47 protein-coding genes (1 of these 47 only partly in view) are annotated in these 57671 nt (G+C 45.6%); 39 read left to right on the top strand and 8 right to left on the bottom strand.

The window, feature by feature from the left end; genetic code table 11:
* Window position 1: 1 nt before the first annotated feature.
* The 31 genes from PEH01S_RS11010 to PEH01S_RS10860 all read left to right on the top strand — a co-directional run bounded on the left by PEH01S_RS11010 (window position 2) and on the right by PEH01S_RS10860 (window position 35815).
* Complete coding sequence (locus PEH01S_RS11010; RefSeq protein WP_025847708.1) at window positions 2-523, top strand: CDP-alcohol phosphatidyltransferase family protein; 522 nt, start codon at window positions 2-4, stop codon at window positions 521-523.
* A gap of 168 nt (window positions 524-691) precedes the next feature.
* Window positions 692-1114 carry a 3-hydroxyacyl-ACP dehydratase FabZ gene (gene fabZ, locus PEH01S_RS11005; RefSeq protein ID WP_025847710.1) on the top strand — a complete coding sequence of 141 codons (423 nt, stop codon included), beginning with the start codon at window positions 692-694 and terminating at the stop codon, window positions 1112-1114.
* Window positions 1115-1169: 55 nt separating this feature from the next.
* Entirely contained in the window at window positions 1170-2882 is a 1713-nt protein-coding gene (locus PEH01S_RS11000) for a phospho-sugar mutase (RefSeq protein ID WP_407669430.1), read from the top strand.
* A gap of 33 nt (window positions 2883-2915) precedes the next feature.
* Entirely contained in the window at window positions 2916-4961 is a 2046-nt protein-coding gene (locus PEH01S_RS10995) for a DUF5693 family protein (protein ID WP_246062881.1), read from the top strand.
* Window positions 4937-6046, top strand: coding sequence for a polysaccharide pyruvyl transferase CsaB (gene csaB, locus PEH01S_RS10990; RefSeq protein WP_127485400.1), 1110 nt, complete (start codon window positions 4937-4939; stop codon window positions 6044-6046). The genes PEH01S_RS10995 and csaB overlap by 25 nt, the downstream gene beginning before the upstream one ends.
* Before the next feature lie 236 nt (window positions 6047-6282).
* Complete coding sequence (locus tag PEH01S_RS10985) at window positions 6283-7401, top strand: glycosyltransferase family 4 protein (RefSeq protein WP_025847718.1); 1119 nt, start codon at window positions 6283-6285, stop codon at window positions 7399-7401.
* Window positions 7402-7665: 264 nt separating this feature from the next.
* Window positions 7666-11448 (top strand): S-layer homology domain-containing protein, encoded by a 3783-nt coding sequence (locus PEH01S_RS10980; RefSeq protein ID WP_127485398.1) that lies wholly within the window; start codon window positions 7666-7668, stop codon window positions 11446-11448.
* Between the two features lie 547 nt (window positions 11449-11995).
* Window positions 11996-15100, top strand: a complete 3105-nt coding sequence (locus PEH01S_RS10975) for an S-layer homology domain-containing protein (protein WP_164827784.1) — start codon at window positions 11996-11998, stop codon at window positions 15098-15100.
* Window positions 15101-15188: 88 nt separating this feature from the next.
* Window positions 15189-15794, top strand: coding sequence for a hypothetical protein (locus PEH01S_RS10970; RefSeq protein ID WP_127485394.1), 606 nt, complete (start codon window positions 15189-15191; stop codon window positions 15792-15794).
* An 88-nt stretch (window positions 15795-15882) separates the two neighbouring features.
* Window positions 15883-16155: an alpha/beta-type small acid-soluble spore protein gene (locus tag PEH01S_RS10965; protein WP_025847724.1), complete on the top strand. Its 273-nt coding sequence runs from the start codon at window positions 15883-15885 to the stop codon at window positions 16153-16155.
* 194 nt (window positions 16156-16349) lie between these two features.
* Window positions 16350-17555 (top strand): methionine adenosyltransferase, encoded by a 1206-nt coding sequence (gene metK / locus PEH01S_RS10960; protein WP_127485392.1) that lies wholly within the window; start codon window positions 16350-16352, stop codon window positions 17553-17555.
* Between the two features lie 175 nt (window positions 17556-17730).
* Entirely contained in the window at window positions 17731-20349 is a 2619-nt protein-coding gene (locus PEH01S_RS10955) for a stalk domain-containing protein (protein WP_025847726.1), read from the top strand.
* 88 nt (window positions 20350-20437) lie between these two features.
* Entirely contained in the window at window positions 20438-21592 is a 1155-nt protein-coding gene (locus PEH01S_RS10950; RefSeq protein WP_127485390.1) for a sensor histidine kinase, read from the top strand.
* 5 nt (window positions 21593-21597) lie between these two features.
* Entirely contained in the window at window positions 21598-22323 is a 726-nt protein-coding gene (locus tag PEH01S_RS10945; RefSeq protein WP_025847730.1) for a response regulator, read from the top strand.
* 87 nt (window positions 22324-22410) lie between these two features.
* The gene (locus PEH01S_RS10940) at window positions 22411-22809 is read left to right on the top strand and encodes a hypothetical protein (RefSeq protein ID WP_025847732.1); all 399 of its coding nucleotides are present in this window, start codon (window positions 22411-22413) and stop codon (window positions 22807-22809) included.
* Window positions 22810-22844: 35 nt separating this feature from the next.
* Entirely contained in the window at window positions 22845-24707 is a 1863-nt protein-coding gene (locus tag PEH01S_RS10935; RefSeq protein ID WP_127485388.1) for a DEAD/DEAH box helicase, read from the top strand.
* A 17-nt stretch (window positions 24708-24724) separates the two neighbouring features.
* Window positions 24725-25504, top strand: coding sequence for a ComF family protein (locus PEH01S_RS10930; protein WP_127485386.1), 780 nt, complete (start codon window positions 24725-24727; stop codon window positions 25502-25504).
* 109 nt (window positions 25505-25613) lie between these two features.
* Window positions 25614-26039 (top strand): flagellar protein, encoded by a 426-nt coding sequence (locus tag PEH01S_RS10925; protein WP_025847737.1) that lies wholly within the window; start codon window positions 25614-25616, stop codon window positions 26037-26039.
* Between the two features lie 92 nt (window positions 26040-26131).
* Complete coding sequence (flgM, locus tag PEH01S_RS10920) at window positions 26132-26395, top strand: flagellar biosynthesis anti-sigma factor FlgM (protein ID WP_127485422.1); 264 nt, start codon at window positions 26132-26134, stop codon at window positions 26393-26395.
* 19 nt (window positions 26396-26414) lie between these two features.
* On the top strand, window positions 26415-26918 hold the full coding sequence (locus PEH01S_RS10915) for a flagellar protein FlgN (protein WP_025847741.1): 504 nt from the start codon (window positions 26415-26417) through the stop codon (window positions 26916-26918).
* 18 nt (window positions 26919-26936) lie between these two features.
* Window positions 26937-28496 (top strand): flagellar hook-associated protein FlgK, encoded by a 1560-nt coding sequence (flgK, locus tag PEH01S_RS10910; protein ID WP_127485384.1) that lies wholly within the window; start codon window positions 26937-26939, stop codon window positions 28494-28496.
* 27 nt (window positions 28497-28523) lie between these two features.
* Window positions 28524-29411: a flagellar hook-associated protein FlgL gene (gene flgL / locus PEH01S_RS10905; RefSeq protein WP_025847744.1), complete on the top strand. Its 888-nt coding sequence runs from the start codon at window positions 28524-28526 to the stop codon at window positions 29409-29411.
* Window positions 29412-29435: 24 nt separating this feature from the next.
* Window positions 29436-30005 carry a DUF6470 family protein gene (locus PEH01S_RS10900; RefSeq protein ID WP_127485382.1) on the top strand — a complete coding sequence of 190 codons (570 nt, stop codon included), beginning with the start codon at window positions 29436-29438 and terminating at the stop codon, window positions 30003-30005.
* A gap of 58 nt (window positions 30006-30063) precedes the next feature.
* Entirely contained in the window at window positions 30064-30471 is a 408-nt protein-coding gene (fliW, locus tag PEH01S_RS10895; protein WP_127485380.1) for a flagellar assembly protein FliW, read from the top strand.
* A 17-nt stretch (window positions 30472-30488) separates the two neighbouring features.
* The gene (gene csrA, locus PEH01S_RS10890) at window positions 30489-30725 is read left to right on the top strand and encodes a carbon storage regulator CsrA (RefSeq protein WP_025847747.1); all 237 of its coding nucleotides are present in this window, start codon (window positions 30489-30491) and stop codon (window positions 30723-30725) included.
* Window positions 30726-30835: 110 nt separating this feature from the next.
* Window positions 30836-31648 carry a flagellin N-terminal helical domain-containing protein gene (locus tag PEH01S_RS10885; RefSeq protein WP_127485378.1) on the top strand — a complete coding sequence of 271 codons (813 nt, stop codon included), beginning with the start codon at window positions 30836-30838 and terminating at the stop codon, window positions 31646-31648.
* A 76-nt stretch (window positions 31649-31724) separates the two neighbouring features.
* Entirely contained in the window at window positions 31725-32774 is a 1050-nt protein-coding gene (locus tag PEH01S_RS10880) for a glycosyltransferase (RefSeq protein WP_127485376.1), read from the top strand.
* Window positions 32775-32844: 70 nt separating this feature from the next.
* Window positions 32845-34626 (top strand): flagellar filament capping protein FliD, encoded by a 1782-nt coding sequence (gene fliD / locus PEH01S_RS10875; protein WP_127485374.1) that lies wholly within the window; start codon window positions 32845-32847, stop codon window positions 34624-34626.
* Window positions 34627-34656: 30 nt separating this feature from the next.
* Complete coding sequence (locus PEH01S_RS10870) at window positions 34657-35055, top strand: flagellar protein FlaG (RefSeq protein ID WP_246062880.1); 399 nt, start codon at window positions 34657-34659, stop codon at window positions 35053-35055.
* A gap of 5 nt (window positions 35056-35060) precedes the next feature.
* Window positions 35061-35453, top strand: a complete 393-nt coding sequence (gene fliS, locus PEH01S_RS10865) for a flagellar export chaperone FliS (RefSeq protein WP_025847754.1) — start codon at window positions 35061-35063, stop codon at window positions 35451-35453.
* Window positions 35453-35815, top strand: coding sequence for a hypothetical protein (locus PEH01S_RS10860; RefSeq protein ID WP_025847756.1), 363 nt, complete (start codon window positions 35453-35455; stop codon window positions 35813-35815). The genes fliS and PEH01S_RS10860 overlap by 1 nt, the downstream gene beginning before the upstream one ends.
* A gap of 32 nt (window positions 35816-35847) precedes the next feature.
* Here PEH01S_RS10860 and PEH01S_RS10855 read toward each other — a convergent pair whose 3' ends face one another.
* On the bottom strand, window positions 35848-37779 hold the full coding sequence (locus PEH01S_RS10855) for a glycosyltransferase (protein ID WP_127485372.1): 1932 nt from the start codon (window positions 37777-37779) through the stop codon (window positions 35848-35850).
* A gap of 20 nt (window positions 37780-37799) precedes the next feature.
* Window positions 37800-39749: a glycosyltransferase gene (locus PEH01S_RS10850; protein WP_127485370.1), complete on the bottom strand. Its 1950-nt coding sequence runs from the start codon at window positions 39747-39749 to the stop codon at window positions 37800-37802.
* 157 nt (window positions 39750-39906) lie between these two features.
* Here PEH01S_RS10850 and PEH01S_RS10845 point away from each other — a divergent pair, with 157 nt between their 5' ends.
* The 3 genes from PEH01S_RS10845 (at window position 39907) to PEH01S_RS10835 (ending at window position 45843) form a co-directional block, all read left to right on the top strand.
* Window positions 39907-42072 carry a glycosyltransferase gene (locus PEH01S_RS10845; RefSeq protein WP_246062879.1) on the top strand — a complete coding sequence of 722 codons (2166 nt, stop codon included), beginning with the start codon at window positions 39907-39909 and terminating at the stop codon, window positions 42070-42072.
* A gap of 60 nt (window positions 42073-42132) precedes the next feature.
* Window positions 42133-44097 (top strand): carbamoyltransferase C-terminal domain-containing protein, encoded by a 1965-nt coding sequence (locus PEH01S_RS10840; protein WP_127485366.1) that lies wholly within the window; start codon window positions 42133-42135, stop codon window positions 44095-44097.
* Window positions 44098-44271: 174 nt separating this feature from the next.
* Window positions 44272-45843, top strand: a complete 1572-nt coding sequence (locus PEH01S_RS10835; protein WP_127485364.1) for a glycosyltransferase — start codon at window positions 44272-44274, stop codon at window positions 45841-45843.
* Window positions 45844-46000: 157 nt separating this feature from the next.
* Here the strand turns inward: PEH01S_RS10835 and PEH01S_RS10830 are convergent, their stop codons facing one another.
* From PEH01S_RS10830 to PEH01S_RS10810, 5 genes are all read right to left on the bottom strand, one after another.
* A complete protein-coding gene (locus tag PEH01S_RS10830; RefSeq protein ID WP_025847766.1) occupies window positions 46001-46993 on the bottom strand; it encodes a UDP-3-O-(3-hydroxymyristoyl)glucosamine N-acyltransferase in 993 nt (330 codons plus the stop codon).
* A gap of 51 nt (window positions 46994-47044) precedes the next feature.
* Window positions 47045-48142, bottom strand: coding sequence for a DegT/DnrJ/EryC1/StrS family aminotransferase (locus tag PEH01S_RS10825; RefSeq protein ID WP_025847767.1), 1098 nt, complete (start codon window positions 48140-48142; stop codon window positions 47045-47047).
* A 20-nt stretch (window positions 48143-48162) separates the two neighbouring features.
* Window positions 48163-49161 carry a Gfo/Idh/MocA family protein gene (locus PEH01S_RS10820; protein WP_164827782.1) on the bottom strand — a complete coding sequence of 333 codons (999 nt, stop codon included), beginning with the start codon at window positions 49159-49161 and terminating at the stop codon, window positions 48163-48165.
* 366 nt (window positions 49162-49527) lie between these two features.
* Window positions 49528-49761 (bottom strand): acyl carrier protein, encoded by a 234-nt coding sequence (locus PEH01S_RS10815; protein ID WP_025847769.1) that lies wholly within the window; start codon window positions 49759-49761, stop codon window positions 49528-49530.
* Between the two features lie 35 nt (window positions 49762-49796).
* Complete coding sequence (locus tag PEH01S_RS10810; RefSeq protein WP_025847771.1) at window positions 49797-50798, bottom strand: ketoacyl-ACP synthase III; 1002 nt, start codon at window positions 50796-50798, stop codon at window positions 49797-49799.
* Between the two features lie 443 nt (window positions 50799-51241).
* On the opposite strand from PEH01S_RS10810, the gene PEH01S_RS10805 reads away from it, so the two are divergent.
* The 5 genes from PEH01S_RS10805 (at window position 51242) to PEH01S_RS10785 (ending at window position 57259) form a co-directional block, all read left to right on the top strand.
* The gene (locus tag PEH01S_RS10805; RefSeq protein ID WP_025847772.1) at window positions 51242-51439 is read left to right on the top strand and encodes a cold shock domain-containing protein; all 198 of its coding nucleotides are present in this window, start codon (window positions 51242-51244) and stop codon (window positions 51437-51439) included.
* Between the two features lie 257 nt (window positions 51440-51696).
* On the top strand, window positions 51697-52248 hold the full coding sequence (gene hpf, locus PEH01S_RS10800) for a ribosome hibernation-promoting factor, HPF/YfiA family (RefSeq protein WP_127485360.1): 552 nt from the start codon (window positions 51697-51699) through the stop codon (window positions 52246-52248).
* 194 nt (window positions 52249-52442) lie between these two features.
* Window positions 52443-54944: a preprotein translocase subunit SecA gene (gene secA / locus PEH01S_RS10795; protein ID WP_025847776.1), complete on the top strand. Its 2502-nt coding sequence runs from the start codon at window positions 52443-52445 to the stop codon at window positions 54942-54944.
* A 120-nt stretch (window positions 54945-55064) separates the two neighbouring features.
* Window positions 55065-56193 (top strand): peptide chain release factor 2 gene (gene prfB / locus PEH01S_RS10790; RefSeq protein ID WP_127485358.1). Its coding sequence is split into 2 segments (ribosomal slippage): window positions 55065-55136 and window positions 55138-56193, totalling 1128 coding nucleotides; the frame shifts between segments, so codons are not numbered across the junction.
* Window positions 56194-56371: 178 nt separating this feature from the next.
* A complete protein-coding gene (locus PEH01S_RS10785; RefSeq protein ID WP_127485420.1) occupies window positions 56372-57259 on the top strand; it encodes a YitT family protein in 888 nt (295 codons plus the stop codon).
* 163 nt (window positions 57260-57422) lie between these two features.
* Here PEH01S_RS10785 and fdhD read toward each other — a convergent pair whose 3' ends face one another.
* A protein-coding gene (gene fdhD / locus PEH01S_RS10780; protein ID WP_127485418.1) for a formate dehydrogenase accessory sulfurtransferase FdhD crosses the window boundary here: on the bottom strand, window positions 57423-57671 show its final stretch. Its footprint extends 555 nt past the window's final position; 249 of the gene's 804 nt are visible here — the last part of the coding sequence; the start codon falls outside the window, past its right edge — the gene reads right to left on this strand; the stop codon is at window positions 57423-57425.

Below are 57671 nucleotides of genomic sequence, written 5' to 3'. Positions count from 1 at the left end.
CGTGTGGAACTTGCCCAATGTACTGACCGTATGCCGCTTTGTTCTGATTCCCGTCTACCTCGTGGTATTTGGAGCAGGATATATCAAAAGCGCCTTTTTCGTCCTGCTTATTGCAGGTCTTACCGACGTACTAGATGGCTACATCGCACGGAAACGAAATTTGGTCACCGAGCTTGGCAGCATGTTAGACCCGCTCGCGGACAAGCTGATGATGATCACCGTCATCTTGTCGCTGGTTTTCTCCCAGATGATTTCATGGCAGGCTGCAGGAGCCATGTTTTTGCGGGACGCGGGCATGATCGTAGGATCAGCGATTTTTCACTTTCGGGGCAAAAAGACCGTTCCGGCGAATGCGATGGGGAAATTGACGACCGTCTTGTATTATGTGGCCATTCTGCTGATCGTTTTCGAACTTCCATACGCTCATGCGTATTTATGGTTTGTCATCGCCGTATCGTTCGTCACCTCCATTATTTATATTCTTCAGTTCAAACTTCTGAACAAACGCGGCTTGCATTCCTAAGGGAACCCTTGTTGAAATAAAAAGAGCTCATGCCCGGATTCACCTTGCCGGCAAACCCGCACATAAGCTCCCTTATATCAACCTTCACTGCTGCAGCTCATGAAGGGACATTTGTTATTGTAAGTTGATCCAGGCGTTTTTATACTCACCAAGAAAGGAGCATCTGCTATGTTAGATGCCACGCAAATTCAAAAGATTATTCCACACCGTTACCCGTTTTTGTTGGTAGACCGTATATTGGAAACAGAGGTTGGTGTGAGAGCCGTCGGTATTAAAAACGTTACGATCAACGAATCTTTTTTCCAAGGGCACTTTCCGGACTATCCCGTTATGCCAGGGGTATTAATTATTGAAGCTCTTGCGCAGGTCGGCGGCGTAGCCTTATTGCAGGCGGAAGGCAACCAAGGGAAAATCGGAATGCTTACTGGGGTCGACAATTTCCGGTTCCGGGGCCAGGTCAAACCGGGAGATACTTTGACGCTGGAAGTCGTTATTACCCGGATGAAGGGCATTATCGGCAAAGGGCAAGCGACAGCTAAAGTCGAGGGTAAGGTTGTAGCCGAAGGCGAAATCATGTTTGCTCTTCAATAAAGATACAGCTCATGATTAACATACTATAAATAAAATTCTGGGTAGAGGAGATGGAATGATGAATACGGGGAAGCATGTGCAGGAGCAATACGAGCTTTGGTTGAACGATCCGGCGATTGATGAGGGCACCAAAGAAGAACTTCGCCAAATTGCAGGGGATCCCAAAGAAATCGAAGATCGGTTCTATCGCGATCTGGAATTCGGAACCGGGGGCCTGCGCGGCGTCATTGGAGCCGGTACGAACCGGATCAATGCGTATACGGTAGCCCGCGCCACCCAAGGGCTTGCGCAATTTATGCTTGCATCTGGCAAAGCATCGCTTTCGGCGGTGATTGCCTACGATTCCCGGAACCAGTCGCCTGAATTCGCGCTTGAAGCGGCCAAGGTGCTGGCAGGCAACGGAATCAAAGCGTATGTGTTCGAATCGCTTCGTCCGACGCCTGAGCTCTCGTTTGCCGTACGGTATTTGAAGGCCGACGCCGGCATCGTTATCACGGCAAGCCATAATCCACCAGAATATAATGGATACAAAGTATACGGAAACGACGGTGGACAGCTTGTTCCGGAGCAAGCCGAGCAAGTTATCGCAGAGATCCGCAAAGTACAGTCGTTTGCCGACGTAAAAAGAAAGTCGCGTGCGGAGGCCGAAAGCGCCGGCTTGCTGCAATGGATCGGCGAGGCGGTGGACGCCGAATATATTCGTGCAGTCACGGCAATCAGCCGCAACCCGGAGCTGGTCAAGCAGATGAGCGATAATTTCCGCATCGTATTCACACCGCTGCATGGGGCAGGAAATTTATCCGTGCGAGCGGCATTGGCTGGAATCGGTTTTGATCAGGTGCAGGTGGTTGCCGAGCAGGAACAGCCGGACGCCAACTTCTCTACAGTCAAGTCGCCGAATCCGGAGGAACGGGAAGCGTTCACTTTGGCAATGAACGAAGCCAAGAAAACGGACGCCGATATTATTATCGGCACGGACCCGGATTGCGACCGGATGGGCGCAGTCGTGAAGGATGCGAACGGGGAATATTTCGTGCTGACGGGCAATCAGTCCGGCGCGATTATGGTCGATTATCTGCTCAGCAGCCGCAAAGAGCGCGGCGAGCTTCCGGCTAACGGTGTCGTGATCAAAACGATCGTCACCAGCGAGATGGGAGCGGTCATTGCCGAGCATTATGGAGCTAAAGTTTTAAACACCCTGACAGGTTTTAAATATATCGGCGAAAAAATGACACAGTTCGAGCGGACCGGAGAGGCCGAGTTTTTGTTCGGCTACGAAGAAAGCTACGGTTATCTCGCCGGCAACTATGCGCGCGACAAGGATGCGGTTATCGCATCGATGCTGATCTGCGAAGCTGCAGCTTATTACAAAAGCCAAGGCAAAACCTTATACGATGTCCTGCAGGAACTGTATGCGCGTCACGGCTACTTCTTGGAAAAGCTCGAATCGCGCACACTTAAAGGCAAAGACGGCGTGGAGAAAATTCAAAGCATCATGAGCGATTGGCGCAGCGCTCCGCCGGAAGAGCTTAACGGATTACGGGTCGTTAAGGTTGAGGATTTCTCTCAGGGATTGTACGGACTTCCGTCGGAAAACGTCCTTAAATATACGCTTGAAGACGATTCTTGGTTCTGCCTCCGCCCGTCGGGCACGGAACCGAAGATTAAAGTATACTTTGCCGTTCGAGGCACCTCCGCGCAGGCCGCTTCCGAAGCGATCGAACAACTGGTGCAGACTGTTATGTCCCGCGTGGACAATCACAACTAACTTTGGGAGTGGGCAGTGTTGAAGGGAACGTACATGAAATGGAACCAACGCGCGCTTAAGTGGTTGTGGTGGCTGGTTATCCTCGGGATGCTGGCCTCCCTCCCCGTAGCGTTCGAGCGCAATGAGACGGAGCAGAAAACGGGACGAAAGGTAGAGTTCGTCTTCGACTACCGTAATTTGCTGGAAATATCCGATTTGCAAACGGACCCCCGCAAATTCGTATTGGAGCAGTTGGACGAGATGAAGCAGCATGGCATTCAGTCCATGGCTGTCTATGAAGCGACTCTCAACGAGCTGAAGCTGAGCCGTCGCATCGAGCTGTTTACATCGCATGAAGCGTCCGCTTTGACCCAGACGCCCATTTCGCCGAATGAAAACTATACGTATCTGTTGTTCGCGGAAAAAGAATCCGAGCAGCAGCTTCAGCCGATGATTCAAAAAGCGTTTGCCGAGTTGAATGTCAATACCAGAGCATGGAGCTACAAAAATCAGCCCGGCATGATCATCGAGATGGCGATGGAAGATGCGCTTTTGAAAACGATGGACCCGGATCCGATCACCATGCAGCTGCTTAAGGAAAAGGGGTACACGATTGTCATCCGGCTATCCAACCGAAGGGCTTTTGATGAGGCCCGCATGGACGAGCTGCTGGGAAGATTGAAGGCTCTCGGGGTAAAGCGAATGATTATCGACGGCGAAACCGTGCCCGGATTCATAAGTGATAAAGATTTGCATAATCTCGATCTGATGGCCGAGCTCATGAAAAAGCATCAGATCGGCCTGGCCTCGACAGAAGCCTTGTATCAAAAGACGCCGCCACGCGGCTTCAACAGTATTGCGAAGAAGATCGATTACAACGTGGTCCGTCTTCACCCGCTCACGGAATCCGACTCCCAGAAGTTGACGGAGAATATTACTCCGCAAGAGCTGAAGGGCCGTATTCAAGATTATGCGGACCGGTTTTTGCTGGCGGTGAAAGACCGCAACATCCGGATGATTTTCCTCCATGCCAAAGCGGTAAAGAGTATGGACAAAGGGAAAATCGTACATCCGCTTGATTCGATTTACTTGACCGTGAAGGGTCCGGACGGAGCCATTCCGCAGATTCAAAAGGTAGGCTATCAGACCGGGCCGGCAACGGCGTTTGTGCCGGTGCATTCCGGATGGCAGCCGATCGCCAAAGCGCTGCTGTCGCTTGGAGCCATCGCTTTAATTGCGCTGACGATCTCGTTTTTCGTCCCTGAGCTTGCTTTAGTTGTCTTTTTGCTTGGCGTGGTTGGTTCGGGAGGCATGTATGTCTGGAACAGCAGCTTATTTTCACAAGCGTTGGCGCTTGGGGCAGGAACCTGCGCGCCGACTCTGGCCATCATGGTTGCAATCCGAACGGCGCGGAATAAGCTAAACCGCAGGGATGGAAACAAATGGTTGTTTGCACTCGTTCTGCTTCTGCGGACAACCCTTCTTTCCCTCATCGGCGCTTTATTTATCGTCGGCTTGCTGAACCAAGTCACGTATTCTCTTGTATTGGAGCAATTCCGCGGCGTTGGCATCCTGCATGCGGCCCCAATCGCACTAACGGTGCTCTACTGGCTGTTGTTTAGCGACGATACTTCTTACCGCGACAAAGTGCGGCGAATTCAAGGCTTCCTTCACGCGAACATTCGTGTTTTATGGGTCATTGTCGCCGTAGTCGTTGCGGCCGCGGGTTATTATTACATTTCGCGTACCGGAAACGAGGGGCAGGCTTCGTCGTTCGAACGATATTTCCGATCCTTTTTGGAAAATACTCTCGGTGTACGGCCGCGGACGAAGGAGTTTTTGATCTCCCATCCTTTGTTCCTGCTCGGAGCTTACTTGTGCTATAAGTACCGCAGCGCGCTTCTGCTTGTTCTGATCGGTGTGATCGGTCAAGCTTCGGTCGTAGATACGTTCGCGCATCTGCACACACCGCTCGTCATCTCGTCGATTCGCGTCGTATACGGATTGGCTTTCGGCCTGTTGATCGGAACCGTTTTGATTGTGGTCTGGGAAATTATTGCAAGGAGTTGGCGGCGTTGGGTACCCCGGTTAAGCGAATAGTATTGTCCGGTTACTACGGATTTCATAACAGCGGCGACGAGGCCGTGCTGCAATCGATTCTGCTGGCTTTGAAGGAACAAGGAGAACGACAGGGCGTAACATTCGTCCCTGTCGTTCTGTCCATAAACCCGGAGGAAACGGCCCGAACTTACGGCGTAGAAGCCGCTCACCGGATGCGGCCCGCAGAGGTATGGCGAACGCTGCGCGGAGCCGACGGGCTGATAAGCGGAGGCGGCAGTCTGCTGCAGGATGAAACCGGAACGAAAACGATCCCTTACTATATTGCCATTATCCGGCTTGCTCAATGGCTTCGAAAGCCCGTATTTATTTATTCGCAAGGAATCGGTCCCGTACACCGGCCGTTTTTCTACGGTTGGATTCGTTCTGCCTTCAACCGCTGCGCGTTTATCTCTGTCAGAGATGACGAATCGAAAGCGCTGCTCGGGCGAATGGGCGTTCCAGCAGACCGGGTGGAAGTGGTGCCGGATCCGGTGATGGGTTTATCGCTACGCGAACAACGCTCGCCAGCAGGAGATACGATTGCGAAGCCTGTTATTGGGGTATCTGTTCGATTCTGGAACGAAGACCGCTCCGAGCTCCAGGCTGTTGCCGATGGGCTTAAGCTTGTGCTGGAACAATCGGACGCCCACATTCGTTTCCTGCCGTTTCATTTGCCATCGGACGAGCAAGCTTCATTGTATGTGATGGAACGCATGGGGGAACTCTACAAAGAGCGGATGAGCATAACCCCTCCGATTGATCATCCGCAGGATATGCTCGCGGAGGTTGCTTCCTGCCGGGTGTTGGTCGGAATGCGTCTTCATTCTTTGATTTATGCGGCGGGACAATTCGTTCCCATGGTCGGCCTGTCGTACGATCCGAAGATTGATCAATTTTTGAATCGTCTCGGGGTCAAAGCTGCTTGCAGCACCCAAAAGCCCGATGCGAACGCGCTGGCCGAAGAGACCTTGCGGCTGTGGAACGGCGTGGAAGCATGGAAGCACGAGAAACAGCCGGCCATTGAGCGGCTGAAAGTCGAAGCCGGGCGCCCCGCGGAACAAATTGCTTCTTATTTTCGCAATTAGCATAAAACGAATGAATAAGAATAGGCTATGCAATAAAAGTATGCTTGTTTTGCCGTAATTTGCAGTGAAAGTGAATCGTAGAGAGGAAAATGTGCGGAAACCTGATAATACCTATGAAAACAACCTGAAAAACCGCCCAAATTGCCTAAATTCATGATGGTATTTCGGAAGCCGTCAAGGTATAATTTGAAGTGTTTGGGGTTTTGTCATAGAAAAAAGGGGCTGTGAAAACACACATGAACTTGTTATACGGTATCGGCTTTGTTGCTGCATTACTGATCGCATTGCTGATGACACCGCTGGTAAAACGCTTTGCTTTTTGGGTTGGTGCCGTGGATGCGCCGAATCATCGCAAAGTACATAGCCGGATCATGCCGCGACTCGGCGGATTAGCTATTTTTATTGCATTCATCGCAGCTTATTTCGTTGTTTCTCCTGCTATAAATACATTAAAAACAGATGTTGTTTTCGGTCTTCTGGTGGGTGGGGCGATTGTCGTATTGATCGGCGCGCTGGACGATCGTTTTGACCTGTCGCCCAAAATCAAGTTACTCGGTCAAATTTTGGCGGCTAGTGTGGTGGTCTATTCCGGGGCTGTGATTGATCTGGTCAACCTGCCTTTTGGCGAAGGGGCCGTTTCTTTAACATGGCTTGCCGTTCCGCTGACGATCTTCTGGATCGTAGGAGTGACCAACGCCATTAACCTGATCGACGGCTTGGACGGTTTGTCCGCCGGAGTATCGGGGATTGCAACGACGACGATTCTGGTACTGGCGCTGATGATGGGGAACGTTACTGTCGCGTTGCTGTGCGTCGTACTGCTCGGCTCTATTGCCGGATTTTTGTTCTACAATTTTCACCCGGCCAAAATTTTTATGGGCGACTCGGGAGCCCTGTTCCTCGGGTTTTGTCTGGCTACGCTGTCTGTGCTCGGATTTAAGCAGGCGACTGTCGTGTCCTTGTTGGTACCGATCATGATCTTAGGGGTACCATTGTCCGATACGTTCTTTGCCATTATGCGCCGGTGGGTCAACAACTTGCCGATTTCGGCCGCAGACAAAAGCCACTTGCATCACTGCTTGCTCCAGCTAGGCTTCAGCCACCGGACAACGGTGCTCATTATATACGGGATCGCCGTATTTTTCGGCTCTTCCGCCGTGCTGCTTTCTTTCATGTCGGAGCAGGACGCCCTATGGGGTGCCGTAATTTTGATTGCGATTCTGCTCTTTGTGCTGGTGCTTGGCGCAGAAGCGATCGGCATTATCAGCAAAACCAAAAAACCGGTGCTTCATTTTCTAAATAAAATCCGTGTGAAAACGATGCAGCTTAGCACTCGTTCCCGGATGTCCAAATGACGACTTAGCATAAAATAGAACCTTTGTAGTATAAAAATAGACACGGATAATCCCAGACCTTGACCGGTTTGGGATTTTTTGTTGCGCTTCCTTGCAAATTTCCCTAAAAAAACGAGGACGTTTGGCCGATATGTAAAGTACAACTATTTTTTTGGCGAATGATGTCAAACTTTTGCCGGTTTCAGGCGGGGGAGGTTGTTTCTAACCGGATTGCTTTGAATCGTTAATTTGCCTACATTTTTAGTACATAAGGAGGTACTTCTTTTGAAACGACTTACCAATCGTGCCGTCAGCTTTGCGGTTATCGTTGCCCTGCTGGTGTCGATGATCGTACCGTTTTCCGCGATGGCCGCCGGCGGCTCGCTGATGAAAGTCAAAGGATACAGTACGACAGCGGCAAGCCCGACTCCGGTCACCAGCGAGACGGTCAACATTTCCATTGAAATCGATAATATCGACGATGCTCAGATCTCTTCTATTTATTATGAGATTGAGAACGTAACGACCAGCCCCGGAAACCCGGTAGAAAACAAGTCCAACAAGGGTATGAAGACGGGCCCTTATGAAGTGACCTTCAATAGCGTTAAGCTGTCCGAAGGGACGAACAAAATTACGTTTACGATGGGGGACGTCACGAAGATTTCTTCCCAACCGGCCTACCTGACCTTCACGCCGACAACGAACATTACGGACTTGAAATTTAACGACGTACCGATTGATGACGGCCAAATGTATCCGAAGGACCCGACGCAAACGGCGTATGTGATTACAGGTAAATCGCCAAATGCGACGACGGTTCAAGGCTACTTGCTTGGCCAAGCCAATCCGATCACCGCGTTCCGCAGCAACAATGGCGACTTTACGTTCATTCCGAACCGGAACACGGATTTCAACATGCAAGCCGGGGACAACATCTTTAAAATTGTCGCCAGCAACAACACGAATACGTACACGACGACCAGAAAGTTCATTTTCAACAATGGTAAACCTTTTTTGTTTGACGCCGCTTTAGACACTGGTTCTGGAAAACAGAAGCTGGTGAACGATCCGTTTCCGCAACTGAATCAAACGACGGCTAACCTGACGGGTAAAATGAAGGTCGATCTGGCCCCGGGTTCTCCAAACGTTACGCAATATGTGTATGCAGATATCACCGTAGTAGGCGGGAGCCCGGCAACCCAACGAGTATATTTCTCGGGTACGACTCCGAAGCCGCTGGATGAAATCTCAAAGGAGTCAACCTCGACCTATAAAGTATTTGATTTAGGTTCTATTCCGCTGACTCTTCCGACGAACCGGAATCAGACGCTTATCGTGACGTTCTATACAGGTAGCGGCTTGGTAGGACAAGCGCCGCAGCAGACGTTTACGTTCAATTATTTTGATCCGGCTGCACCTTATGTAACGAAAGTAACCAAGGATCTTGGCACAGACCCGGTAACGAATCAACCGGTTGAAGTGGCCCTTAACGAAAATGGCGATAATGAAATTAGTGAATTGCCATCTACGTTCTATATTTATACGACAGGTGTAGCTCCGGCGGGTAGCGTTAAGGCTCATATCGGTGGAGATGCTACTGGTATTGCTGCGACTTATGTTGGACCTGACGGTACGCAGCAAAAATGGAAGGTACAAGTGAATGGCATTCGTGATGGAAGAGCCATCATGTCTGTAGTACCAAACGGTGCAACAAACGGCAAGCTGGACTTCCCGCTGGTGATCACGAGTACGCCGTACATTATTCCGGTTAACTTCTATAACAATATGGTCATCAAAAACGCTGCATTGGAGACGCCTTATTGTACTCCAGGCACAGGCGGTACCCCTTGCTTGCAGGCGAAAATCATGAACTTGCCTGAAGCTGAGTATGCCAATGTCGAGGTGTCCGTTAACGGTTATACAACCAAGCTTGTTGCAGGAGATTTCCGCGATACCAATGCTAAATCGACTTTTATGCTGGATGTGAGCAAAGCCGACAGCCGTTGGCTGCCTAACGACAACAAAGATTTGCTCAACGAAGGACGTAACACGGTCAAAATTAACCTGCGCTTGAACGGTGCGGTTGTAACGACAGTACAGTATGAGATCTTTAAATTTACGCTGCCGACTCCCGCATTTGTAGGAGATATCTTGCCAAGCCCGCTGGAGAAATTCACCAAGGCGCAAACGCCGGATAAATATGCGACGAATGCAAACAACGTATCTTTTGTAGGCAACTTCGTGAACGCAGACAGCATCAAAATGACCGTCCGCAAAAAAGACGCTTTGGGCAACCCGGTAGTTACTTTCGATGCCCGGGACAGCGCAACTGGATGGAATTATCCTGCCTCCCCGGCCAACGGACAGCAAAACTATCTGAATAGCGTCGGGACAGGTGCCATCAACACGGCAAGCATTCCTCTTCCTTTTACAGGGGATGTCATCTTCGAATTTATGATTTCCAACAAAACGGGAATCACCGAAACACGGAGCATCACGATTTCCCGGGAACCGGTCCCTTACCGTGTTATCGAGCCGGTGCTTGTGAAGAGCGGCAAAGATGAAGTGGCTACGATCAACGGTAACTTCGTGGATATTAAGCTGGAAGCAGAGAACGCGGATAGTGTAAGCTTCGGCAAGGACGCCAATGTGCTCAGCAAAATCGACCCGTCCGACAACAAGCCTTACTTCTACTATCGGTATGAAAACTTGAAGGCGGGCCGCAACACGATTAGCTTCACCGTTAACCGCGGCAAAGAAAGCACCAAGGGCAGCTTTGTGGTCAATAACGTGAATACGGCGGTGGAAGGCGCACAAATGCTGATGCCGCTTCAAAACAAATACAAGCTGTTCGAGGGCGAGCTGGAACTCAGCTTCCCGGCTAACACGAAGCTGATGCGCAACGAACCGACAGCAACGAATCAGTACTTGACGTCGGACCGCAAGCTGTTGTTTGGCTTGGCCAATGTTAAGGATGGCCGCGTTAACAAAGCCTATAACACGGACTACAGCGCATCGTTCTTCCTGCAAGAGCCGACAGGCAAATTCCGCCCAGCCAGTAAGCTGTTCTGGATCAATGCCGGTTCTGTTGGCCAAGACGATTATTTAGACAAGGACAAGCTGAAAGAAGCTCTTACAGGTTCCGGACGCGATCCGTATAATATTGACGTAAATAATGCGAACGTAAGATTTTACCAAAAGAATAACGAGAATGACCTGAAAAATTCGTTCGTACCGACCAAGCGCGGCGAGCTGACGCTGAAGTATGACGATTCGATCAGACAGGACTCTTGGAAGTATGTCACCGTTTATCAAATGGATATTTATGAAGATTATCGGGGCATGACGACCTTGGCTTGGAAAAACATCGGCGGTGAAGTCGATCCGAAGAAAAACACGATCACTGTTCCAATTGATCATTTCGGTTATTTCCAAGTGATGTACATGTACGACAGCTTCAACGATATTACGAGCCACGAGTGGGGCCGTGATACGCTTGATACGCTTTATTCCAAAGGGTTTATGCTCAATAAACTGCAGTCGCTCTTTGTACCGAACGAATCGATTACGCGCGGGGAATTTGCAACGCTGCTTGTAAAAGCATTCGATCTTCCGCTCCAATACTCCGGCAACCTGACGTTCAGCGACGTGCAGAAGTTTGCAAGCACCAATCCGCTGTACGATTATAAGTACATTGAGACAGCGGCACGGGTTGGTATCGCACGCGGCAATGCCGGTGGCCGGTTCAAGCCGGACGAGGCCATTACGCGCCAGGATGCGGCCGTCATGATTGCGAGAGCGGCAGAGCTGAAAGTGAACTCCGACAGCAATAAGTCTCTGGCGACGCTGCAAAAGCAATTTACCGATGCGAAAGATATCGACATCTATGCCTTGCCAGCGGTTGAGGCCGTGTCCAAAGCCGGATTCATCGAGGGCATCGAGAACGTTCTTCTTTCCGGTCAGAAGAAGAAAACGTATCGTTTCGATCCGCTTCAAAACTTCACGCGTGTTCAAGCTGCTGCCGTCATGGAGCGCATCCTGAAGCAGCAAAAGAAATTCCCGAAATAAGATGACTCACAAACCGTCAACCATGGGTTGGCGGTTTGTCTCTAATTTTAGGTGGTTTCCGCTCAATATTGGAAAATTATTAATGATGACGTATGCGAATGGATCGGTGTATACTACCTTTTGTGGGCGATCAATACAATACATAATTGATAGACGCTCTTGATGTACTTTGTTCCAAAGTTGCCTCAAAAAAAACCAAAAAAAGTTTTTTTCAAAGAGCGCAACTTTTCGAAACAACGTGCGTTTAATACATTGAAACAAACAGAAAGCAAGAAAAAGAGCGGTGAACATGGATAATTTTCACAAAATATGCTCTTTACCTTGCTAGCATGTCAGTGTATAATGTTAGGTGGCATGCGATTCTATCCTTAATCTTCCTATGGTTTACTAGTTTCTGCAATTTACACATTGCAGACATCTTCAATAAAAACTCATTTCGCTCTACTCTGGGAAGGGGGTGAATCGGCTAATGAGGGAATCGAGCTATAATTTTTCTACACAGAACTCTCAACAACCGAAAGATATTCGAGGAGGAGAAAAAAAGGTTATGAAGAAAAGTTTATCTGCAATCCTGTCCCTGGCTATGGCATTCTCCATGTTTTCTTCCGTAGCACTGGGTGCAGACGCTAAGAAATCTTCTGCTGACTTCACGGATCTGAAAGATCTGGATGCAGCTACAAAAGCTAAGTTTGACGAAATGATCGGTGCTGGTATTTTCGACGGCGTTAAAGAAGGTACATTCGGTCTGAAAGACAAAATGAACCGTGCGCAATTCGCGAAAGTAGCAGCTTTGATCTTCAACCTGAAAGTTGACACTTCCCTGAAAACTTCCAGCTTCTCCGATGTTAAATCCGACGATCCGGCTAACGGATACGCTCTGCCTTACATCGAAGCTATCAAAGCAGCTGGTATCACAGACGGTTACGCTCCTGGTCAATTCAACCCAGCTGGCGAAGTAACGAAACAAGAGCTTGCTACTTTCTTGATCCGCGGCCTGGGCAAAGACTCCGAAGGTAAAAACAAAACCGGCGTAAGCGACAAAACGGTTTCCGACTGGGCAAAAGGCTATGTTGCTTTGGCGCTTGAACTGAAATTGATGAGCAACGGCGCTGACGGCACGTTCGGCGGTACTTCGGCAGCAACTCGCGACCTGCTGGTAACGAGCTCTTACGAAGCTAAGAAACAATACGTTGATAACAACAAGCCGGCTAAAGCTTCCATCAAAGAAGCTAAAGCAGTTGACTACAACAAAGTCCAAGTTACTTTGGACAGAGATGTAGACACAGCGAAAGCTACTGTATCCTTGAAAAAAGGTACAGCTGACGTTGCAACTGACCTCAAATGGTCCGAAGACAAAAAAGTTGCTACGCTGACGCTGAAAGACGGCGCTAAAATTTCGGAAGGCACATACAACGTAACGCTTGGCGGTTTGGATGCTGCTGATGTTGACAAGACTACAGCAGAATTCAAAGCTGAAAACGAAAGACTTGAAAAAATCGAGTTCGTAACAGCTAACGATACTGTTGCAAAATCGAAAAAAGTTCGCGTTCAGTTCAAACCAACCAACCAATACGGTCAAAACGTTTCGTTCCCTGCCGGTAACTTCACAGTTAATGCGACAGTACCGAACAACTCCGCATCTTTGACTAAAGATGTTGATACTGGCAAATTCTATGTTGTTATGAATACGGATGACAGCGGCTTGATCTCCAACAATAGCCAAATTTCCGTTAACATTTGGGACAATGACACCAAAAAGTCTGCTGTTAAAGTATTCAAAGTAGGCGATTTCCCTTACCTCGCTAAGGTAGAATTGGGTGACGTTAAATACCCGACCGGCAAAACTGCGCTTCAAAGCTCTGGTGACAAAGCTGTTGTTAAATTGACGCAATACGATCAATACGGCGGCGAAATCACCATTGATTCCGGTACAGCAAATAACAAAATTAACGATCCAAGTGCCTATATTACTCCAAAAGGCAGTGTTCCTTACGAGTCCAACTTGAAACATGAGTTCGTTGATGATAACGGCGACGGCGTAAAAGACCTCGTTGTTAAACTTGATGGCAAAGTAACGAGCACTGGAGTATTCACTGTATCCGTATTTGGCGGCGGTTCTACTGCAACAGCTGATATTAAACTCAGCGCAAGCAAAATTGCAGCAAAAGTAGAATTGGGTGAAATTAGTGGTTCTCTTGCAGTAGGCGACAAAGATAAGTACATCGACTTGATCGCTTACGATGCTGAAGGCAACAAATTGTCTACTGATGACCTCGTAGATAACGTGAAAGACAAACGCTTCAACATTTCTATCTCTGGACCGGTGAACTTTGGCAAAACTGACAATGTACCTGAGTCCATGCTTGATGAAAGCAAAAAAGTCGTTATTTCCGGCGACAAAAAAGGAAAAATTCACATTAGCGAAGTAACGGCAAAAGGCAGCGGCCAAATTTACGTGAACGTGTTTACAAACGGCGTAAACAGCCAAGCTAGCAAAAGCTTCAGCACAGTGGATGCCCGTTATCCGTCCACGATCAAAACGATCACAGACGCTACTACGAAGGCAGTTGCTGGCGGTGAAACGAAGCCTAAATTCCAACTCGTTGATAACTACAACGAAATTATCAAGGAGTTTGATAAACCTATCAACGAAAACAACAGCAATGGCACTGTAACATATGACGTATATGCTACAGTAGTTGCTGGTGACACTAACTTTAAAGTAAGCGTTGACGGCTACGGACAATTGCCTACTAATGGTGGTGCAAGTCTTACTGTTAAGCAATTCTCTGATAAAGAGATCAAAATTGAAACTGCAAATGTAGCAACAGGGAAAGAAGTCGAGGTTAAATTCGCTCTTCGTAAGAAGAAGACAGATGGAACTATCATCGATAGCAGCATAGCTTCTGTTACGAAGAAAGTTCAAGTTGTTGACGGTGTTAGCGAGAACCTGAGATACAACTTGAAAGATCTCGGCAGCATCTTCAACACGTTGGATGACGGTATGTACAAAGATGTTGTTGGAGTACAAAGCAATCCTGTGACAAGTAAGCTTGCGAAAGAACTTGTTGTTGAAGCTACAGACAGCGCTGGAAATAAAGTTGCATTCCCGAAACAAATTAAGGGTGTTACTTCCGAGGTTTATGAATACGTTCGCTACGGCGTAGAAGGCGGTAAAGCTTACGTTATCGGTAAGAAAACAGGTACTTCCAATGTAACTGTGCGCTTTAAAGATGCTAAAGGTAACGACAACACGGTTACAGGTCAAGTAACTGTTAAGAACGAGCCTAACAAAGTTGAGAGCATTGAAGCTGGAAAATCGAGCAAAACGTTCTCCAGATCTGGTGCAAATACAAGCGCTGATCCGCTCTCTAAGGCTCTGGTAAATGGCAACTATAAAGTTTACAAACTGATGGACGATCTCATTGTTAAGAACCAATATGGCAACGAGTTCAAAAACGAACACATTGCAGATTACAACGATAAATTGCTGCAACTGCAATACATCATCACTGATGTTGCCATGAACAATAATGGTACTGTGACCTTGGATGGTGAGAACGTAACGATCAACGGTACTGGTTCCTTCACGTTGACTGTTACTGCACCTAACGGCAAATCTGCAACAACTACAATTGTTATCACTGACTAATCCTAACGGATTAAAAAAAGAAGACCCATAGGGTCTTCTTTTTTTATCAAGACCCAACCACTTACATATATCCAAAGCAGGTGAACTCATGAAATCGAAAATTACTCTCGTCACTGTGATTTTTATCCTTCTTTTCACAACCATCGTCTACGCAGATTCCAACAATACATCTACTCAACCAGGTTCTGTAGACGATCCCATTATCACCAAAAGCTACTTCGAACAAAACATTGCCAAGCAAGTGGCCGAAGAATTCGCTAAACAAAGCGTCAACGAAGAAAAAATCAGGCAAATCATTGCGGCTGAGCTGGCCAAGCAAGGTGTTGGAAGTGGTACTTCTCCTTCCACAGGCTCCGGCACTAACAGTAATACACAGCAACCAGCTGTTCCAGATTCCGGACTGACCGTCGTTAAGCTCCAACAAGGACAAACGCTTTACGGCGGGGCAGGCACCGAATTTATTGTCCGAACCGGCAAAGTTGTAGCGGTGAGCTCTGACGATAACGGAATTCCAGATGTTACTTCCGGCAAAGATATTGCTGCTGGGGCAGCGGTCGAGCTTAACCACCTGCTTATCGTTCCTCGGGAGGGCCGGGGCGTTAAGCCTGACGCTAAGAACAAGCAGGAAATTTACATTATGGTACGCGGCAGCTACTTGATTATGAATGCTGATGGAACGAAAGCTGCATCATAATTTTACCCGTTTGACCAATGATTCATACGTTTGTTGGTTCCTCTCGGTGGGATAATAGCAGTACATCCTACTTGAGGAGGTATCCTTTATGGCAAGAAACAACAATAAGAAAGTGGTACCGGAAAGCGAAAAAGCACTGGATGTTTTAAAATATGAGATTGCCGCCGAGCTGGGGCTTCCGGTTGGCAAGCAGCTAGCGAACGCGAATGTTGAATTTGCGACTGAGCTTGGTTCGATCCCGTCTGCTTCTGTTAAGGAAGATTATTGGGGACACATTGCTTCCCGGGATGCCGGCGCGGTAGGCGGAACGATTACGGCAAGATTAATCAAGAAAGCTGAAGAAATGATGCTGAGTTTATAAACAAAGAAACAATTATCAACAGGAATGTTAATTTTACGCGATCTCATCATATTTTATTGACAGCCTTCTACAAATCCAGTAACATACAATAAGAAGGTAGCAGCTAAAGAAACCTTTTCCACCCGGAAAAGGTTGATTTTTTGTATGTGGACTTAAGCCTTTATCCATAATAAAAGCAGTAGGAGGTTGTTTTCATGTCCAATTCTGTGGGCCGCCGTTTGTTTACCTCGGAGTCTGTAACTGAGGGACATCCGGATAAAATTTGTGACCAAATTTCCGACTCCGTCCTTGACGCATTTTTGACGAATGACCCGAATGCACGCGTAGCTTGCGAAGTTTCCGTAGCTACCGGTCTGGTTCTTGTCATCGGTGAAATTACAAGTCAATCCGAATATGTCGACATTCAATCGATTGCTCGTCAAACCATTAAAGATATCGGTTATACTCGTGCGAAATACGGTTTTGATTCCCAAACTTGCGCCGTGCTTGTTTCCTTGAACGAGCAGTCGCCTGATATCGCCCAAGGCGTTAACAAAGCGCTTGAAGCCCGTGAAGGTCAAATGACGGACGATGAAATCGAAGCGATCGGTGCCGGGGACCAAGGCATGATGTTCGGTTTTGCGGTTAATGAGACGCCTGAACTGATGCCGCTGCCGATTTCGCTGTCCCACCAACTGGCGCGCCGTTTGTCGGAAGTTCGTAAGAACGGTACGCTTGACTACCTCCGTCCGGACGGCAAAACGCAAGTAACTGTAGAGTACGAAGGATCCAAACCGGTTCGCGTCGATACGATCGTTGTCTCTACGCAGCATGCCGAAGAAGTATCGTTGGAGCAGATCCAAGCCGACATTAAAGAACACGTTATCAAGCCGATCGTTCCGGCAGCTTTGATCGACGACAATACCAAATACTTTATCAATCCGACGGGACGTTTCGTTATCGGCGGACCGCAAGGTGACGCAGGATTGACCGGCCGTAAAATCATCGTCGATACGTACGGCGGATATGCTCGCCATGGCGGCGGCGCGTTCTCCGGTAAGGACCCGACGAAAGTCGACCGTTCCGGCGCTTATGCTGCGCGTTACGTTGCCAAAAACATCGTAGCTGCAGGTCTCGCCGACAAATGCGAAGTTCAACTCGCTTATGCGATCGGCGTAGCTAAGCCGGTTTCGATTTCTGTCGATACGTTTGGTACAGGCAAAGTAAGCGAAGAGAAGCTGGTCGAAATCGTTCGTAAAAACTTCGACCTGCGTCCAGCTGGCATTATTAAGATGCTCGATCTGCGACGTCCGATTTACAAGCAAACGGCTGCATACGGTCATTTTGGCCGTACCGACATCGATTTGCCTTGGGAGCGTACGGATAAAGCAGATCGGTTGAAGGCTGAAGCCCAAGCTTAAAGATTCTCTCAGCAACCATATAGATCCAGATCTGTCTAAGCAAGACGGTCCGTTCTTTTCGCGGATCGTCTTTTTGCATATTTGTCGATTTTTATAACCCGCGAATATCGTAACTTTTTGGATAGTCATTGAGTCTATATAAAAGGAGAGTGGAAAACGAGAGGAGAACAGAAACGTGATTGTGCAGAAGAAATGGCGGAAGTTGTCAGGTGCCGTTTTGGCCGTGTCGTTGCTGCTGTCCACATGGTCGGTACCGTATAGAGCAGAAGCGGCGGATTCGGCTCCGACAGTGGTAAGCCAAGAAATTTTGACGACCGGTGCGGTGTTGAAAAAATATGTATGGCAGTTTACGAGAAGCAAAAAAGACGTCAAAGTCAATGCCAATGTAATTGAAGTCGATTTGACGAACCCCTATGTCAAGCTGGATGTCATGACAGGGACTGAGAATCAGTTTACACGCAAGCAAAGCGTATTAGCCATGGCCAAGGAAACGAAAGCTGTCGCAGGGGTGAACGGCGACTTTTATAATACCCAGGCGGAAGGTGTCCCGATGGGCCCGGAGATTGCCAATGGACAGTTAATGGCAACGCCGCCGTATTTGCCTGGTTTTTATTCGTTTGCGCTGGACAAGGACAACAAGCCTATTGTGGACCTATTCACGTTTAAAGGCTCTATTATTGCGAAGGACGGGCAAAGCTACGCGCTTGGCGGGATTAACAAGACATACTACTGGTTCGAGCCCGGCGGCGAGCACAGCCATATCGACGGTTTGTTCATGTATACGAACGCTTGGGGACAAGTGGACCGTTCCAATGACGGTGTGACGGTTCCTACGGAAGTCTTGGTTCAGAACGGTATTGTGAAAGAAATTGCAGACAACGGCATTATTAATATGATTGCGCCGAAAGACGGATATATTTTGCGTGCTTCGGGAAAGGCAGCCGATTTTGTCCGTGCCCATGTAAAAGTAGGCGATCCGCTGAAGGCAGATTATCAAATCCTGCCGCAGGACCCGAATAAAAACTATGATGCGAGTACCTTCAAAATGATGATCGGCGGTCATACGATTCTAGTGGATGAAGGCAAGCCATCGGAATTTTCGCGGCCGGTCGACGATCTTTGCTGCACGCGTTCGCGGACGGCGCTTGGCTATTCGAAGGACCAAAAAACGGCTTATATCATTACCGCTGACTACAGCGGCGAAAGCAAAGGCTTATCGATGAAAGAGCTGCAGCAGTTCATGATTCAAGTTGGCGTATGGAAAGGGCTTAACCTTGACGGAGGCGGCTCCACACAGATGGTGGCCCGGCCGCTTGGCGAAATGACGCCGGTGCTTGTGAATAAGACTGAAACCGGAATTCAGCGGAAAGTTGTAAATGGGGTGGGAGTATTCTCAACTGCGCCGCAGGGCGAAGTGAAGGAACTGTTTATTCAGGCGCCAAGCGTGCTGTTTGTTGGCGAGCAGGCTCCGCTTCGTTTTAAAGCCTACGACGTTTTCTATAACCCGGTGGTCGATACCGATAAAATTACGGCACAGTGGAGTGTAGCGGGCAATAAGGGTACGTTTAAGGATAATGTATTTACACCAAACCAACCGGGCATAAGCAAAGTAACAGCGGTATCGGGACAGGGCACCTCGACGGCGGATGTCGAAGTCGTGGGACGGAACCAGCTGACCAGCATGAAAATTACGGCTGACAACCTCGCACTCTCGGAAGGCGAAACGTACAAGCTGCCGGTCGTTGCGACAACGTCGTCTGGCAAGACGAGAGAAATTCCGCCGGAGCTCATTCAATGGGAAGTGCTTGGCATTCAAGGTGAAGTAACAAATGGCATGCTGAAGGTAACAAGCTTAGCGGGAAGCACGGGTGCGCAGCTCATCGCCCGATACGACGGCTTCAGTACGACGACGACCATTCCTGTCGGGATTGACAAGGTATGGTATGATTTGGATAAAGAGTCCGTGATGACGCTGCCGGAGGCGAAGCCGCAAGAAGTGGCCTCTTCCGTCTACACCGTTCCTGACGCGAACGGCAACAAATATTTGGAGTTGGTCTACGACTTCACGCAAGGAAAAGGCACCAAATGGGCTTATGCCACGATGGATACCCGTATTCTCATTGAGGGCGAGCCGCAATATATGAAGATGAGGGTCAACGGTGACGAGAGCTTGAACTGGCTGCGTGCGGAGCTGCTTGATAATGCGGGCAAAATTCATTATGTCGATTTCGCGCGAAATATTAACTGGAAGGGCTGGAAACAGCTTACTGCCGATCTGACGGATTTGAAGATGAGCTATCCGATTCGCGTCAAGAGCGTTTATGTTGTGAATGAGGAAATCGGCCAGGATGAGCGGGCGGCCAAAGGGAAAATCGGCATCGATGACATTACCTTTACGTACCGTGGCGCAGTGCAGCAGCCATCGAATAATTCCGTTCAGCTCACAGTCAACAAAAAGGCCGTGAAGGTTAATGGCAAAGAGATGACACTGGAACAAGCTCCGATCATTACAGAGGGGAATACACTCATTCCGATCCGTTTTGTGACCGATGCGTTAGGCGGAAAGGTGAGCTGGGATGAGAAGGAACGTAAGGTAACGATCCTTCGCGGCGGTAAAATGATCGATCTTTGGATCGATAACAAAGACCTGATTGTGAACGGGCAGCGGATTACGGCTGAAGTACCGCCGGTCATTATGAAAGATTTGACGATGGTGCCTCTGCGTATTTTGTCCGAGAACCTGGGGTGGAAAGTGACCTGGGATGGAAAAACCCAGCAAATCACCCTGCAATAATTAGTACTATAAGCTCTCACAATCTTCCGAAAATATGGTACTATATTGCTAGTACGTCCGAGAAAAATGGCGAAGGAGCTTTGTCCGGATGCAAGTCGACGTTTTTGACCGCGTCATCAGAAATGCCATTGATGTCATGGAAAACAGCAAGTACCAAATTTTTGAGATCTGTGAGAGCGTCCGGGCTGAACGTGAAGCGCTGAACAAGGAATTGCAGTCGGTGATTGAGGAAACGACCCGAACGATCGATACGGTGGATCGATTTGAGGTGGAGTACCGACGCTCCCGTGTTCGTTTGACCGAAGTGAGCCGCGATTTCAAGCGCTTCAATGAGGAAGATATTCGGGCGGCATATGAGGCGGCAACCCAACTGCAAGCCCAGCTGGCCATTCACCGGGAAAAAGAGCTGCACTTGAAAGCACGACGGGACGACCTGCAGAAGCGGTTGAAAAATGTCGACAAACAGCTGGAACGGGCAGAGTCTTTAGTCTCTCAATTCAATGTAGTGCTCGAGTACTTATCCGGCGATCTCAATCAAGTGACACGTCTTCTGGAATCGGCCAAAAACCGGCAGCTGCTGGGTCTTAAAATCATTTTGGCACAGGAAGAGGAACGAAAGAGAATTGCCCGGGAAATTCACGACGGCCTTGCGCAAAATATGGCAAACATGGTCCTTCGCACTGAAATTACCGAGCGCATGTTGGCCAAGCAGGCCTATAATGCCGTAAAAGATGAACTGAATGATTTGAAAACGGGTGTCCGGGGCGGGATTGAAGAGGTTCGCAAAATCATTTTCAATCTTCGTCCCATGGCGCTTGACGACCTCGGATTAGTCCCCACCTTGCGTAAGTTTGTGCAGGATTACGAGGAGAGAACGAAAATTCGCACCAGAATCGAGCTGGTCGGAAAAGAAGTCCGCCTGCCTTCCGGTATGGAGGTAGCGGTATACCGCTTGGTACAGGAAGCGTTCTCTAACGTCCTCAAGCACGCGGAAGCCTCCCATGTCTCACTGGAGCTTACGTTCCAGCAGCAGATGATTAAAATAACCGTATCCGATAATGGCGTTGGTTTCATCACCGACAATATCGACAAGAAGATTGCACGCGGCAGTCATTACGGCTTAATGGGCATGCGTGAGCGCGTAGAGCTGCTCGAGGGGCGAATGGACATCGAATCGGCGCCAGGGGCGGGAACTAAACTATCCATGGTCATCCCGATCAAGTCAGAATCCAAGGAGGAGTAATCAATATGGACATTATGGGCAGCGCCAAACGCCCGATTAAGCTGGTTTTAGCAGATGATCACCAGCTGTTTCGCGAGGGGGTCAAACGAATTCTGAACATGGAGAGCGATCTGGAAGTCGTCGGCGAATGCGGCGACGGCATTCAGGTACTGGAGCTCTGCAATACCCTTAACCCGGATATCGTTTTGATGGACATTAACATGCCCGTGGAGAACGGTGTCGTAGCGACGGAGAAATTAAAGGATATTTTTCCAGACATTAAAGTGATTATTCTATCGATTCATGATGATGAGAGCTACGTCTTTGAGACGCTCCGTAAAGGGGCTTCCGGTTACCTGTTGAAAGACATGGAAGCGGAATCTTTAATCAATGCGATTCGTTCCGTGGTGGCCGGACATGCCTACATTCATCCGAAAGTAACCGGGAAGCTGATCAATCAGCTTCGGCGCATGACGTATTTGGATGAGCAGGGCGTTGCCGGCTCGGGCACGACGTCGAAAGAAGCAGGCGTGAAGTACGTGCATATGGACAATAGCCCGCTGACGCGCCGGGAAGCGGAAGTGCTTCGCTTAATGGCCGAAGGCAAAAGCAACAAAATGATCGGCGAGTTTCTGTATATTAGTGAAAAAACGGTTAAAAATCATGTCAGCAGCATCTTGCAGAAGATGGAAGTTGACGACCGAACGCAGGCGGTTATTATCGCGATTAAAAATGGCTGGGTAACGCTGTAAGGGTTCGTAATCGCGTCCTTCCTTCAGGCTTGGCAGGAACCATCTCCCTTCAATCGGCATATACTGCTGTTAAGGGAGGGAGCCGCTATGATGTTAGGCTTGGCTTGGATTATCGGTTGCTACGCCGCAGGGGTCGCTATCATCCATTGGCTCCATTGGCAGTGGAGGCGATACGGAAAGCCCCGAACGACGCATTACGTGCTGCAAACCTACAATAACCAGCTGCAGGTGGAGTGGTATCTTCGCTCGCTGTACTTTTTTTCATGGATGAAGGGCAAGTCGATATCGGTGACGCTGGCGGACGAAGGTTCGACAGACGATACGCTTGAGATTGCCCGAAGGTTAAGTCTGGAGCATCAGTTGAGCATCTGTACGATTGCGGAACGGGACTTGGAGGAATGGGTCCTCAAGCATGCAGATGAACAGGTGGTTGTGGTCCGGCTTAACCAAAACGAAGGTTTAGAAACCGCTTTCAAATACATGTAATCATATCATAAAAAATAATTCAAACCAGGTGATTCATGAAAGCTTTCGTATATGCCGCAATGACGGCAGACGGTTGTTCCTGGCACGTTTCCTTGGATTTGCGGGCCGACCGCGATTATTGGACGGATCAAGCCGGCGGCCGCTTCAAGCTGCGTGTGCTGGAACCCGCCTTATCGTTCGGACAAGCCTGCGAAATCAAGCGCAAGATGGAAGGCGCTCCTTCTTCGCCAGAACTGCTGCAAAGCTTGCGAACGGTTGCCCGTGAGATTGGCCTTCATCCGGAGTCCGTAGCAGCGTGGAAGCTCTGGGAGTGGCCCGGAACGGCGGAGGGGCTCTCGAATGCAGCGAGACACTTCGCGAATATGACGGTGAATGCCATGTGCCTATCCTTGAAAGGCCGCTACCTGCTTATGGAAGAGTTTATGGGCTTGATGCAGCATGAAGGGAGTCAAGCTGTTGCCGAATCGCCGGCATACTTTTTACAGCTCGCTTGGATTCAGGGCAGGATTGAGTTGGAAGCCGGGGTAGAGTTAGATCGAAGCGAAGGCCGCCGGTGGTCCTTGCTGCCCCAAGCATTGAAAGGGAAGTGCAAGCGCTGCGGAAGCCAAGGAATGTTCGGAGGACGGACGGGCGTCGAGGCATCGCCGGTTCGCTGGACGCATTGTGCGGATTGCGGCGGACCGTGCGCGTACTGCGAAGCTTGTTTGACTATGGGAAGATCGCGGTACTGTACCCCGATCATTCGGGTGAACAGCAATCCGAATACGAACAATGTCCCTTTGGCGGATGAAGATATGGAAGTTTACTTGCAAGCGTGGGGGCTTAGCAACGTGCAGGCGGAAGCGTCGGGTTCGGCGTTGCAGTTTTTGAAAGCAAATAAGTCCCTTTCAAGGGAACAAGTACAGGGCTCCACTGCGCCGCGGTTCCTAATTTGGGCCGTAACGGGAGCTGGGAAGACGGAGATGATTTTTCCAATGGTTCAATACACGTTAGCCAAGGGAGGCAAGGTTGCCATTGCTACTCCGCGCCGTGATGTTGTCTTGGAGCTGAAGCCAAGGCTGGAGAAAGCTTTTCCGCATACAAAGGTTGTCACGTTATATGGCGGAAGCGAGCAGCGGTGGGAGCAAGGCGAGTTAACCTTGGCGACGACGCATCAGTTGATGCGGTTCCGGCAAGCGTTTGATCTGGTCATCGTAGATGAAATCGACGCTTATCCGTACCATAACAATCCGATGCTGCTCTATGCCGCCGAGCAGGTATGCGCTTCGGACGGAGCGTACATTTTGCTCTCGGCGACGCCGCCGGAGGAGCTGCAGCGGGCTGTAAAGCGCAATCGGCTGCCGCATGCGCGAGTAGCGGCAAGGTACCATCGTCACCCGCTGCCCGAGCCATCGCTTCTCTCGTGCCCGCCTTTGCGGCAAATGCTGGCCCAGAATGGGCTGAACGGCAAGCTTAAGGGGCACTTGGCCTCCTCGTTGGAGAGGGGGGCGCAAGTATTCGTCTTCGTCCCGAAAATCGCAATGGTCGAGCCGTTCGTAGCTTTGCTTCGCCAATCGTTTCCTTCCGTCAACGTTCAGGGTACTTCTTCCAAAGACGCCGACCGCTCGCAAAAGGTCACCGATTTTCGCGCAAGCTCAATTCGGATGCTGGTCACCACGACGATCTTGGAACGTGGAGTAACGATTCCGAAGTCGGATGTATTTATTCTTGATGCCGATTCTCCGGTGTTCGATTCGGCGGCGCTTGTGCAAATGGCGGGACGTGCCGGAAGATCTTCTCAAGATCCGCGGGGGCGAGTGTATTTTGCGGCCAAAGAAAAAACACGCTCGCAGGCACAGGCCAAGCGACAGATTGCCGAAATGAACATCATCGCACGGAAAAAGGGATATATCGACTGAGAAAAGGGGCGCAAACCATGAGTTGGACCGAACAAGCCGGAAGGTGGATGCGTCGGCTCCTGAGTGGGGCAGAATCGCTGCTGGCCTCCAAAATGGAGCCTTGCGTCGCCTGTGGAGCGGCGAACGACGGTACTCGCAAGCTGCCGGTTTGTCGGCGCTGCTGGGAAGCGATCCCGTGGATCCACGAAGTCCGCTGTACCAAGTGCGGCCGTTACGAGGCTTGTCCCGACTGCACCCGGCGAACCGATACGTACTACGACCAGAACCGCAGCGCTGTTCGTTATAACGAACGAATGAAGGAATGGCTAGGACTGTATAAGTACCGGGGCCAAGAGTCGCTTCGCAGCGTACTAGGCCCGATGCTGCTGCACGCTTATCATCTGCACCGGCAAGGTCCGTCCGGCGGTGTGGATTTCGGGAAGGCAGTCTCCGAGCTCATCTCTTACGTGCCCTTGAGTGAGCAGCGATATGCCGAACGCGGTTTCAACCAAGCGGAACAGCTGGCCTCCGAGTTGGGAAGGCTGACAGGTTTGCCTGTTCTTCCGCTGCTGCTGAGAACGAGGCATACGGACAAACAAAGCTTTAAAGGAAGAATGGAACGTTTGGACGATCTCCAAGGGGTTTTTGCAATGAACCCGGGAGCTGCTTCGCATGTGGCGGCAGCATGCAGGCATGGGCGGGTACGGGTTTATTTGATCGACGACGTGTACACGACCGGAAGCACGCTAAACGAATGCTCAAAAGCAATAAAAACGACCCTTCCTGTGGAAGTGTGCGGCATTAGTTGGGCCAGATAGTTTGTTTGCGGCAAACGTCCTATTTTCGACAAAAAATGAAGTGCAAACTTCGACCATTTCCGCTAAACTAGGAGTAATAGGGCTTGCTCTTGAGAGGGGTAGAATTAACATGAGTCTGAATGTAGCAAACTGCGACCGCTGCGGAAAAATCTACATGAAAAACAATTACGGCCTGTGTCCGAACTGCATTCGGGAAATGGAGAAGCAGTACGAGACGTGCCTTAACTATTTGCGCGAGAACCGCGCTTGCTCAATACAGGAATTAAGCGATGCGACCGAAGTGCCGGTCAAACAAATCGTGAAATTTATCCGCGAAGGGCGCATTTCGATTAAAAATAATCCGAACATGACTTACGAATGCGACGTTTGCGGAGCGCAGATTCGCGAGCACAACATGTGCGAAGCATGCCGGTCACGGTTGACGAAGGAAGCGCGGAACCTGGCCGAAGACGAACAGCGCAAAAAGCAGCTTGCCGAACAAGAGAAGCATGCTTCTTTTCTTATCAAAGACCGCTTGCAGGATCGAACAAAATAACGAATACATCTAAACTTTTAAAAACCGCCCACCGATAAAAGTAATAACGCTGAATCGGTGGGTTTATTATGTAGTTAATCGAGGTGAGTTTGATGAAAATTAATGGAACGAATCAGGTAGGTGCCGTGAATCAATATAAGAAGAATCAGGAAGCGCAGCAGGCATTTGCCACAGGGAAAAAGCAAAAGCAAAAAGACCAAGTTGAGATATCCAGCGAAGCTAAGGAACTTCTAGGTACGGAAGCCGCAGGAGCGAACCGCGAAAAGTTGGAAGAGCTCAAGCAGTCCGTGAGAGCCGGGACGTACGTTGTCGATGCACGCAAGCTGGCAGAGAAAATTTTCCCGTTTTTGAAATAATTTTTGAAGGTGGAGAGCCATGTCTTTTGAAGCCGTGTTGCAGACCATGTCCGAACTGAACGATGTACATCTCACCTTGTTGGAGCTGGCGGAGCAGAAAAAGCATGCGCTTATCCACAATCAAGTGGAGCAGTTGACGCAAATTGTAACGAAAGAAAACAAGCTGCTCAAGCGAATCGGGGAATTGGACCAGCAGCGGGTGGATGCGATCGGCAATTTTTTAATCGAAAAAGGATACAAACCGAATCCGCGGGTGACGGTCAGCGATTTGACCAAAATTATTTTTAATGCCGAGGAGAAGCGAACCTTGGTCGATTCCCAGAAGCAATTGCTGGCTACCATCCGCAAGCTGCGGGAGTACAATGAGCTAAATCAACAGATGATCGAGCAGTCGCTCGCGTTTATTAATTATTCGATAGATGTTATTTCAGCTCCTCCGGACAATGATATGTTTTATTCCAAACCGACTCAACAACAAGACCATCACCTTCGTCGGAATACCATGTTTGATACGAGAGCATAGGAAAAGAGGAGTGACGTTATGAGGTCAACTTTCCATGGAATAGAAACAGCCAAACGGAGCTTGTTTACACAACAAGCGGCGTTGCAAACGACGGCTCACAATATCGCGAATGCCAATACGGCGGGGTATTCCCGGCAAGTTGTGAATATGGTCGCATCCCGACCGATCGAAGCGGTAGGCATGTCGCATTCCGCCGTGCCGGGTCAGCTGGGCACAGGTGTGGAATTCACATCCATTACAAGAGTAAGGGAAAGGTTTCTGGATGATCAATTTCGAAACGAAAGCAAAGGGCTGGGCTCTTGGACCGTTCAAGCGGATACTTTAGAGAAGTTGGAAGCTATTATGAATGAGCCAAGCAGTACCGGTATTCGTACGGTGATTGATAACTTTTGGAAATCATGGTCCGACTTAAGCAAAGACCCTGAAAATGTAACCGGACGCAAGATTGTACGCGAGAATGCAATGGCATTGGCGGATGCATTCAACTATACGAGCAAGCAGCTCAGAGATCTTTCCACAGACTTAACCAATAATGTGGACGTAAAGGCCACTCAAATGAACTCGATTACTATAGGTATCGCGAATCTGAACGCAGAGATTTTCAGGATCGAGGGATTGGGGGACGATGCCAACGATTTGCGTGACCAAAGAGATTTATTGGTTGATCAGCTATCACAAATCGTAAACATTACCGTTCAAGATACCGACCAAGGTTATAATATTAACATGGGTACGATAAACTTGGTGAACGGTCAAACGGCAGTTCCTACTTCTGCGGCGGCGTTAACGGATGCCTATAATTCCGGTATTCTTAATAGCGGCGAGGTTCACGGGATGCTTCTCTCCCGCGAGCGATATGTATCAGATTATCAAAGGCAGTTAGATACGTTGGCTAACACAATAGCTAACGGCGAAGTGACGATAACCATTCCTAAAGGTTCCGTATTGCCGGAAGGGACGGTTCTGAACAATATCAAGTATACGGGGGCAAGCCGTACGCTTACCGATGATTTGACGGTTAAAGTCAACGGATTGAACGGTCTCCACAAACTCGGGTACAACTTGTCTGATCCGATTCAGGCGGGCGGCGATTTCTTTACGGCAAAAAGCGGCTTTACTGCTATAACGGCGGAGAGCTTTCAACTGAATCCGGTTCTTGCAGCCAACCCGGATAAAATTGCCACATCGATGCGCACTGCATTATCGGGTGGCTCGGAAAAAGTGGTTAAAGGAAATAACGGATTAGCCCTGCTGATCTCTCAGCTGAAAGATACGAAATTTACTTTTGCAAGCGGCGGAGCTATAGTAGCTGAAGGAACGGTAGACGATTATTTCAGGTCGACGGTCGGACAGCTTGGCGTTCAGTCCAAAGAAGCGACGAGACAGTTGGAAAACCAAAAAGCGCTGGTGGATCAAGTAGACAGTCGAAGACAATCGGTTAGCGGCGTATCTATCGATGAGGAAATGTCCAATATGATTAAATTCCAGCATGCCTATGGTGCAGCTTCCAGAGCAATGACAACGTTCGACGAAATGCTGGATAAAGTCATAAACAGTATGGGTGTTGTAGGTAGATAACCTTTTGACAAGTAGGAGGTGTTTTCAATGCCATTAAGAGTTACCCAAGGGATGATGCAGTCCCAGCTTCTTCGTAACCTGTCCAACAATGTGAAAAGAATGAGTCATACGGAAAATGAACTTTCCACGGCCAGAAAATTGAACAAGCCTTCGGACGACCCTGTAGGTATTACTTATGCATTGCGTTACAGAAGCGAGCTTTCCATTAACGAACAATATCAAAAAAACATTGATTTTGCTAAATCCTCGGTCGACTATACAGATACGGTTCTTGGTCAAATTAATGACATTATCCAAAGGGCAAGCGAATTGACGGTAAAAGGGGTTAGCGGGACGAACCCTCAAGATGCTTTAAACGCGATAGCCAAAGAGATCGGTTCCTTGTTCGATGAAGCTATAACTTTGGGGAATTCCCAAATGAATGGGAAGTACATTTTTAACGGGCAATTCACGGACAAAAAGCCTTATACGACCGGTACCGAATCGACCGATACGGCGGAAATTAAATATGAGTTCTCCGCAGGTGTAGTGATTCCGATTAATATTACCGGCAATGAAGTGTTTGGAGAAGGTACGGAAAACGATAATTTATTTACTGTGCTGAAGGGTATCCAAAATGCTTTTGTGAATGGAGATCAGGCTACGGCCCGCGACTTCATGGAAAAGTTAAAGGTGCGACAAGATAAGTTCTCCCAAGTTAGATCTGAAGTGGGTGCTCGAGCGAATCGGATTGATCTTATGGACAATCGTTTGAAGGACCTCGAGATGAATCTGACGAGCATGAGCTCCAAAACGGAAGACGCCGACATGGCGGAAACGATGATTCGAATGCAGCGGGATGAGAATGTGTATCAGGCCTCTTTATCTTCCGGTGCAAAGATCATTCAGCCCAGCTTGCTTGATTACTTGAGATAAATGCCTTGTCCTAGGAGGGATTAGGTGAGATTACTTCGATTATCCATTGAACAAACATTGGGCCAAATCGGCATGGAGACGAACAATGCGAAGCAGGAAATCGAACGCAACTCTCCAGGTCAGCAAACGATAGAACAGAAGCCGGCCACACTTGAGTTTCATAGTCCACAGGGCGAGCTGCAAATCGATTCGTCACAGGCTTGGCAGGCCTATGCCAAAGGGGGCCATCAGGCTTGGCTGAATATGATTTATAGCCAAATGGACTCCGTATTTCTGCAAGGATTGGCCAAAAAAGTCGAAGAAGGCAAGCGAATGGCGCAAATTACAAATCCGTCCAATGCTTTTGCCGATATCTCCAAAGGAGCCTTGCAGGATAAGCCTGAGATTCAATATGTAGGACCGGCGTCTTTTATGAACGTTAAAATAAGTTACACGATGAATACTCCGCAAATCAACATTCAAGCGAATAAACCGGAAATCAATTATACCGTGTCGAAGCCCGAGTTCACCTATACCCCGGGCAAGGTTGATATTTATATGAGGCAAATGCAATCTATCAAAATAACGGTAAGCGAGTACGACTGGTATAAGTAGAACAATTAAAGGCTATAGCTAATGCTATAGCCTTTGCATATTTGAAAGGAGCATTCCTATGCTGGAACAACTGAATGGAAAGGCATTCAATCTGAACGGCAGTATTTTAGGTTTCAAGAACTATAATCAATATGAGCTGCAGTATATCGAAGGGACAGAGTTCGCTTATTTTCAAAGCTTGGATGATGAAAATATTGGATTTGTGGTAGGCATGCCGTTCGTGCATTTTCAAGATTATACTTTCGAGTTAACACAGGACGATATCGATCAGCTTGCGCTGTCGTCGGAAGAAGAAGCGTTGGTTCTTTGTATCGTTACCGTCAGAGAGCCGTTTGAAGCCTCGACCATGAACTTAATGGCACCAATCATCATTAATATTAAAAACTTAAGCGGGCGGCAAATCGTACTCCCGCCCCAATATGACTATGACATTAAAACTCCTCTATTCGACAAGACGAATAAATAGAAAGGCGGTGAGCCGCTTTGTTGGTCTTATCCCGAAAAAAAGGGCAGTCGATCATGATTCATGACAATATTGAAATTGTAATCTCAGCTATTGAAGGGGATCAAGTAAAAATAGGTATTAAGGCCCCCAGCGATATTAAAATATACCGAAAAGAATTAATTGAAGCGATTCAGCAAAGCAATCAGGAAGCTTTATCGGTAAAACTAGACCTAGGCAAGTTAAAGAAGATGATGAAGTCGGCAGAAAAAAGTTAAAAAAAGCTATTAACATTTGAAGTCTATGTGCCGATATAACTAATTGTAGGGAACAATCCCTATATTCACACGGACGTGAATGAATTTAAAATTCAAGGAGGAACAATCACATGATTATCAACCACAATCTTAACGCAATGAACGCGCACCGCAACATGAGCTTGAACAACATCGCTCAAGGTAAATCCAGCGAGAAATTGTCTTCCGGCTACCGCATCAACCGCGCTGCTGACGACGCTGCTGGTCTTTCCATCTCGGAAAAAATGCGTACGCAAATCAGAGCGTTGAACCAAGCTCAATCCAACGCTCAAGACGGTATCTCCCTCGTGCAAACGGCTGAGGGCGCAATGAACGAAGTATCCGATATGCTGTCCCGTATGAAAGAGCTGGCTGTAAAAGCAGCGAACGGTACATACAACGGTTCCGACTTGGCAGCTATCGACGAAGAGTTCAAATCTTTGAGCTCCGCAATCGACAACATCGCTACAAAAACAAAATTCAATGGTATCGGCGTTTTGGATGGCTCGCAAGCATCTGTTCTTATCCAAATGGGCGACAATGGCGGAGATACAATCACTGTTTCTCTCCAAAACATTAAGGTTACCAACCTTTCGATCAATGGTCAAAGCCTTGCAACTCAAGGTGGAGCAAGCACGGCGTTGGCAAATATCGACAACGACGTTCTGAAAATCAACAAAGCTCGTTCCGCATTTGGTGCTGTTCAAAACCAATTGGAGCACACTTACAACAACTTGGGAACAACTACCGAGAACCTGCAAGCTGCAGAATCCCGTATCCGCGATACCGATATGGCAAAAGAAATGATGAACTACACGAAGCTCAACATCCTGCAACAAGCTTCCAACTCGATGTTGGCTCAAGCAAACCAAGCGCCTCAAGGCGTACTGCAATTGCTTCGTTAATCTGCTTAGCTTTAATACAAAGAGCCCATTATGGATTAATGGGCTCTTTGTATTAATAAAAACAGGAGGCTGCTAAATGAAAGTAAGCGTTTGTATGATTGTGAAAAATGAACAGGATTGCATTAAAAACGCTTTGGCCAGCATCCCTCCTGATTATGAGGTCATTGTGCTGGACACAGGATCCACAGATTTGACTGTTCAAATTGCCCAATCCAGCGGAGCACTAGTAAAAGACTACACATGGAATGATAGTTTTTCCGATGCAAGAAATTTTTGTAGTTCCTTCGCTACAGGAGACTATATTCTTGTACTTGATGCAGATGAAACACTCCCTGCAAATACCGATGAGATTATAACTCAATTTATTATGCACTACCCGAAAACGTGTGCTTCCATTGTTATAAAGAACCAGATAGAGGATGAGATCAAAACCCATCGAATGGTACGATTCTACCCTAACGACGGAATGTACTTGTTTCATGGAATTGTTCATGAGCAAATTTATTATAAAGATGCCCCGGCCGAGTTTAAACCAATGAATTTGACCGTTACCCACTATGGTTATGAGCAAGACCATTACGATCAGAAGAATAAAATGAGCAGGTATCTGCCTTTATATAAAAAGCACCTGGAAGAGAATCCGACCGACGGTTATATGCTCTATCAAATGGGCAAGATCTACTTTTCGCAAAACGATTATTTCCAAGCTATCCGATATTTAGTGCAGTCTTTAAACATCGGGGAAGCGGAGCGGCTGTATTTTCCTGTAGCTTTGGTTATGTTGGGATATGCATTAAAAGAGACCGGGAGAAGTTCAGAGGCGGAGCAATTGCTTATTAATTTTGAAAACGACTATCCTGATTTTCCGGACCTTCCCTTTTTGCAAGGCTTACTCGCAATGGACACGGGAAATATCCAACGAATTGCCCCGGCATTTCAAAAAGCTTTAGCCATTGGAGAGAGCACCAAATATACTTCCGTTGCCGGTGTTGGCACTTACAAAGCCGCTTATAATCTAGGAGTGTACTACGAAATTCTCGGTAATGTAACTAAAGCCAGAGAATACTATTTAACTTCAGCCTCTGAAGGATACAAGCCTGCTATGGAAAGACTAAAATTTTTATAAAACCCTTTAATTTTATTGCGAAAATTACGATAAATGAAGTAAAGACCACTATGGAAAAGGGGGCGTTTTTATGCCTATGAGAATTACCGGTATGAGCTCGGGACTTGATATCGACAAAATGGTAAGCGACCTGATGAAGGCGGAACGGATGCCATTAACCAAAATGACTAAAAAGAAAACCCAGACATCTTGGACGATGGGGTTGTATCGGGAAATTAATACGAAGCTGTCCAGTTTTAAATCGGTTGTCGATGATATGAAATTAAGCGGCGATTGGAAGGCGACTAAAGCAGCATCCACGAATGCCGCAGTAACCGTATCGTCGGATGGAAGTTCCAATATTATGAATCATACGATTACTGTTGATAGATTGGCAAGCGGAGCGAGTAAATCGAGCAGCTCGGCAATAACGAATGATCTTGCGGGAAGCAGCTTGCCCGGAACGACCTCGATCGATTCCAGCAATAACAAGTTTGATATTACCGTTAATGGTATTAGGAAGACGATCACGCTAACCCCTAATGCCTCCTATACTCCTGCTACTCTAAGAGATGAGATTAACACACAGCTCTCTGCCGCTTTTGGCGCTGCCGTATCGGTTAGTTTAACAGGAGCAAGTAACGACCAGCTTAAATTCAATAGTACAGGACAAGTCACATTATCAGATGTGGCTGGCAACAATGGGTTAACAGCTCTTGGATTTGCAGCCGGAACTCAAAGATCCAATAGACTGGATAGCGCTGCTCCGATAGGATTCTCCGGAAACATGGTCATTAATGGGAAAACGGTGGCTATCGGACCGGGAGATTCATTATCTAATATCATGACTAAAGTGAACACGTCCGCTGCCGGTGTAACGATGAGTTACGATGTAGCAAGCGATAAAGTTATTTTTACATCCAAAGGTACGGGGAGTACGGCGAAGGTAGACTTAACTGGCACCGATAGTTCCATTTTAGCCGGGTTAAAATTCGTTGACAGCAGCCCGGTCTATGGGCAAGATGCAAGTGTTCAAATCGACGGTGTGCAGTATTACGAACAATCCAATACCTTTACCAAAAGTGGCATTACCTACACCTTAAATCAAACCACGCCTCCTGCAACGGTCGTTAACGTTTCGGTGACTAAAGATACGGAGGCTCTCTTCAACAAAATCGTCAATTTTGTCACCAAGTACAACGAAACTGTCGAGTTAATGGGCAAACGCTTGAATGAAGACAAATATCGCGGCTACGATCCTTTGAGCGACGATGAGAAAAAGGATATGAAAGAGGCCGACATCAAGCTTTGGGAAGAAAAAGCCAAGAGCGGCCTGATTCGAAGAGATAGCATCGTTTCCAAAACGTTGAGCTCCTTAAGAAGAATGACAAGCGAAACCGTTGAAGGGGTAACGCAAGATTATAATGCGCTTTATAAAATTGGTATTACGACGATGCCGTACAACATCAATAAACCGGAAGATGCGGCAAAGTTAACGATCGATGAAACCAAGCTTAAGCAAGCTTTGGCTAGTGATCCGGATTCAGTAATTGCTATGTTTACTAATTTTCCGGCAGACTCGGGTTTATCTGAGGAGGCCAAATACAAGCAAAAAGGTATTGCTCAGCGCATGTTTGACCAAATCGGTTCATCCATCAATGAGTTATCCGAAAAAGCAGGCAAACCGGGAACTGTTGAAAATGATATTAACACAACATTGGGCTCCTCTATGAAGACGTTTGAGCGCAAAATCGCGGATCTCGAAGCAAAAATGAAGAAAAAAGAAAACAATTATTATGTCATGTTTGCACAAATGGAAAAAGCGATTCAGAAAAGTAATGCTCAAAGCTCATGGTTAGCCCAAAGAATGTAACTTCTTGTTTGTAAAGGTGAGGTGAATTTAATGGAAATGAATTCAATGCCTTCCTCGACTAACATGACGGGTATGACAGGATCAGTAAAAAACGGGACAGATTCAACGGTTCAGATAGATAGTTATGGAAGTGTTGGGTACGTACCCAATACCTCTCCTAGTGCAACAGAGCTGTTGAAGAAAGAGAAGTTTGAGTTGTCCATTTCTGAGGAAGCCGTAGTCAAAGCGATTCAAAAAGCCAATAAAGCTCTTCAAGGCGTCGAAAAAAGATTTGAATATCGGGTTCACCAAAAAACAGGCGAAATTATGGTAAAAGTGCTTAATCAAGAAACAAATGAAATTATTCGGGAAATCCCGCCTGAAAAACTATTGGATCTCGTTGCAAAACTTCAGGATATCTGCGGCATAATTATAGACGAAAAGAGGTAACACGAATGATCCAACAGCAAGGACAAGAAACTTATCTGCGAATGCAGGTGACGACAGCGGCCCCGTGGGAATTAACCTTAATGCTCTATAATGGTTGTATCAAATTCATGAAGCAAGCATTGGACGGGATCCAAAAAAGTGATTACGAAGCAAAAAATATGAATATCAAAAAAGCAATCAGAATTATAGACGAGTTGATTGCAACATTGGATAAAAAATATGAGATATCTAAGAATCTGGATGCATTATACGTTTTTATGAAAGATAAATTATTCGAGGCTAATGTTAAACTCAATGTAGAGGCTCTTCAAGTAAGCATCGAGTTGATGACAGACCTCCGAGATACTTGGGTTAAAGCCATGAAATCTTTGAAGTCTCCTGCGAAGGTACAGTCGTAATGGTTTCGGTGCATGAAAAGCGGCTTTTGGAGCAATTACTGGACATTACTAAACAAATCTCTTTGCTTGCTTTTGATCAAGAGGAGAGCTTGGAGCAATTAACGATTTTGCAAGCAAGTCAAGAAGAGATCAGAGAACAGTTGGATCAACTTGGATTTGGTGTGCCAACAACGGATACCTCAGCAAAGGCAATAATTACGGAGTGCTTGGAATTGGAGCAATCCATACAGAAAAGACTTCAATCAGAGCAAAATATGATCAAGGCCGAGATAAATAAGCTGCAGGCCGGAACCTTGATGAAAAACAGATACCAGCAAGCTTATTCGCAGGCAGAAGGTTACTTCATAGATAATAAAAAATAGGATCAGACCTTCATTGGTCTGATCCTTTTTTTTTAGAGTGATTTTATAAATGGAAGCCCTCTGTATTGAGGAAATTGGTTATACATTAATTCTTTGTATTTTGCTTTTTCTTGAGCATCAGAACAATGCTGTAAAAATAAAGTATAAGATACGATATTGTTAGGATTCAACGTAAGAGCGGTTCTTAAAAATTCTAGCCCTTCTATTACTTCTCCTTGCTGAAGGTACAGTCGCGCTATATTTTCGTAGCCTGTAGCTTGAAGCATATTTTTTTGCAGCAGCATCGAATAATAGTCAAAGGCTAGTTCGATTTGATTTTGCGTATAGAAGTAATCTCCAAGTAAATTAGCTATCGAATCTTGATGAGAAGGTAACTGCTTAATAAGCCAATCATATACTTCAAAATGCCCCATTTTAAACAAGTCGATAAGGAGTTTGATAATTATTAATAAATCAATATCATCGTCCTTTGTTAAGGATCCGGAGAGGATATGTTCTATCGTAGTTTTCGTCAGACTCATTTCCTTGTTAGACGAAACACGGTTGAGATAGCTTAAATCCTTCCAAAGGCAGGCAGCCAAAAATAAAGTTTTAGAAAGATCCGTTTCTTCATGCTCGTCTGAGTGGCCAATTTTTGCTATATGTTGATCGAAAAGACTCTGATTATTTATGATCAATGCATATTGAACAAGATTAAAGGACGAGATTTCTATGCCAAATTGTATACATTCCTTATAGTAATGATCAGTGATTTCTTTTTTGCCAACCAGCAACCCCATTTGGAATAAAAGCAAGGCATTGGCAGCGGTCATCTCAGGGTATATTTTTTTAAGAAAATCAACGATGGAAGAAGTAGATTCCGTTGAGACTAAGATCATAAGCAACTGATATAGCACCAAGCGATCATCAGGCATAAGCTGCATCAATTTGGTTAAACAGTAGACAGCATTAGGCATGTCATGCAACAAACTATAAATATTCGAAAGTTTGGAATAAGGAAGTGAGCTTCCGTATATAGGGCTAATGAGCCAAAAACGTTGGTTTTTGCTGGCGGGTTTTTCTCCAATTTCTATCGCTTGGTTAAATGATTTAATCGCGTGATTATATAGACCAAAATGAGAGTAAACCAGGCCTCTGTAGCAGTAATAATCTGAAAAGTGGGGCCAATTTTGAATGGATTCTTCGATCAATTCACTGGCTTCCTTATATTTGTCTAAATAAAAGTAAGCGTTAATCATGGAGTTAACGCAGTGAAGATACCAGACTTCATTCTTCTTCGCTTTTTTATAAGCCCGCTCGTAATAGTAGAGCGCTTTTTTATAATCATTGAGAATCATATATTCATTTCCAAGTGTAAAGAAGTCATAGTCGGTTTTGTTGCTTAGAGATTCAAAAATAGATAAATTTCGGGTCGATTTATCTTTTCTGCTTCTTGTTTCGTCCGTATAACCGGTGTGAAATATTTTAAAGTGGTAGTTGGTTAAATGAATTTCGCCATGTCGGTAGGTAATTTGTTCATGAATAGGTCTGAAGAAATAAACATCCGGATGGTTCGTAAACAAACGAACGGCTGTGGATTCCAGAAATCTCCGATCTTTTACATGGCCCAGAAAATTGAAAATCGGCAAAACGATCCCTTGTGGCGCCATATGATCAAGATTTTGCAAATGTTCCCGAAGATGTTGGTGTTCATCAGGCTGGACATACTCATCCGCATCCAGTACCAAAATCCATTTCGCAGTGGATTTGCTTATCGCTTCGTTCTTTGCCGCGGCAAAATCGTTGATCCACTGAAACAGGTAGACATGATCGGTAAATTCGGAAGCAATCTCTACCGTTTTATCTGTAGAGCCTGTATCAACCACTATGATTTCATCCACCAGGCCCTTAACGCTTTCTAAGCATCTCCGTAGGGTCTTTTCTTCGTCTTTTACAATCATACATAAGGATAGCAATTTGTTCATGCCGATTCTCCTATGCTGTCTTAGTTTATTAAATATGGTTTTAACAAAGGAATATCTAAAAGATCGGAATGCTTCATTTGCAGCAATTCTCGAATTTGGTTATTCAATTTTTGAACTTGGCAATGTTGCAAAAATGTGATGTAGAGGGATGGAGGAACGGCTATCAATTGAAGAGCCTGTTTAATGAAGTAAAAAGCTTCTTCGTATTCGCCTTGAAGAATATAAAGCTTAGCTAAGTTCTCGTACCCTTTTCCTGAAAGCTTGTTTTTGTTGATTAAAATTGAATAGTAATCGATAGCAAGCTCAATTTGTTGTATTGAATAAAAGTAATGACCGAGTTCATTCGCCAACTCGTCAGCATACGCATTAAACCTCTCCATAAGGCGATCGTAAGTATCGAAAAAGCCAAGTTGGAATAGTTGAGTAAGAAGCTTGGTTAATACGGCAATATCTTTTTGCGATAACGCATTATCTGGCGAGATTCCCCAATAATAATCAAGGATGAACTTTAACGCGCTGGCCTCGTTACTTTTCGAGATTAATGCCGCAAATCTACGCTCCTTCCACACGATACTTGCAGAAGAGATTGTTGTCATTAGCTCGAGATCATCAGGCATAAGACTACAGCTTTCAATTAAGCTGCTAAAGAGGTCCAGCCTATCCAATACCAATGCTTGAAGAAGCTGCAAGTGAATAGGAAAAGGGATGCTCTTTTTCGAACATTCTTCTTTATAGTAATGATATAAAGGAAGATTTCCTAAGTTTAATGTTACCCGAAGCAGCATAAGCAAATGATGTTCTTTCGGGGCATCGTATACTTTATCCAGAAATGATATGATCGAATCTGCCGACTCGGATTGACTCATGAGCTGAAGGAGTCGAAATAATACCGTTTCATTGTTCGGATTGGAATACAGCAGTTTCGTAAGACAATAAACAGCCTCACGAATACGCAAATGCTCTAAATGAATGACAGCCAGTCTTTGGTAAGGAAGAGAAGTTCCGTAATTCGGACTAATGAGCCACGGTTGGTGATCGGCAATCTGTATACCTGGCTTTTCAGATCGCGTTATAGCCATTTGCAGCTCTGCTACAGCTGCATCATACAGACCCAGGTCATATAAAACAGACCCTTTGAACCAGTAGAAATCAGAGTACTGGGGCCAATACTGCAAACAACTATCAATTAAAAGGCAGGCTTCTTTATATTGTTCGAGTTTTAAATATGCGGTGATCATTTGGGCCCCACAATAAGGAAACCAGTATTTTTCGAATTCCTTTTTTACAAACGCTTTCTGATATTGCTTTAAGGCCAGCTGATATTGTTCTGTCATCATATATTCATTGCCAAGTGTGTAATAGTCATACGGCTTTAAGCTTCCGGAGTGCTGCATGGCTTGAAAAATGGATAAATTGCGTTCGGTTTTATTCTTAAGCTGAACGGTATCTTGGGTATATCCGGTATGGTAAATAACCAGGGGACCGTTAATGTAAGTAAGCTCCCCATGTCGGTAGCTTAATTGTTCATGAATAGGGCGTACAAAAACGATATCGGCATTTCTAGGGAAAATACGAGCTGCGGAAGACTCAACCATTTTTCCGGAGTTCGGATGACCCACATAGTTAATGATAGAAGAAATAACTCCCAAAGGCTTTTGAGGATCCAACTCTTTTAGGAAACTTCGAATATCCAGATCCTCATGCTGCAAGTATTCATCGGCATCCAGGACAAGAATCCATGGAGCGGTTGCTTTTGAGATTGCTTCATTCTTGGCGGCCGAAAAATCGTTGCTCCACGAGAAATCGAAAATAAGATCCGTATATTGCCGAGCAATGGTTTTGGTATGATCGGTCGATCCCGTATCGACAATGACGATTTCGTCTACGATATTCTTCACGCTTTCTAAACAACGAGAAAGGACGGCCTCCTCGTTTTTTACGATCATGCATAAGGTGATAAGCTTTTCCATAATGCCTCCCGATAGACGGAGCTCTAAAGTAGAACGATATATAGGTTTTATCGACAGGATCACAGAAATTGTAAAGCAATTAGGTATCACTTTTTATCTAAATTTGTCGATATATATAGTATACCAGATTCCACGTGACGAAAGCGGAGGAAACAACGTGAAAACCAGCATCGTTATAGCAACTTATAATAAATTGGAATATACGCAATTGTGTATCGAAAGCATCCGTAAATTTACGTCTCAGCATGATTACGAAATTATTGTAGTCGATAATCATTCGACAGACGACACCGTAGCATGGCTCAGTGTCCAATCAGACATTAAAGCGATTTTCAACGAAGAAAATTTGGGCTTTCCAAAAGCATGCAATCAAGGGATTGAAATTTCGACCGGTGATAATATTTTATTGTTGAACAATGACACGATTGTGACCGAAAACTGGTTAACCAATTTGTTGACTTGTCTGTATAGCAGTGAAGAGGTCGGGGCGGTAGGTTCGGTGACGAATAGCTGCTCGTACGGGCAAAGTATTCAAGTTCCTTACCAATCCATCGAAGAAATGTATCAATTTGCGGCACAGTTTAACCAAAGCTCCAATCCTGAGCTCTGGGAAGAGCGCCTGAAGCTCGTGGGATATTGTATGTTAATGAAGAAGCAGGTGCTGGATGAGGTAGGTTTGCTGGATGAACGATTTACACCTGGAAACTATGAAGATGATGACCTGTCACTTCGAATCAAGCTGGCAGGTTACAAGCTTTATTTATGTAAGGATACGTTTATTCATCATTTCGGGAGCGTCTCATTTCGAAAAGACGCAGAAGCATATAATAAGCTGCTTCGTACGAATCAGGACAAGTTTTTGGAAAAATGGGGGTTTGACCCCGAGAGAGCCATAATTTATAACGGACTTGTTAAGCAAATTGAGGCGGCGCCTAACGATTCAATCCATATTCTTGAGATCGGAAGCGGTTGTGGAGGAACACTTCTTTATATCAAAAATCAATTTCCACGCGCCGAAGTGTATGGGGTTGAACCAAATACCTTTGCGGCCAAAGTAGCGGGTAAGGTAACATCTCATATTTATCTGTCTCTGGATGAAGTTTTGGATCTGCATAAGGAAGGTTTTTTCGATATCATTATTACCGGAAATCTCTGGGGCCTGAATGAGAAAAGCGTGGAGAACATTAAACTCCTGCAAAAGCTGTTGAATGATAACGGGCAGCTAATCGTAATGGCTCCTAACTTGCTTCATTATCGGAACATAAAAAAAATGATCACAGGGTCGATTGCTCCTTCTGAACTACAGAATTGGAAATTGTCAGACATTGAAGTAACGTTCAAAGCCGCGGATTTATTGGAGTTAGAGATTACCGGTCTGGTAGAAGACGTTTTCCCACAAGACCGAGAGTTTCTCCAGCGATTAGCCGAAATGGCGGGGTTGAACTCTACACAGCCGTATGAAATTCATAATTATTTGGTCAAGGCCCGTAAAAGCAATAAAAACCAAAGTGTAAAGTCGCTAATCAACAATCTTTTGCTTCAAAACGAGGTTCAATCCAGTGTAAATAAACTTGCAAAAATAGATGCCGAAGCGATTTTAAACGTTATTGAAGATGCGGGGCATGCGCAGGAGGTTGAATTGCTGAACTATATTGCGGTGCAGTTTATCGAGCATCGGAAACCCGATCTTGCGCTGCCTTTTTTAAGCAGAGCTTTCGAGTTGGATGCCGGCCACGATCCTACTTTGTTTAATTTGGGCTTGGCGATGTATACGCAGGGTCATGACCAACTGGCCTTAGATTGGCTGAGCTTAATTTCAAACAGAGATGATAAGCTAGAGTATTGGGTGAAGCAAATTGAAGCGGGTCTCTATGCTAAATCTTACGAGAAGCATAAATTAAAGTTTTTACTTCGCAGACTGGAGAACGATGTCGAGGGAGAGGCTAGTTTGGCAGAACTGCTTCGAATGTTAGGCAATGGAGAAGTAACCATCGAAGAAATATCTCAAATAGTTGAGAACGATATGGTGGAAAAATCACAATTACTAACACAGTTAGCGGTGTCTTGTTATGAGCACGAACTACAGGATATGGTTTTTCCATTCTTTGAAAAAGCGTTAGAGTTTGACTCGGATAATCAAGATGCGTTGTTTCATCTATCATTTATCTTGTACAAGTTCGGAGAATTTGATAGTGCAAGATTATATCTTGATCGTGTGTTTATTAAAAATAATGAAATAGATGATCTTAAACAAAAATTAGGTTTATCTGATTTAATAATAGTTAACCATCTCGTTAAAATGAATCAATCATTGGATTTATAGAATAAAAACAGTAACTAATAAAAATAATTTAATTATAGATGTGAAAGGGCGACTCATTAAATGATTATTTTGGGATTACATTTTGGTCATGATGCGGCAGTTACCATTATGAAAGATGGAGTGGTTCTTAGTGTTATTGAGAAGGAGAGAGTAACAAGAATCAAACATGCAGCAGGTCTTGATTATCAAGACATCTTATTAGCATTAGAACGTACTGATATTGAATTAGATCAGATAGATTATTGTGCAGTAACTTGTACTCAAGGAATGGAGTATATATTTTTTCACCCTGATAAGCTATCATTCGAAATTGATTATAGCAATGAAATAAATTCTCCTTGTCTAAATTTGATTCAAAAAAACAACTTGACCATAAAAGGTGAGAGTGGGTTTTTAGAGGGTGTTAAAAATAAAAATAAGGCTGAATTCGAACCACAACGTCAAAGATTAAAACAATATATAGAACAAGGCTTAGTTGAGACCGCACAGACTTTTGATTCTATAGAGAATTTTTTTAGTTCAGAGACATGGACAAAAGTTAAGTCATTAAGAGATATATCTTCAACCAACTATTCCCACTTAATGGATGATAATTTTAGAAAAGGATTCCACCTGCCTATCGAGTTAATTTTGTTAGGAAAAAAAATAAAAGGAATTCTTCTTTCCCATCATTATGCTCATGCTGCATATGCATTTTTTGAAAGTGAATTTCAAAATGCAGCAATTTTTTCTCATGATGGCGATTCTCGGGCGTTACAGGGATATCGATCCGGTATGTTTTACTATGGTGAAGGAACAAAAATATATCCCATCACCCCTCACTACTTAGCCTTGGGATATATGTATGAAGTAGTATCCTCTTTCATCGGTTTCGATCTTGTTTCTGGTCCGGGGAAAATGATGGGACTAACTTCGTATGGGCAACCTAATTTCTTTATGAGTGAATTTGTAGGTAATTGGTATGATAGGCCGGAGCGTTTTGAAAAAGAAATTGTAAATGCAAGAGAAACTTTCTCTGTACCAAACCTTTGGATTAATATTGCACTAAATTTAGCCAAGGCTAGAGGATATGACTTAACCAGGTTAGCCCAAAAAGAATATATCCTTGACCCGATTAATGCCGATATAGCTTCAAGTATTCAAAAAACTTTTGAAGAAACAATGTTTTACGCAACAGAAGTTCTCATGCAAGCTTTACAAGCAAGTAGTATTCGAACAAAAAATTTATGTTTAACGGGCGGTGTTATGCTAAATTGCCCCACAAACAGCAAAATCTATAATGAATCATCGTTTGAAAAAGTATTCATTCCTCCAGCATGTGGAGATCCTGGACTTTCGACAGGTGCTGCATATGCTCTGTATTACTGTATTTTGGATAACCCAAGAAATGAGGTTCAAAGAAGCGCCGCTGAGAAAATTTATTTAGGAATCAATTATTCGGAAGAAGAAACTTTATCTGCGTTGAATATGTTCTCCAATTCGATTACGTATGAAAAGTTGCTTGATCCTTCAAAAGATGCTGCCGAACAGCTTGCGGAAAATAAAATTATTGGTTGGTACGAGGGAAGATGTGAATTAGGACCACGTGCATTAGGCCATAGGTCGATTTTAGCAAACCCTCAATTTGTATCTAACTGGGAAAAGGTAAACATCATAAAACGACGTGAATATTGGAGGCCATTAGCACCCGCCGTATTGGTAGAGGAATGTGAAAAATGGTATAAAGCTGCCCCAGTAGATTCACCATTTATGCTATTTAATGCACGAGTTAAAAGTTACAATATTCCTGCAGTTACGCATGTGGATAATACAGCGAGGATCCAAACGGTCTCTCCGGATAATGGAATGTATTATAACGTAATTAAATCATTTTACGAGATTACCGGAGTTCCGGTGGTTTTAAATACATCATTTAATGGGCCAGGAGAACCAATAGTAGAAACCCCGGAAAATGCAATTAGAATGTTTTTGGATACGGATATTGATGCCATATATATTAATGGCTACAAAATTGTTAAAAAATAAAAAAACCACCAATTTTACACCTGAATCTTTTGTTCTGCTCGAATAAGGAGGGGGAGACCTCTCCTTATTACAAGATAACATTTAAAAATGAAAGTCCTCCTCATTCGTCGTTCCCATAAAAAATGTTGGGTGAATTTGGACACTGGGACTAACACTAAGTGAGGTTAGTGTAATATGAAGAATTCAAATAAAATATGTTTTATCACCTGCTACAATGATGAGGTGCTTTACCAAGAGTGTTTGAAGTATATCCATACCTTAAAAGTGCCTGAAGGGTTTGCGATTGAAACGCTAGGTATCGTTGGGGCGGAAAGTATGGCCGCGGGTTATAACAAGGCTATGCACAGCTCGGATGCGAAGTATAAAGTGTATTTGCATCAGGATACGTTTATTATAAATAAGAGTTTTATCTCTGATGTTCTAACGTTATTTCACGATAATCCACAAGTTGGTCTTCTTGGAATGGCAGGAGCCATCGAAATTCCAACCAATGCTGTATGGTGGGAGGCTAGCGATAAAGTTGGACAAGTTTATGAAAGCCATAGCGGTAAGATGAATCTACTTTCTTTCGGAGAAGTGACGACAGACCATACCGTAGTTGCAGCTATCGATGGCTTTATTATGATTACACAATATGATATTTCTTGGAGAGATGATCTGTTTAACGGATGGCATTTCTATGATCTATCCCAAAGCACAGAGTTTGTCAAAGCTGGTTTTGAGGTGGCAGTACCTAAGCAAAATAAACCGTGGTGTATTCATGATTGTGGGATTGTAGATGTATCGAATGGATTCAATCATTTTAAAAATATATTCTTGGAGGAATACTCAAAATTTTTATTTCCGAAAGTGAGTATTTTAATTCCAACCTGCAATAGGCCTCATTATTTAGAGCTTGCTCTTAAAAGTGCACTAGCTCAATCGTATCCTCATATTGAAGTGATTATAAGTGATGACAGTGAAGATGATATTTCCCAAAGCGTGGTTGAACCTTATCTAGAGGCGTATCCTCATCTTAAATACTATAAAAATAAAAAGGAAAAATGGTTAGGGAATTTCCAAAATCTCCTTGAGCTTTCTTCTGGTAAATATATTGCTTTTTTAGCGGATGATGATTTATTTCATCCGAATAAAGTAGAAAAAATGACGTTTTACTTAAGTCATTTTAAAGAAGTTACCCTTGTTACTTCTCATCGGCAATTAATTGATGAAAATGGCCGAGAACTTCACCCGATTCCTGCTACAAGAAAACTGTTTGAGGTAGATACTTTTATTGATGGGATTGAACTCGGCAATTTTGTGTTGAGCAACTGTTTAAATGTCATTGGAGAAGCTAGTACAGTAATGTTTAGAAAGAATGATTTAAGAGAAAGAATAGGTTTTTATCGAGGCAAAAATTCCATTATGGGTGATATTTCGTCGTGGATATCACTTCTATCACTTGGAAAAGCAGTCTATATAGCAGAAACATTAAACTATTTTCGTATGCACAAGGAGCAGATTGGGCAAAACTCGAGCAAGACACTCGTTCCAGCTATAAAAGATTGGCTTACGTTAATTAATGATTCAAGGGAAGATGGTTTTCTTAAAGATGACATCCAATACAAAAAAGCTCTTACTAGTTATTTGAGACAATCTATAAATTATTTAGAATTGCTATATCAATCTAATGATAAAGTAACAATTGAAAATTTTGGTTTGTACGATAGTTTTGATTTTGCCTTGAGAGATCTAACATGTCCGTAACAAATCATTCCACAAAACCAAAAGGTTATTAAAAAGATCGCCGCTGATTTGAGCAAGTCAACGGCGATCTTCTTTCCTTTTGTAATATATCGGTAGTATCCTGTTTGCTTAAACTGGTTTCTTTTTGTTTCATTTAAAAAGGGTCAGGTTTCAGAAATTAGCTAACTTCAACCAACTGGCCTTCAACAAATGCATAACGATTATTACATTGGCTACATACCAATTGTTCCTCTGACGAAATAATATCTGCCCGACATTTGCAGACTAAGCCTATGGTCTTTGCTGGAGATCCAAATACTTTTTTGTGGGGGAGTACAGATTTTATTACCACTGAACCAGTCCCAACCAAGCTGTAGTCTCCTATGTTAAGAAGCTGATTTATGGAGCAATTTACTCCTATCCATACATTGTTGCCAACTGTAACAGCCCCAGCTATTGACGAACCGGCGGCGATTGTACACGATTCACCTATTACGGCTGAGTGAGCAATGTGGACTAAATTATCAATTTTTGTTTCGTTATGTATTGTTGTAAACTCACCAAATAGTCCCTTGTCTATGCACACAGATGAGCCAATTTCAACATCGTTCATAATTTTGACTCCGCCAACGTGAGGAATTACTTTCCTTCTCCCCTCTAAAGTTTTTACTTGAAATCCATCTCCTCCTATAACTGTATTGGGTTTTATAGTTACCCGATCGCCGATTATGGTATTTGGCATTATAACAACATTATCCATTATTAGGCAATCTTTTCCGATCACGACGGAATTATGAATGACAGCGGATGGAGCAATAATCGTACTTGAATCTCGAGTAGAAGAGAGAGTTTTAAAGTGTCCACTCTGATAATGATTCAGAAAAATTGTATAGAACAGTTGCTCAGGATTTTCTGATGTAATTATATAGCTTTTTTCTTTAATACATAGTTCTTTTAATGACTCATGGACGATACATGCTCCTATGTTAGAAGTATTAAAACTCTTAAGATATTTTTCCGCAATAACATAAGTTAGTTGCTGTTGAGGTTTATCTGTAACTGAAGAAAGATTTCCAAACTTACTTATTTGCCTATCAGTACCCATTAAATAAGCATTAAAATTACGGGCTATTTCAGATAGAGGAAGTTTTTCTCGTATGCCTAACTCCATTTTCATTCGCTCCCAATCAATCTTTTATAACAAAATTTATTTCCTTAAAATCTAAGGATTAAATTGATTAATCGTATCACATATATAACTTACATCTTCGTTTGATAGGGCGGGATGTACAGGAATAGATACAACTTGCTGCGACACTGCTTCGGCGACGGGACAGCTTTGTGACTTAATTCCCATTGATTGCAAATATTCCTTAATGTTACCTTGATGGTGAATTGGTATAGGGTAATGAATACCGAACCCAATTTTTTTGCTGGTTAAATATTTTACAAATTCGTCTCTGTATTTGGTTTTTAAGCTGAACTGATGATACACATGGTCAGCGCGCGGATCTACCTTCGGTAAAGATACTGCCGAGTTATGAATGTTTTCTAAATAGTAATGAGCATTTTTTTTGCGCAGACTATTCATCCCGTCTATTTTTTGTAATTGTGCTAGGCCAATGACTGCTGCAATGTTCGTTAAGCGATAGTTGAAACCAGTGATTTCGTGAACATAACGAGTTGTTGAACCATGGTTTATCAACTTCTTGCAATACCGTATAAAATTTTCATTGCTTGAGGTGATCATCCCGCCCTCACCGGTTGTCATGTTCTTGGTTGGATAGAAACTAAATGTTCCACATAATCCAAAGGACCCAACAGGTTTCGTATCATAGGTAGCACCATGAGCTTGGGCACAGTCTTCAATAACTGTAATTCCATGTTCATTGCAAATATGCATAATATCAGTCATTTGGCAAGGTTGTCCATACAAATGAACTAGCAAAAGGTATTTTGCATTAGGATTTTTTTTAATTGCTTCTTGCAAACTTTCCAGCGATATATTAAAAGTGTCTTCGTCAATATCGACAAAGGAAGGAATAGCATTGCAATATAAAATTGCATTACTCGTGGCAATAAAAGAAAATGGAGTAGTTAGGACAACATCACCAGAACGAACTCCGGCCGCTTTTAATGCAACATGAAGAGCTACGGTACCATTACATAGGGAAGCAGCGTAGGAATATTGAAAATGGCTTGCAAACTGTTTTTCGAATTCAAATACTTGTTCGCCCTGAGCTAAGTTTCCTTCTTCCATTATATTCAAAACGGCTTGAATTTCACGTTGGTCAATTAGAGGCTTAGCAATTGGGATCATTCGCAAATTCCACCTTATGTTTATTTAATTTCTTGTCTTGTGTTGTTGGTTGATGCTCTATTTCGTATTTTGGTTTCAATTTCCTTAATTATTTCAAGGGCTTTTAAACCTTCTTGTCCCCCTACCTTTGGGGCTATTCCTGTTTGAACGGCTTGAATAAAATCATTTAATTCCATTTGTAATGGTTCGAAATTTGCCACTAATACTTTCTCAGTGAGTTGTTCTTGTTTATACTTTATATCTGGCCTATCTTCGTAAAATGCTGTTTCCATTAGTGTTCTACGAGTAATATGTAGTTTTCTCTCTAACAAATCTGCTTCAATCATTTGGTTAGGAAGAACTAATCTCCATTGTCTTATTTTCTGTTCTGTGGCTCTACTCGTGGTTACATTAATCAATATCCCGCTCTCGCTTAAAAACTGAGCATTAACAAGGTCGTTTTTGTCCGAATGTACCGATATTCCATAAACTGAAATTAATTTAATGTTTTCTTTCAGTAGAAAGAAGATCAGATCAATATCATGAATCATAAGATCCAATACCACATCGGCATCAAATATTCTGGGGTCAAAGGGACTTTCTCGATGAATATCAATAAATACTGGTTTTTGATTCCGGAGAACATTCTCAAGTTCCAGCATCACCGGGTTAAACCTCTCTATATGACCGATTGCAAGTATTGAATGATTATTTTCAGCTACTTCTATTAGTTTTTTTGCTTGCTCTATTTCTTGAGTTATCGGCTTCTCGAGTAAAACATGTTTCCCATGGCTTAAAAAATCGCAAGCAATAGCGTAATGCGTGCTTGTTGGAGTAGCAATGCTAACAGCATCTACTAATGGAAGCAGGTCTTTATAATCTGAAAACCCTTTTATAGGATACTTTGCTATAACTTGATTAAGTCTTAATACGTTTTGGTCAACGACACCTATTAGATCCACGTTAGGTTGATAATAATAATTTCTTACATGGTGTAACCCCATATTACCAGCCCCTATGACAGCCACTCTTGTTTTCATCAGCATTCTCCTTGTATGGTTATCTTTGAATATTAATTTAACCCATTTCCAATTGGTCTCAAGGGAACTGGAAATGAATTAGTGGACATGCTCGTGGAAATCAAATTTGTAAGAGTATTAAGGAAAGCTTCATAAATTTGTTATTTGAACTGAAAGTGATTATTAGCAAAATCCGAGTTTTAAGTCTGTCAAATGCGCGGGGCTCGAATCTTCCGGTCACAAAGTAATACACAACATATTAAAATTATCGGTAGAACGGTAATGTAAAATTAGAGCATAAAATATGTAAGAAAGTTTAGTTATGTCCTCTAAGCTAATGTAAAAAACAAAACAAAAAAGCGGCTTAGTACCGCTCTTTTTTGTCAATTAATTAAGCTTATCCCCGAGCAAATTCAGAATGTCTCCAAATGTTTTGCAGCCTATTAAATGTTCTGTGGAAATTTCAATGTCTAAATTATCGTCGATTAGCGAGATTGTCTCGATAATGGCCATTGAATCCCAGTTCCTTGAATCTTTAAGTACAAAGTCAGGTGTCAACTGTCCTTTACCCAACATTAAAATCTGCTCTTCAAATTGTGAAGTGAAGTCAGCAATTGTCATCTTGTAGCCCTCCGTATCTTTATGTTGAATATGACTTAAGTATTAGATTTCCAAACCACATTACATGAAGCCCAAGAATATCCGACTCCAAATCCTACCAGCATTAATAATGAAGAATTATTGATTCGCCCTTGGATAAGTTCGTTTTTAAGAGCAATAGGAATTGTAGATGAAACAGTATTTCCGAAATTCTCAATACAAATAGAAAACTTATGTTCGTCGATATGTAACTTTTTTCTTAGATGCTCCAGCATATATTTATTAGCTTGATGGAATATAAACAAATCATAATCATCTTTTGTTTTATTAGATTTTTCAAGTAAATTTTGAATTGAACGCGGAACCTCTTTTAACGTGAAATTAAATACTTCAGGTCCATTCATGTATAAGTTTTTTCTCATGCGTACGTTGCCGAATGAATCTGTCGTTTCTTCAAGGTTAATACTAGAAATAGGTTCCTTAAGGGCACCAGCTGGAACGATTAGATTGTCGGCGCCTCTACCATCTGTCCCGAAATCGAAAGGACCGATTAAATCGTCCTCTGAATTAGTAGATGAAACAAGTGTTGCAGTAGCGGCATCACCAAACAGAACTTTAACACTTCGATCAAGGGGATGAATATACTTGCTGTAAGTATCAGATGTAATCAATAGAATATTTTTTGCTGCTCCGGATTCGATTAATCCTTTTGCTATCGATAATCCGTAGACATATCCGGAACATCCTAAATTATAATCGAATGCACCACACGTTGTGGGTAAATTGAGCCGACTTTGCAGCAAACATGCAGTTGTAGGAAGAAAATGATCTGGAGATTGTGTGCAATAAAGTAAGAAATCGATTTCTTCTTTTTCGCATAGTTTAGATTTAAATAATTTTTCTGCTGCCATATAGGCTAAATCTGAGGCAAGTTCATTGTCCTTAGCAATGTGTCTCGTTAGTATCCCGATTTTTTCGGTTAATTTGTCGTTTGCAGGATTGGCTTCGATCTGCTGAGGACAATAATATTCAATTCCTTTAATATATGCCTTTACCAATAATAACACCTCAGTTCTGAAATTCGGCACTAACTTATATATCGGTGATGGTTATCTAAAGATAAAGATGAAGACAGGAAAATGGTAGGTGTATTTTTTCCCATATTATTGTCTCCCTCTATATGAGATTCAAGAGCTCGGGTTTTGATAGCTGTAAAACCGCCCCACATTTAACGTGGGGTGAGATAATGAAATAAAACTTATTCAAACACCCCTGTGGACAATGTGCATAACTCTGTTGATAACTTTGCGAAAAATGTCGATAAACCGCGACACGACAGGCTTTTAAGCTGTGAGTATTTTATTAACGCCATGTTAATACTCGAATTTTCGAAATATTTCACCAACACGGCCAAGTTCGATTGACAGCGAGGAGCGGGGAGTGATATATTCGAATTGTGAGCGATGCTTGCAGTTATTTGATAACGAAGGGAATGTTTTACATGCAAGGTAAAGTTAAATGGTTTAACGCAGAAAAAGGTTACGGTTTTATCGAGCGTGAAGACGGTGGCGACGTATTCGTACACTTCTCCGCAATCCAATCCGAAGGCTTCAAAACTTTGGAAGAAGGCCAATCCGTTGAGTTCGATATCGTAGAGGGCGCACGCGGTCCTCAAGCGGCTAACGTCGTCAAGTTGTAATCATCCGGCTGGTTTCGGCCGCTCGTAATAGATGGTTATTGTTTGAACAAAATTAGCGCGAACTTGATCACACCCTTGGGGAATCCAAGGGTGTTTTTCGTGCGTCCGGACCTTGTCAGAAAGAAGCCAAAGGGAGCGTTTACATGACTGCCATAAATTGTCCAAATATTTTGTAAATTTTCCTCGAATTTTATGAAGGATTTTTGAAGGCGGGGGGTGAATATAGTATAATGTAAGTATGAAAGGAGGAGTCGCACATGAAATTCAACATTCGCGGTGAAAACATCGAGGTAACGGAAGCGTTGAAAGACCATGTCGAGAAAAAATTAAGCAGACTGGAACGCTACTTTGAAGCTCCCCCTACATCTGAAGTCAATGTCACTCTAAGCGTTGTAAAAGGCATGCAAACCGTTGAGGTGACGATTCCGCTTACGGGCCTTATGCTGCGGGCGGAGGAGAAGCACGCCGATATGTACGCAGCCGCCGATCTGGTTGTGGACAAGTTAGAACGTCAAATTCGCAAGGCCAAAACGAAAGCCAACCGCAAAATTCGCTTGGACGGCGGTATTAAGGATCTGTTCCGGATGGAACTGCCCGACGCTTCCTATTCCCTGGAGGATGAAGAGGATTACGAATTGGTGCGGACGAAGCGTTTTACGCTGAAGCCGATGGATGTGGAAGAGGCGATTTTGCAAATGAACATGGTAGGCCATAATTTCTTCGTTTTCTCCAATTCCGATACTGCGCAAGTCAACGTGGTTTACAAACGCAATGACGGAAAATACGGCCTCATCGAGCCGGCCAGATAATCCGTCCGAATACCTTTAGAAAAGAACAGAGCTTGTTCGAGCGTTTCAGCGGTGCGTCTAGCGATGCCTGCGCGTTCGGGCAGGCTCTTTTTTAGTAGATTCGGGAAATCGGGGCAGGTTTGTTGCGGTAGAAGGCGCAAACTGTTACAATTTAGGATAGGCTATTGTTTTTAATAAGGAAGGGGATTAGCAACATGCTAGGACTCGTTAAAAAAATATTTGGCGATTCGAATGAGCGCGAATTGAAGCGCATGTGGAAAGCCGTGGAATACATTAATTCTCTCGAACCTTCGATCGAACCGCTTTCCGATGAGCAATTGCGAGGCAAAACTGTTGAATTCCGTGAGCGTTTGGAAAAAGGCGAGGATCTGGACGATCTGCTGCCGGAAGCTTTCGCTGTTGTACGCGAAGCGTCCAAGCGTGTCTTGGGCAAGCGTCACTACGACGTCCAGTTGATCGGCGGTATGACGCTGCATGAAGGCAAAATCGCCGAGATGCGTACCGGGGAAGGGAAGACGCTGGTCGGTACGCTGCCGGTGTATTTGAATGCGCTCCTCGGCAAGGGCGTGCACGTCGTTACGGTCAACGATTACTTGGCCCAGCGGGACAGTAGCGAGATGGGCAAAATCTATGAATTCCTAGGGATGACCGTTGGGGTCAACCTGCCCAATCTGTCGCATGACGCGAAGCAGCGGGCTTATGCTTGCGACATTACCTACGGAACGAACAACGAGTTCGGTTTCGATTATTTGCGCGACAACATGGTTGTGTACAAGGAACAAATGGTACAGCGGCCGCTTTACTATGCGGTCATTGACGAGGTGGACTCGATTCTGGTCGACGAAGCCCGTACGCCGCTGATTATTTCCGGACAAGCCGCCAAGTCGACGGATCTGTATTATATTGCCGATCAGGTCGTCAGCCGCTTGGAAGAGGAAGACTACACGGTCGACGAGAAGCTCCGGTCCGTTGCTTTGACAGAACCGGGAGTAGCGAAGGTGGAACGCGCCTTCGGTATCGAAAACTTGTTCGATCACGATCACGTGCAAATCAACCACCATGTTCAGCAAGCATTGAAAGCCCACATTATCATGCGCCGGGATGTCGACTATGTCGTACACGAGGGCGAGATCGTGATCGTAGACGAATTTACCGGCCGTTTGATGACGGGCCGCCGTTACAGCGAAGGGCTTCATCAGGCGATTGAAGCCAAGGAGAAGCTGCAGGTGCAGAACGAGTCGATGACGCTCGCGACGATCACGCTGCAGAACTATTTCCGGATGTACCGCAAGCTGTCCGGGATGACCGGTACGGCGAAGACGGAAGAAGAAGAATTGAAGAAAATTTACAATCTGGACGTTATTGTCGTCCCGACAAACAAACCGATGATCCGTAAAGACATGCCGGATGTCGTGTACAAGTCGGTGGCAAGCAAGTTCCGCGCGGTTGTAAACGAGATCGTGGAGCGGCATAAAAAGAACCAGCCGGTGCTCGTCGGTACCGTATCGATCGAGAACTCGGAGCGGTTGTCCGAGATGCTGAAGAAGAAGGGCATTCCGCATAAAGTCTTGAACGCGAAATACCATGCGGAGGAAGCGGAAATCGTCGCACGCGCGGGTCAACCGGGCGCCGTAACGATAGCGACCAACATGGCGGGGCGCGGTACGGACATTATGCTCGGGGACGGAGTAGCTGAAGTCGGCGGGCTGCATATTATAGGTACGGAGCGGCACGAAAGCCGCCGGATCGATAACCAGCTCCGCGGCCGTGCAGGCCGTCAGGGTGACCCGGGTTCGTCCCAGTTTTACCTGTCGCTGGAAGATGAGCTGATGCGCCGTTTCGGGGCGGAGAACATCATGGGTATGATGGACCGCCTCGGTTTCGAGGAAGATCAGCCGATCGAGAGCAAGCTGATCTCCAGAGCGATCGAGTCGGCTCAGAAGCGGGTCGAGGGCAACAATTTCGATGTGCGGAAGGTCGTCCTGCAATACGACGATGTGATGAACCAGCAGCGGGAAATCATCTACAAGCAGCGCCGCGAAGTGATCGAGTCCGAGAACATTCGCGACATCGTGCTTGGTATGATGATGCCGGTGATCGACCGGGTCGTCGAGGCGCATTGTCCGGCAGATCTCGTGCCGGAAGAGTGGGATTTGCAGGCGATCGTCGACTATGCGAACGGCACGTTCCTGCATGAAGGCCAGCTGACCAAAGACGAGCTGTGGGGCAAAGAAAAAGAAGAGATCGTCGAATATATGCAAGATCTCTTGAAGCGTCTCTACGAGGAGCGCGAGCAGCAGATCGGTCCGGAGTTCATGCGCGAGTTCGAGAAGGTCGTCGTGCTCCGCGCCGTCGACAGCAAATGGATGGACCACATCGATGCGATGGATCAGCTGCGTCAAGGGATTCATCTCCGGGCGTACGGCGGTACGGATCCGCTGCGCGAATACCAGTTTGAAGGCTTCGAGATGTTCAATGAGATGATTCAAAGCATCCAGGAAGAAGTTTCGACCTACATCATGAAAGCTCATGTGGAGACGAACCTGGTGCGCGAAGCCGTGGTCGATGAGCATGAGATGGCCACAAACGGGGAACCGGCGCCGAAGAAGCCTGCGGTAAGCGAAGACCGGATCGGACGCAACGATCTGTGTCCTTGCGGTAGCGGCAAGAAATACAAGCAGTGCCACGGCGCATAGCTTTAAATATCTGGTGAGTCAATGGCACGGTAAATTTATAGGAAGCGGGAGGTCGGGGCGTCGCTCCGGTCTCCCTTTTCGATAACAGGGTGCAAAATTAACGGATAGAGGTGCTTTAACATGTTAGAAGCGGATGTAAAGCGGGATTTGCAAGAAACGGCCAAGCGATTGGCTGAGCTCAGGGGGTCTCTTTGACTTAGATCTGAAGCTGGAGCAGATCGCGGATTATGAAGAGAAGATGTCGGCGCCGGATTTTTGGGACGACAACGAACGGGCGCAGAAGCTGATTGCAGAAGCCAACGGGATCAAAAGCGTAGTTGACGAGTTCCAGGCATTAGCGTCGGAATACGAGGACCTCGAGGTCATGGCTCAGCTCATGCAGGAGGAACAGGACGACAGCATGGCGGCCGAGATTGAGGCCGGGATTGCCGCGCTCGTGAAGAAGCTGGAAAACTTCGAGCTGCAGCTGCTGCTCAGTCAGCCGTACGACCGTCTGAACGCGATACTGGAGCTGCATCCGGGAGCGGGCGGAACGGAATCACAGGATTGGGCAGAGATGCTGCTGCGCATGTACCGCCGCTGGGCGGAGAAGCGCGACTTCAAAGTCGAGGTGCTCGACTATCTGCCGGGTGATGAAGCCGGTGTGAAAAGCGTGACCCTGCTTATTAAAGGGTACAACGCTTACGGCTATTTGAAGGCGGAAAAAGGCGTACACCGCCTGGTGCGCATTTCGCCGTTCGACGCTTCGGGGCGCCGCCATACGTCGTTCGTCTCGTGCGATGTGATGCCCGAAATTGACGACGATGTGGAAATCGAGATCCGTACGGAGGATCTCAAGGTCGATACGTACCGCTCCAGCGGAGCGGGCGGCCAGCACATCAATACGACGGACTCGGCGGTCCGGATTACCCACCTTCCGACAGGCGTCGTCGTCAGCTGCCAGACGGAGCGTTCGCAGATTAAGAACCGCGAGCGCGCGATGAAAATGCTGCGGTCCAAGCTGTACGAGAAAAAAATCGAGGAACAGCAAAAGCAGCTCGCGGAAATCCGCGGCGAAGTATCCGACATCGCATGGGGCAGCCAGATCCGCTCGTACGTATTCCATCCGTACAGCATGGTCAAGGATCACCGGACCCAAGAGGAAACCGGCAATGTCGGCGCGGTGATGGACGGCGATTTGGACGCATTTATCGACGCCTATTTGCGCCAGCAAATCAATAAGCCGGATAAAGAAAACGGCGCATCATAAAATGATACAGGCAAGCTCATCCTACACGTAAGTAACGGCTTCGTTTCCGCTGGCATCGCCAACTCCCGAGGGGAGGTCGGTTAGGCCAAGGAAGAAGCCGGGACCGGCGTGTAGTTTTTTATATTCAGGGGGAGAGCGGATGTCGGTAATCGAAGGCACCGGAAGATCGGGCAGACGAATGGGCTGGAAGGGGCGTGAAGCTGCAGCTTTACCCCGCTGGCAGAGCTTATTTATAGAATACGGCCTCCTGCTTTTCGGTTCGCTCCTGATTGCAGTTAGCTTTAACGTATTTTTGAGCCCGAATCAGGTTGCATCGGGCGGGGTAACGGGCATCAGCATCATCGTTCAGACCCTGTTCGGCTTTGAGCCGGCCTATACCCAATGGGCGCTAAATATCCCATTGTTTATTGCGGGTACTTTACTGCTGGGGAGGCAGTTCGGCGTTAAAACGGCGGTCGGATCAATCGTGCTCCCTTTTATGGTTCTGCTGACACGCGTGCTTCCTTCTTTGACGAGTAATTTATTGCTTGCCAGCATTTACGGCGGCATCCTCATCGGAATGGGACTGGGGCTTGTGTTTCGCGGCCGGGGCTCCACCGGTGGCTTGGATCTGGCGGCGCAGCTTGTTCACCGGTACACCGGTATCGGCCTCGGATTGTGCGTTGCGATGCTGGACGGGCTGGTTATTGTAGCAGCGGGGATCGTGCTGTCCCCGGAAAAAGCGATGTACGCACTCATCGGTTTGTTTGTGACTAGTAAAACAATCAGTGTTGTGCAAATCGGATTAAATTACTCAAAAGTAGCGTTTATCGTCTCTTCGGTTTCGGACGCGGTTCGGGAAGCGATTTTGCATGAGCTGGACCGGGGGCTGACGGAGCTGGAAGCCAAAGGCGGGTATACCGGCCAAAGCCGTACGGTGTTGATGGTTGTGGTTGGGCAAACGGAAGTGACCCGGTTGAAAACGTTGGTCCGGAAGCTGGACCCGGAGGCTTTTGTCATTCTAAGCGATACGAACGAAGTGCTGGGGGAAGGGTTCAAGCTGATGGGCTCCGGAGCGGGGCCTTAGGAAGAGAATGGGGGCCGAAGGCGGTTGACTGCCTGCGGCCGCCCCTTAGGGTATCACTTGCCGAAGTACTGAAGAGACAGACCACGAGGGAAGGATGCTGCGTGCGGTCTGACAGCAGCGCCCGCCATCCTGCAGTGTAAGGCTCAGTGAGAGATGCTTGATTTCAGTCGCCGGATGGCTCCGTAATTCTTTCCGGGTGCGAATAGACGTTGAATGAGCTGCCGCGGATAAAGCCAACGACAGTAATGCCCAGCTCGTCGGCAAGCTCAAGCGCGAGATCGGTCGGCGCAGACTTGGAAAGCAGCGTGCCAACGCCCATTTTCGACGTCTTGAGCAGCACCTCCGAGCTGACGCGCCCGCTGAAAGCGACGACTTTATCCTTCATCGGCAAACGCTCCCGCAAGCAGTGGCC

The sequence above is a fragment of the Paenibacillus ehimensis NBRC 15659 genome (assembly GCF_004000785.1).
Classification (GTDB): Bacteria; Bacillota; Bacilli; order Paenibacillales; family NBRC-103111; genus Paenibacillus_G; species Paenibacillus_G ehimensis.
The sequence above is the reverse complement of the archived record's forward strand: the minus strand, read 5'-3'. Positions and strand labels throughout refer to the sequence as shown.

Bases quoted from the DNA above. Each gene is read 5' to 3' on its own strand.
- flgL (WP_025847744.1), top strand. From the start codon at position 28,524: ATGCCATTAAGAGTTACCCAAGGGATGATGCAGTCCCAGCTTCTTCGT.
- PEH01S_RS10840 (WP_127485366.1), top strand. From the start codon at position 42,133: ATGATTATTTTGGGATTACATTTTGGTCATGATGCGGCAGTTACCATT.
- hpf (WP_127485360.1), top strand. From the start codon at position 51,697: ATGAAATTCAACATTCGCGGTGAAAACATCGAGGTAACGGAAGCGTTG.
- PEH01S_RS10970 (WP_127485394.1), top strand. From the start codon at position 15,189: ATGAAATCGAAAATTACTCTCGTCACTGTGATTTTTATCCTTCTTTTC.
- metK (WP_127485392.1), top strand. From the start codon at position 16,350: ATGTCCAATTCTGTGGGCCGCCGTTTGTTTACCTCGGAGTCTGTAACT.
- PEH01S_RS10935 (WP_127485388.1), top strand. From the start codon at position 22,845: ATGAAAGCTTTCGTATATGCCGCAATGACGGCAGACGGTTGTTCCTGG.
- PEH01S_RS10870 (WP_246062880.1), top strand. From the start codon at position 34,657: ATGGAAATGAATTCAATGCCTTCCTCGACTAACATGACGGGTATGACA.
- flgM (WP_127485422.1), top strand. From the start codon at position 26,132: ATGAAAATTAATGGAACGAATCAGGTAGGTGCCGTGAATCAATATAAG.
- PEH01S_RS10950 (WP_127485390.1), top strand. From the start codon at position 20,438: ATGCAAGTCGACGTTTTTGACCGCGTCATCAGAAATGCCATTGATGTC.
- fliD (WP_127485374.1), top strand. From the start codon at position 32,845: ATGCCTATGAGAATTACCGGTATGAGCTCGGGACTTGATATCGACAAA.
- PEH01S_RS10885 (WP_127485378.1), top strand. From the start codon at position 30,836: ATGATTATCAACCACAATCTTAACGCAATGAACGCGCACCGCAACATG.
- PEH01S_RS10830 (WP_025847766.1), bottom strand. From the start codon at position 46,993: ATGGAGTTAGGCATACGAGAAAAACTTCCTCTATCTGAAATAGCCCGT.
- fabZ (WP_025847710.1), top strand. From the start codon at position 692: ATGTTAGATGCCACGCAAATTCAAAAGATTATTCCACACCGTTACCCG.
- PEH01S_RS10975 (WP_164827784.1), top strand. From the start codon at position 11,996: ATGAAGAAAAGTTTATCTGCAATCCTGTCCCTGGCTATGGCATTCTCC.
- PEH01S_RS10925 (WP_025847737.1), top strand. From the start codon at position 25,614: ATGAGTCTGAATGTAGCAAACTGCGACCGCTGCGGAAAAATCTACATG.
- PEH01S_RS10835 (WP_127485364.1), top strand. From the start codon at position 44,272: ATGAAGAATTCAAATAAAATATGTTTTATCACCTGCTACAATGATGAG.
- PEH01S_RS10940 (WP_025847732.1), top strand. From the start codon at position 22,411: ATGATGTTAGGCTTGGCTTGGATTATCGGTTGCTACGCCGCAGGGGTC.
- fliW (WP_127485380.1), top strand. From the start codon at position 30,064: ATGCTGGAACAACTGAATGGAAAGGCATTCAATCTGAACGGCAGTATT.
- PEH01S_RS10880 (WP_127485376.1), top strand. From the start codon at position 31,725: ATGAAAGTAAGCGTTTGTATGATTGTGAAAAATGAACAGGATTGCATT.
- PEH01S_RS10825 (WP_025847767.1), bottom strand. From the start codon at position 48,142: ATGATCCCAATTGCTAAGCCTCTAATTGACCAACGTGAAATTCAAGCC.
- secA (WP_025847776.1), top strand. From the start codon at position 52,443: ATGCTAGGACTCGTTAAAAAAATATTTGGCGATTCGAATGAGCGCGAA.
- PEH01S_RS10860 (WP_025847756.1), top strand. From the start codon at position 35,453: ATGGTTTCGGTGCATGAAAAGCGGCTTTTGGAGCAATTACTGGACATT.
- PEH01S_RS10850 (WP_127485370.1), bottom strand. From the start codon at position 39,749: ATGGAAAAGCTTATCACCTTATGCATGATCGTAAAAAACGAGGAGGCC.
- PEH01S_RS10995 (WP_246062881.1), top strand. From the start codon at position 2,916: ATGAAATGGAACCAACGCGCGCTTAAGTGGTTGTGGTGGCTGGTTATC.
- PEH01S_RS10805 (WP_025847772.1), top strand. From the start codon at position 51,242: ATGCAAGGTAAAGTTAAATGGTTTAACGCAGAAAAAGGTTACGGTTTT.
- fliS (WP_025847754.1), top strand. From the start codon at position 35,061: ATGATCCAACAGCAAGGACAAGAAACTTATCTGCGAATGCAGGTGACG.
- PEH01S_RS10945 (WP_025847730.1), top strand. From the start codon at position 21,598: ATGGACATTATGGGCAGCGCCAAACGCCCGATTAAGCTGGTTTTAGCA.
- PEH01S_RS10985 (WP_025847718.1), top strand. From the start codon at position 6,283: ATGAACTTGTTATACGGTATCGGCTTTGTTGCTGCATTACTGATCGCA.
- PEH01S_RS11000 (WP_407669430.1), top strand. From the start codon at position 1,170: ATGATGAATACGGGGAAGCATGTGCAGGAGCAATACGAGCTTTGGTTG.
- PEH01S_RS10815 (WP_025847769.1), bottom strand. From the start codon at position 49,761: ATGACAATTGCTGACTTCACTTCACAATTTGAAGAGCAGATTTTAATG.
- PEH01S_RS10930 (WP_127485386.1), top strand. From the start codon at position 24,725: ATGAGTTGGACCGAACAAGCCGGAAGGTGGATGCGTCGGCTCCTGAGT.
- flgK (WP_127485384.1), top strand. From the start codon at position 26,937: ATGAGGTCAACTTTCCATGGAATAGAAACAGCCAAACGGAGCTTGTTT.
- PEH01S_RS10965 (WP_025847724.1), top strand. From the start codon at position 15,883: ATGGCAAGAAACAACAATAAGAAAGTGGTACCGGAAAGCGAAAAAGCA.
- PEH01S_RS10785 (WP_127485420.1), top strand. From the start codon at position 56,372: ATGGGCTGGAAGGGGCGTGAAGCTGCAGCTTTACCCCGCTGGCAGAGC.
- PEH01S_RS10820 (WP_164827782.1), bottom strand. From the start codon at position 49,161: ATGAAAACAAGAGTGGCTGTCATAGGGGCTGGTAATATGGGGTTACAC.
- PEH01S_RS10915 (WP_025847741.1), top strand. From the start codon at position 26,415: ATGTCTTTTGAAGCCGTGTTGCAGACCATGTCCGAACTGAACGATGTA.
- PEH01S_RS10855 (WP_127485372.1), bottom strand. From the start codon at position 37,779: ATGAACAAATTGCTATCCTTATGTATGATTGTAAAAGACGAAGAAAAG.